This is a genomic window from Streptomyces sp. NPDC001056, from assembly GCF_053598955.1.
Window position 1 is genome coordinate 226,407 of record NZ_JBSFLI010000008.1, and the last position, 41,532, is coordinate 267,938.

Below are 41,532 nucleotides of genomic sequence, written 5' to 3' on the forward strand. Positions count from 1 at the left end.
GTGTACCTGTACTTCCTCATCCCGCTGATGGTGCTCACCATCACCCCCGCCCTCGACGGCCTGCGGGCCCAGTGGCGGGAGGCCGCGCTGAACAACGGCGCCACCGGCGCGCAGTACTGGCGGCACGTGGCCCTGCCCGTGCTCGCGCCCTCCCTGCTCGGCGGCTTCGTCCTGCTGTTCGGCAGCGCCTTCGCCGCCTACGCCACCGCCGCCGCCATGGTCGGCAGCGCGGTCCCGCTGGTCACCCTCCAGATCGCCGACGCCCTGTCCGGCAACGTCCTGGTCGGGCAGGAGAACGTCGCCCTCGCCCTCAGCCTCGACATGGTCCTGGTGGCCGGCCTGGTGATGGCCGTGTACCTGCCCCTGCAACGCCGGAGCGCCCGATGGCTCGACGCCTGACCCCCTGGCGGTGGGCCGTCCTCGGCCTCGCCGCCCTGTACTTCCTGGTGCCGCTCGCCGCCTCCGTGGTCTTCACGGTGGACGATCCGGACGGCATCAGCTTCGACGCCTACACCAGGATCCTGTCCACCGGCGGCTTCGTCTCCAGCCTCGTGCTGTCGCTGGAGCTGGCCCTGGCGACCATCGTGGTCGTGCTGCTGCTGATGGTGCCCGCCGTGGTCGCCCTCCGGCTCGGCGCGCCCCGGCTGCGGCCGGTGGTCGAGGTGGTCTGCTCGCTGCCGCTGGTGGTGCCGCCGATCGCGTTCGTCGCCGGCATCGTCACCGTCCTGAAGTGGGGGCCGGACCATCTGTCCCGGACCCCTCTGTTCCAGACCTTCGTGGCGATCCAGAACCCGGGCTTCCCCGTCGTGCTGGTCCTCGCCTACGTCGTGATGGCGCTGCCCTTCGTCTACCGGGCGCTGGACGCGGGACTGCGCGCCATGGACGTGCGCACCCTGGTGGAGGCCGCCCGCAGCTGCGGCGCCAACGGGCCGCAGGCGCTGCTGCGGGCCGTACTGCCCAATCTGCGCGGGGCGCTTCTGAACGCGGCCTTCCTCACACTGGCGCTGGTCCTCGGCGAGTTCACCGTCGCCCAGCTGCTCGGCTACCAGCCCTTCGCGGTGTGGATCTACAACGTCGGCGGCGACCAGGCCCAGATGTCCGTCGCCGTGTCCGTGCTCAGCCTGCTCGTCACCTGGGCCCTGCTCCTCGCGCTCGCCGGACTCGGCGGCGGACGCAACCGAACCGCTCCTTCCCGGGGATGAGAACACACCATGACCGCCACCACACGTGAGAAGGCCGCCACCGAGCAGGCCGCGACCGTCGAGTTCCGGGGTCTGCGCCGCGAGTTCGGTGCCACCGTCGCCCTCGACGGGCTCGACCTGACCGTCCGGCCGGGCGAGTTCCTCGCCCTGCTCGGCCCCTCCGGCTGCGGCAAGACCACCGCCCTGCGCATGCTCGCCGGCTTCGAACACCCCGACTCCGGCGCGGTGTTGGTGGACGGCCGGGACATCACCCAGGTGCCGGCCCACCGTCGCGACGCCGGGATGGTCTTCCAGTCGTACAGCCTCTTCCCGCATCTCGACGCCGTCGACAACGTGGCCTTCGGGCTGCGCATGCGGGGCGTCCGTACCGCCGAACGGCGTTCCAGGGCGGCAGAGTTGCTGGAGCTGGTCGGCCTCGGCGACAAGGGGAAGCGCTTCCCCCACCAGCTCTCCGGCGGCCAGCAGCAGCGCATCGCGCTCGCCCGCGCCCTCGCCCTGCGCCCCCGCGTCCTGCTGCTCGACGAGCCGCTGTCCGCGCTGGACGCCAAGGTGCGGCTGAGTCTGCGCGAGGAGATCCGCCGGCTCCAGCAGGAACTCGGCATCACCACCCTGTTCGTCACCCACGACCAGGAGGAGGCCCTGTCGGTCGCCGACCGGGTCGCCGTGATGCGCGCCGGACGGCTCGAACAGTGCGCCGAGCCGGCCGAGTTGTACGGCCGCCCCGCCACCGCCTTCGTCGCCGAGTTCGTCGGCACCATGAGCCGGATCGCGGGCACGCTGAAGGACGGCACGGCCGAGGTGCTCGGACAGCGGCTGCCCGCCGACGGCGAGGCGGCGGACGGCGAGGTGGACGTCCTGGTGCGGCCCGAGAACCTGCGGGTGCATGCCGACCCGCAGGGCGGCGCCCAGGTCGTCGCCACCGCCTTCCTCGGCGCGGCCGTCCGGCTCACCGTCCGGCTCGCCGACGGCACCGAGGCCAAGGCCGACCTGCCCGCGCACGAGGCCGCGGGTCTCGGCGCCGGAACCACCGTCGCCGTCTCGCTGCCCGAGCGCCCCGTACTCGTGGCCGCCCGTACCCGGAACTGAGGACAGACACCCACGTGACCACCTCCCACACCTCCCGACTCCCGCTCCAGGCAGTCCTGTTCGACATGGACGGCACGCTCGTGGACACCGAGCACCTGTGGTGGGAGGCGGTCGAGGCGGTCGCCGGGCGGCCGCTGAACGCCGCCGACCAGCCGGACGTCCTCGGCCGCCCGGTGGAGCACACCGCGGCCTGGCTCGCCGCCACCACGGGGCGGCCGGTCGCGGATCTCGCCGCCGGACTCCACCGCGAGTTCGCCGGCCGGGTCCGCACCCGGATCGTGCCCCGCCCCGGCGCCCTCGCCCTGCTGGACGAGCTGGCCGCCGACGGCGTCCCCACCGCGCTGGTCACCGCGTCCCCGCGCGCGGTCGCCGACGTGGTGCTCCAGGCTCTGGGCGCCCACCGGTTCGCGGTCTCCGTGACCGCCGACGACACCGCCCGCACCAAGCCCGAGCCCGACCCCTACCTCGCCGCCTGCCGTGCCCTCGGCGTCGACCCGGCCGCCTGCGTGGCCGTCGAGGACACCGAGACCGGCGTGGCCTCCGCCGAGGCCGCCGGGTGCGCGGTGCTCGCCGTGCCGTCCCTCGCCCCGATCGGCGCCGCGCCCGGCCGCACCGTACGCGGCAGCCTGGCCGGGGTCACCGTGCGGGAGCTGAGCGGCATGGTCGCGCCCGCGCTGACCGTCATGAGCTGGAACCTGTGGCTCGGCGGCGCGAAGATCGACGACCACCGTGCCAAGCAGGTCAAGGTGATCCTGGACAGCGGCGCCGACGTCGTCGGGCTCCAGGAGACCGCGGGCACCGCCGCCCAGGAACTGGCCGAGGCCCTCGGCTGGCACCACCACCGGGCAGGCGAGAACCTCGGCGTCATCAGCCGCCACCCGATCACCGCCCGCTTCGGCGACCCGGAGGTCGGCTTCTACGGCGCCGCGGGCGTCCGCGTCCAGGTCGCCCCGGGCCGCGCGGTCGACGTGTGGACCGCGCATCTGCACTACACGCCGTACGGGCCCTACGAGCACGCCTTCGACGGGCTGCCCGCGGCCGAGCTGATCGCCCACGAGGAGCTGCGCCTGACCCAGATGCGCGACACCCTGGACCGGATCGCGCGGGCGTCCGAGGAGAGCGTCCCGGTCGTCCTCACCGGCGACTTCAACTGCCCCTCCCACCTGGACTGGCCCGACGTGGCCTGGCCGGTGACGCGGGCCGCCGAGGAGGCCGGACTCGCCGACTCCTACCGCGCGGCCCACCCGGACCCCGCCGCCGAGCCCGGACACACCTGGTCGCCGGTCCACCCGGTGCACGAGGACGGCGGCGGACGGCCCGAACCGCAGGACCGGATCGACTACGTCCTGCACCGGGGCCTGATCGTGCGAAGCGCGCGGACCGTGGTCACCGGGGAGGTGCGCCCCTGGCCGGACGTGGCCGAAAACGAATGGCCCTCCGACCATGCGGCGGTGCTCACCACCTTTGTGTTTCCTATGAGCTGACCTGGGGTTACCGCAGGTCACCATTGCGGGTCGAGGCGACCGTCCCGTAAGTTGTGGGCGCTCTCTACTGACTGGTAATAGCGTTAGGTCTTTCATGCGCTGGCCCCTCGGCCGTCCCACCACCGTCCGCACCCGGATCGTGGCGCTCGCGCTCGCTCCGGCCGTCGCCCTGATGGCCCTGTGGGGCTTCGCCATGGTGTCGGTCACCGCGGAGCTGCGCGCACTGATCCGGGTCCAGGGCGTGTACCACGACTTCGGCACCCCCGTGGACACCGCGATCGGGCAGATCCAGATCGAGCGCCGGATGTCCGCCGCCTACCTGGGCGGCGGCGGCGACGCCGCCGGCGCGGGCGAGTTGCTCGGCCAGCAGCGCCGCACCGACCACGTGGTCGAGGCGATGCGGCAGGCGATCCGGGGCGGCGACCGGAGCCGGCTCACGGGGCGGCAGCGGCAGTCACTGGACGCCATGGTCGCGGCCACCGACAAGCTGGACGGGCTGCGCCAGCGCGTGCTCACCCGGCGGATCAGCTGGGACCAGGCGGTCGAGCAGTACAGCGCGCTGGTGGAGCCCGCCTTCGACGTGCAGTCCACCCTGACCGCCCTGCAGGCGGGGCAGCTCGCCCGCGAGACCGAGACCGTCTTCGAACTGGTCCGGGTCCGCGAGTTCGTCTCCCGCGAGGACGCGCTGGTCGCCGGGGCGCGGGCGGCCGGGACCACGCTGACCCCCCGTCAGTACAGTGCGCTCACCCAGACCATCGAGGACCGGCGCGTCTTCCAGCAGACCTATGTGCCGGACCTGCCCGCCGACTCCCGGGCCCTGTTCGAGAAGTTCCAGCGCGGCGACCTGTACCGCTCGCTGAACCAGGGCGAGGACGCGCTGCTGCGGGCCGGGGCCGGCGGGGCGTCCCGGGCGGTGGCGGCGGACGACTGGCGCTCGACCATCGACCGGATCGTCAAGCAGTACCGCGACCTGTGCACCGCGGCCGGTGACGACTCCGCCGCGCGCGGCCGGGCGTTCGCCTACCAGGAGCTGACCAGGGCGGCCGTCGCCGGCGGCGCCGGCCTGGTCGCCGGGGGCCTGTCGCTGTGGTTCGCGGTGCGCGGCGCCCGGCGCATCTCGCGCCGCCTGGAGGTCCTGCGGGACGCGGCCGATGTCCTCACCACCCGGCAACTGCCCGACGTGATGCGCCGGTTGGGGGACGGTGAGGAGGTGGACGCGCTGGCCGAGGCACCGCCGCTGCCCGCCGCCGCGGTCCGTGACGACGAGATCGGGCAGGTCGGCCGGTCCTTCAACACCGCGCGCCTGGCCGCCGTCGAGGCCGCGGTGAAGCAGGCCACCCTGCGCCGGGGCCTGTTCGCGGTGCTGCTCAACATCGCGCGCCGCAACCAAGCGCTGGTGCACCGGCAGTTGAAGCTCGTGGACACCCTGGAGCGGCGCACCGAGGACCCGGACATCCTGCGCGAGCTGTTCCGCATCGACCATCTCACCACCCGCATGCGGCGCCACGCGGAAAGCCTGATCATCCTCTCCGGCGCTGCGCCCGGCCGGCGTTGGCGCCGGCCCGTGCCCATCGCCCATGTCGTCTCCTCCGCGGTCGGGGAGATCGAGGACTACACGCGTGTGGTCGTGCCGCCGATGCCGGACACCGGGATCGCGGCGGACGCGGTCGCCGACGTCGTCCATCTCTTCGCCGAACTGCTGGAGAACGCGACGGTGTTCTCGCCGCCGCACACCCAGGTCACCCTGCGCTCCGGGCGGGTCGCGGGCGGCTTCGTATTGGAGATCGACGACCGCGGGCTCGGCCTCGACGCCGAGGCCCACGCCCACGCCGAGCGCACCCTCACCGACCCCGACGCCTTCGACCCCACCCGGCACGACCGCCTCGGCCTCTACGTCGTCGGCCGCCTCGCCGCCCGCCACGGCATCGATGTCAGTCTCCGGGACTCCCCCTACGGGGGCACGACCGCGGTGGTGCTGCTGCCGGAGACGATCCTGGCGGAGGCCGGGGCGACGGGGGGCGCCGCCCGAGGGGAGGCCGAGGCCGAGTCCGGGGCCGCGGCACCGCCCGGACACGGGGGTGTACGGGTTCCGCTCCCGCCCGAGGAGCACGGCGGGGTACGGCCGCTGCCGTCGCGGCGCCGGGGAGGGCCCGAGCCCGCGCCTTCGCCCGCGTCCACCTCGGCGCCGACGCCGGCGCCCGCCCCCGCGCAGGACAGCGGCTCGCCGTCCGCGGCCTTGCCGACGAGGGGGCCGGGGTCGCGCGAGTCCGGTACCACGTGGAACGGAGCGCCGACGCCCGAGGCCCGGCCCGCCGGGAGGCCCGCCGCGCAGGAGTCCGGTGCCGGGTGGCGGACGCCGTCCGAACCTCCGCCGGCGAGGAGGCGGGAGTCACATGAGTCCGGCACGGCGCCGGAGCCGACCCCGCCCGCGCCCGCTGCCGTACCCGGGGCGTCACCCCCGCCCGGCGCCCCCTCGCGAGCGGCCTCCGAACCTCCGCCCGCCGCCGGGTCCGCCGCCCCCACCCTGCCCACCCGTGTCCGTCAGGCCTCCCTCGTGCCGGAGTTGCGCGACGAGCCGCGGCCACCGGAGGAGCCGGCGCGCCGGGAGGTCGACGCCGATGAGATGCGGGCGATCTTCGGCGCCTTCCAGCGCGGGCTCGACCAGGGCCGCAAGGGGATACCCGCGCGGCCCGGTACGACCCGCGACGACACCGTGACCACCCACGCCGACGAAGGGACGAACACCGACGATGCACGGTGACGACCAGACCCCCGAGCGGCCCGCCGCGCCCGCCGGAACGCCCGGCACGGACCTCGGCTGGCTGTTGGACGACCTCGTGTCGCGCACCGACCACGTCCGCCAGGCCGTGCTGCTCACCGCCGACGGTCTCGCGCTGAGCAGTTCGGAGGGCATGCCCCGGCAGGACATCGAGCACCTCGCCGCCGTCTGCTCCGGATTCCACGGCCTCGCGCGGTCGGCGGGGGAGCGCTTCGAGGCCGGTGAGGTGCGCCAGACCATGGTGATGCTGGACGACGCCTACCTGTTCATCACCCCGGCCGGACACGGCAGCCGGCTCGCGGTGCTCAGCGAGGCAGGCACCGACGTCGGCCAACTCGCCCACGAGATGGCCCTGTTGGTCCGCCGCCTCGGCAGCCATCTGGACGCGGCAGCCCGTGCCACCCCATGATCCCGCCGTGAGCGACGAGCACTGGTACGAGGACGAGACCGGGTCGATGGTGCGCCCCTACATGGTGACCCGGGGCCGCACCCGGCCCTCGGACCGGCATGCCATCGATCTGATGTCCCGGGTCACCGCTCTGGAGACGGCGGACGCCGCGGGGGCCGGCGTCGACCACGCGAGCGCCGCCCTGCTGGACCTGGTGCGGCGCGGGCCGCGCCCGGTCGCGGAACTGGCCGCGGACGCCGACCTGCCGCTGACCGTGGTGCGGGTGCTGCTCGGCGACCTGGCCGAGGCGGGCCTCGTCCGCATCGACGCGCCCCGGCGTGACCAGGCGGGGGACCCGGCCGCCGATCCCGGTCTGCTGCGGGAGATCGTGGAGCGGCTGCGCGGGATCTAGCGTTTGTCACAGCCGTGTAGGGGACCGATGTCGGACGGAACCCCGGGTCCAGCCCGGTTGTCTCACAGAACAGCACGTCAGCCGTACCTCTTAAGGGGAATCATGCGCGTCCAGAACATCGCTCTGCTCGCCGTCGCGGTCGCCGCGGGCCTGTCGCTCACCGCCTGCGGGAGCAGTGACAACAGCTCCTCCTCCGGCGGCGGCTCCTCCTCGCCGAGCGCCACCGCCTCGGACAGCTCCGGCGGTCAGGGCTCCGCCTCCCAGGGCTCCGGCGGCACCGGGGGCTCCACCGGGTCCACGGGATCCAGCGGCCGAAGCGGCGGCAAGTCGGGCACCGTCCACGGCCCCACGGGCTCCGGCCGCGCGTCCGGCGCCGGCTGCACCACCGCCCACCTGTCGTTCAGCACCTCCGGCGGCATGGCCGAGGGCGAGCTGATCGTCAACATGAAGAACACCGGCTCGGCCAACTGCACCCTGCACGGCTTCCCGGGCGTCGACCTGAAGAGCAAGGACGGCACGATCAGCGCCTCCCGCAGCAAGCTCGCCGTCCCCACGGTCACCCTCCAGCCGGGCGCCGAGACCCGCTTCACCCTGCACTACCCGCCGAACACCTCCGGCGGCACCGGCGAGACCTTCACCCAGCTCGTCGTCACCCCGCCGAACGAGACCCACTCCACGACCCTGAACGCCGGCATCAACGTCCCCGTCACCGACGGCGCCCCCGGCATCACCGTCGACCCGGTCGGCACCGGCAAGTAACCCGGGCCCGACCCGCACGGGGCGTCGCACAGCGCCCCCGTGCGGCACCCGGCCGGGAGCACGCAACGAATCGCCGTCCGGGCCCCCTCGCGCGCAACGAACCGCGCACCGGCGCGCAACGGCTGCTTCTTGTCCGGCCGAGCGCGCCGACCGTACCGTCTATCTGACCCCGAACCCCCTCCGTGACCGGTGAGGTAGACGCATGCGCACCGCCCTGCTCCAGAGCTCCGGCCACCCCGGCTCCGTCGCCGAGAACCTCGCGGTTCTGGACGGGGCCGCGGACCGGGCCGCCGCCGCGGGCGCCGCGCTGCTGACCGCACCCGAGATGTTCCTCACCGGCTACGCGATCGGCGACGCCGTCGGCCGCCTCGCCGAGCCCGCCGACGGCGCCCACGCCGACGCGATCGCCGAGATCGCCGTCCGGCACGGCCTCGCGATCGCCTACGGCTACCCCGAGCGCGACGGCGACACCGTCTACAACTCCGCCCAGCTGATCTCCGCCGACGGCACCCGGCTCGCGAACTACCGCAAGACCCACCTCTTCGGCCGCTTCGAGCGCGAGCACTTCACCCCGGGCGAGCAGCAGCTCGTCCAGGCCGAGCTGAACGGCCTCACCGTCGGCCTGCTGATCTGCTACGACGTCGAGTTCCCGGAGAACGTCCGTGCCCACGCCCTCGCCGGCACCGACCTGCTGCTGGTCCCGACCGCGCAGATGCACCCGTACCAGTTCGTCGCCGAGTCGATGATCCCGGTGCGCGCCTTCGAGAACCAGATGTACGTCGCGTACGTCAACCGTGTCGGCCAGGAAGGGGAGTTCGAGTTCGTCGGCCTCTCCGTCCTCGCCGGGCCCGACGGCGTCGCCCGGGTCCGCGCCGGGCGCGCCGGGCAGTTGGTGTTCGCGGACGCCGACCCCGCCTTCCTGGCCGCCTCCCGCGAGGCCAACCCCTACCTGGCGGACCGTCGCCCGGGGCTGTACGGCTCCCTGGTCTGACGCTCCCTCGACCCGCCTGTCTTCACTCTCAGTTCTTTCGTGCAAGGAGTCCGTACCCCATGACGTCCACGGTGCCCAACGCCGTCGAGCACACCGACGGGCAGCAGCCGCCGATCACCATGTTCGGCCCGGACTTCCCCTACGCCTACGACGACTACCTCGCCCACCCGGCGGGCCTCGGCCAGATCCCCGCGACCGAGCACGGCACCGAGGTCGCCGTCATCGGCGGCGGTCTGTCCGGCATCGTCGCCGCGTACGAGCTGATGAAGATGGGCCTCAAGCCCGTCGTCTACGAGGCGGACCAGCTCGGCGGCAGGCTGCGCACGGTCGGCTTCGAGGGCTGCGACGAGTCGCTGAACTGCGAGCTGGGAGCGATGCGCTTCCCGCCGTCCTCCACCGCGCTCCAGCACTACATCGACCTCGTCGGCCTGGCCACCAAGCCCTTCCCGAACCCGCTGGCCGAGGCGACCCCGTCCACCGTCGTGGACCTCAAGGGCGAGTCGCACTACGCCGTCACCGTCGAGGACCTGCCCCAGGTGTACCGGGACGTCGCCGACGCCTGGAACAAGTGCCTCGAAGAGGGCGCCGACTTCTCCGACATGAACCGCGCCATGCGCGAGCGGGACGTGCCGCGCATCCGCGAGATCTGGGCGAAGCTGGTCGAGAAGCTGGACAACCAGACCTTCTACGGCTTCCTGTGCGACTCCGAGGCCTTCACGTCCTTCCGGCACCGCGAGATCTTCGGCCAGGTCGGCTTCGGCACCGGCGGCTGGGACACCGACTTCCCCAACTCCATCCTGGAGATCCTGCGCGTCGTCTACACCGAGGCCGACGACCACCACCGCGGCATCGTCGGCGGCTCCCAGCAGCTGCCGCTGCGCCTGTGGGAGCGCGAGCCGGAGAAGATCGTCCACTGGCCGTACGGCACCTCGCTGAGCTCCCTGCACGTGGGCGGCGCGCCGCGCCCGGCCGTGACCCGGCTGCACCGCACCGCGGGCAACCAGATCACCGTGACCGATGCGAACGGCGACATCCGCACCTACAAGGCGGCGATCTTCACCGCCCAGTCCTGGATGCTGCTGTCCAAGATCGCCTGCGACGACTCGCTCTTCCCGATCGACCACTGGACCGCGATCGAGCGCACCCACTACATGGAGTCCAGCAAGCTCTTCGTCCCCGTCGACCGGCCGTTCTGGCTGGACAAGGCCGTCGACGACCGGGGGAACCCGACGGGGCGCGATGTCATGTCGATGACCCTCACCGACCGTATGACGCGCGGGACCTATCTGCTGGACGACGGTCCGGACAAGCCCGCGGTGATCTGCCTGTCGTACACCTGGTGCGACGACAGCCTGAAGTGGCTGCCGCTGTCCGCGAACGAGCGGATGGAGGTCATGCTGAAATCGCTCGGCGAGATCTACCCGAACGTCGACATCAGGAAGCACGTCATCGGCAACCCGGTGACCGTCTCCTGGGAGAACGAGCCCTATTTCATGGGCGCGTTCAAGGCCAACCTGCCCGGCCACTACCGCTACCAGCGGCGCCTGTTCACGCACTTCATGCAGGACCGGCTGCCCGCCGACAAGCGGGGCATCTTCCTCGCCGGCGACGACATCTCCTGGACGGCCGGCTGGGCCGAGGGCGCCGTCCAGACCGCGCTGAACGCGGTCTGGGGCGTCATGCACCACTTCGGCGGCGAGACCGACGCGACCAACCCGGGCCCGGGTGACGTGTACGACGAGATCGCACCGGTGGAGCTCCCGGAGGACTGAGCGGCGGGCGCGGGCGGCCCGTCAGACGCCGGCCGCCCGCGCCTTCTCGAACACCTCCGCGGCGACGTCCTTCAGCTCCTCCGCGTCCCGCGCGGTGCCCTGGAGGTCGAGCAGGATCTCCTCCAGGCCGATCTCCGCGTACTCCACCAGGTCCTGGACGATCTGGTCGACGCTGCCCCGGAAGGGCCGGCGGCCGGTGTCCTCGTGCGCCTCGGGCAGGAGTTCGGCGTTCACCCGCAGCACCGTGCGGATCGGCTCCGTACGGCCCCGCTCCTCGGCCAGTTCCCGCAGTTCGCGCCACTGGGCGGCGACCCGCTCGCCGCCCATGGCCACCGGCAGCCAGCCGTCGGCCCGGTCCACCAGCCGCCGCCAGGCCCGCCGGTTGCCCGCGGCCAGCAGGATCGGGATCGGCCGGGCGGGCTTGGGCCCGACCACGGCCGGGGCGACCTTCGTCAGCGGGCCGTCGTGGGCGACCGGGTCCGGGCCCCACACCGCGCGGCACACGTCGATGATCTCGTCCAGCACCCTGCCGCGCTCCGCGAAGGGCCGTACGCCCGCGGCCGCGTACTCGTCCAGGGACCAGCCGGTGCCGAGGCCCGCCAGCACCCGGCCGCCGCTCGCCGCGTCGAGCGAGGCCAGCGCCTTGGCGAGCTGGAACGGCAGGTGCAGCGGCGCCACCAGTACGCTGGTGCCCAGCTCCGCGCGCTCGGTGGCCGCGGCGGCCAGCGTGAGGGTGACCAGCGGTTCCGCCACGGACCGGTACTGGTCGGGCCAGGGCAGGCCGTCGATGTCGTACAGCCCCTGGGTGGCGGGCTCCGGGAACAGGGCCCGCTCGAAGACCCACAGGCTGTCGTAGCCGATCCCCTCGGCGGCGCGGGCCACCTCCGGGACGTCCCTGCCGATCGAGAACTGCCGCATCTGGGGAAGACCGAGACCGAGCCGGATCGTCATGCCGTTGCTCCTTCGTAGCCGGGTTCTCTCAGCGCGCGAGCGGTGTCAGCAGCATCCTTCCCGCGAACCCCACCGCCGCGTCCAGCCGTTCGCCGAACTCCCCGGCGACGTCCGGGCAGTGGCGCAGCGACCACAGGGCCCGCGCCGCCGCCCAGGCCGCGTCCCGGGCGCGCTCCAGGCTCCAGGCGCCCAGGAGATGGGTGAGCGGGTCGGCGAGTTGGAGCAGGTCGGGGCCCGGCATCAGATCCTCGCGGACCCGTTCCTCCAGAGCGGTGAGGATCTCGCCGACGTGATCGAACTCGTCCTCCAGATCGGCGGGTTCGCAGCCGATGGCGTGGCAGGCGTCCACCACGGCGAGGGCGAGGTCGTGCCCGATGTGCGCGTTGATGCCGGCCAGCGCGAACTGGAGCGGCCGTACGCCGGGATGGCGGCGCAGCTGGAACAGCGGCCGCCAGCACGCGGGCGGTCTGCGGTCGGCCTCGGCGGCCTCGACCGCCGTCAGGTACCGCTCGGCGAACCGCACGTCCAGCTCCGCGGCCGCCCGGGGATCGGGGAACTCCCCGGTGCCCAGGCGCCGGTCGATCTCCTCGGTGACGGTGAGGTAGACGCGGTTGAAGACGGCGACGCCGTCCCGCTCGGGCAGGACGGCGGCCAGGGCCCGCATCCGGGAGACGACGGTGCCGACGGAGCCGGCCGGGGCGATGACGGGGGACGACTGCGACATGGGGGAAGGGTCGCAGCCCGGGACCGGCCGACGTGCCGACCGGCCCGGTGCGTCGCCGGAACGGGGGAACGGGTCCTTACGACTGGGCGGTCGGGGAGTCCGGGTCGTAGCTGGAGGTCCCCTCGTCCAGCAGCGGCTCCTGCTTCTTGAGGTGGGCCGGGGCGAAGGCGCGCAGCGCGTGGTAGCCGGTGATGACGACCAGGGTGCCGAGCGCGATGCCGCTGAGGGAGAAGTTGCTGGTGAACTTCATGCTCACGTTGCCCACGCCGATGATGATGCCCGCGGCGGCCGGCACCAGGTTCAGCGGGTTGCGCAGGTCCACCTTCGCGTTGAGCCAGATCTGGGCGCCGAGCAGGCCGATCATGCCGTAGAGGATGACCGTGATGCCGCCGAGGACGCCGCCCGGGATCGCGGCCACGATCGCGCCGAACTTCGGGCACACGCCGAACAGCAGGGCGAAGCCGGCGGCGGCCCAGTACGCGGCGGTGGAGTAGACGCGGGTCGCGGCCATCACGCCGATGTTCTCGGAGTACGTGGTGTTCGGCGGGCCGCCCACCGCGGTGGACAGCACGGAGGCGATGCCGTCGGCCGAGATCGCCGTACCCAGCTTGTCGTCCAGCGGGTCGCCGGTCATCTCGCCGACGGCCTTGACGTGGCCCGCGTTCTCCGCGACCAGCGCGATGACGACGGGCAGCGCGACCAGGATCGCCGACCACTGGAAGGACGGCCCGTGGAAGTGCGGCAGCCCGATCCAGTCGGCCTTGGAGACGCCGGAGAGGTCCAGGCGCCAGTGGTCGGTCAGCTTGCCGCTGCCCTCCACGGAGTGGATCTTGCCGAAGACGCGGTCGAAGACCCAGGAGATGCCGTAACCGAAGACCAGGCCGAGGAAGATCGCGATGCGGGACCAGAAGCCGCGCAGGCAGACCACCGCGAGTCCGGTGAACAGCATCACCAGCAGCGCGGTCCACTGGTCCTGCGGCCAGTAGGTGGAGGCGGTCACCGGGGCCAGGTTGAAGCCGATCAGCATCACGACCGCGCCGGTCACGATGGGCGGCATGGCCGCGTGGATGATCCGCGCCCCGAACTTCTGCACCGCGAGGCCCACCAGGAACAGCACGACGCCGACGGCGAGGGTCGCGCCGGTCACGGTCGCGCTCGTACCGCCCTGCGCGCGGATGACCGCGGCCACGCCCACGAAGGACAGCGAGCAGCCGAGGTAGCTGGGCACCCGGCCGCGGGTGGCCAGCAGGAAGATGACCGTGGCGACGCCGGACATCATGATCGCCAGGTTGGGGTCCAGGCCCATCAGCACCGGCGCCACGAAGGAGGCGCCGAACATGGCGACGACGTGCTGGGCGCCGAGGCCCACCGTCCGGGGCCAGGACAGCCGTTCGTCGGGCCGAACCACTGCTCCTGGCGCGGGGGTCTTCCCGTCACCGTGCAGTTTCCAGCGCACGCCGAGGTCCATGGTGGGGTATCGCTTTCTGTGTCGCGTCCGGGCAGCCGAGGGGGCCGGGGGACAGGGGGTTATCCGCACCATTGTCGCTGGTCGCCGAAGCGGTCCGTGCACACGGCCCGGTGCGGGGGGATCCCGGGGCGTCCCGGAAGGTGTGCTGAGCGGTCGCTTAGTATGGAGCACGGCACCCCCAGGGGGCCACCCCCGAACGCCTCGCCCAGGAGCCCCGCAGTGACCGTCGAAGCCCCGTCCGCCCCCGTCGTCTCCCCTGGCCGGCTGATGCCCGTCACCGTCCACTTCGACGACCTCGACGCGCTCGGGCTGCTGCACAACGCCCGCTATCCGCTGCTGGTCGAGCGCGCCTGGACCGAGCTGTGGCACGAGCACGGGGTCCGCTTCGACGGCGACTGGGCGGCGGCCGGCGACGCCTGCAACGCGGTGCGCGAACTGCGCATCGGCTACGAGGCCCCGGTCACCAGCCCCGGCCGCTACGCCGTGCACCTGTGGCTGGACCGGCTCGGCACCACCGGGCTCACCTACGGTTTCCGCTTCTGCTCGGCCGACGGGAGCGAGACCTACGCCCGGGGCTCCCGGGTGCTGGTGCGGCTCGACGCGGCGACCCTGCGCCCGGCGCCGTGGAGCGACGGCTTCAGGGCCGTGGCCCGGGAACTGCTGCGGCCCGCGGACTGACCCGCTCGACCCCGCGCTCTGCGGAGCGCAGCACCCCCGCGCACGCCGTGAGCCCGCACGCCAGCGCCGTCACCACGCCGAACGAGACCACCAGGCTGGTCGCCTGCGCCACCCCGCCGATCAGGCTCGGCGCGATCAGCCCCGAGGTGTAGGTGATGGTCGCCACGCCCGCGATGGCCTGGCTGGGGTTGGGTCCGGCGTGCCCCGCGGCGGCGAAGCACAGCGGGACGACGACCGCGATGCCGAGCCCCGTCAGGGCGAAGCCGCCCATCGCCACCGCGGGCTGCCCGGCGGTGACGACCAGCAGACCGCCCGCGACCGCCAGGACGCCGCCGGCCCGGACCGTGCGCACCGCGCCGAACCGGTCCACCACCGTATCCCCGGCGATCCTGGCCACGGCCATCGTCAGCATGAAGCCGGTGGTCGACGCCGCCGCGAGACCGGCCGAGCTGTCCAGCCGGTCCCGCAGGAACACCGCCGACCAGTCCAGGCTCGCGCCCTCGGCGAACACCGCGCAGAAGCCGACCATGCCGATGAGCAGGGCGGAGCGGGGCGGGAGCGCGAACCGGGGCGGCGGCTCCTCGTCCTCGGTGGGCTGGATGTCCAGCACCCAGGCGCAGGCGAGCACGCCGAGCGCGGTGAGGACGGCCGAGGCCAGCAGGAAGTGGGTGCGCGCGTCGGCGCCGAGGTGCGCGGCGAGGGTGCCGGCGGCCGAGCCGACCAGGGCGCCCGTGCTCCACATCCCGTGCAGGCCCGACATGACCGATTTGCCGAGCCGCCGCTCGACCTCGACGCCGAGCGCGTTCATCGCCACGTCCGCCATGCCCGCGCACGCGCCGTAGGCGAACATCGCCAGGCACAGGGTCGGCAGGTTCGGCGCGAGGGCGGGCAGGACGAGGGACAGGGTCCACAACGCGATCAGGCCGCGCAGGGCGTTGCGGCTGCCGAAGCGGTGGCTGATCCGGCCCGCGAGCGGCATCGCGCACGAGGCGCCGAGCGCGGTGAAGGCCAGCGCGAAGCCCAGCCGGCCCGCGCCGAGCGAGGCGTGGTCCTGGACCCAGGGCACGCGGGTCGCGAAGGAGCCGGTCACGGCGCCGTGGACGCCGAACACGGCCGCGACGGCGTACCGGGCCCGCCGTGTCTCGCTCAGGTCACCCATGTCTGTGCTCCTCCCCGCACGTTGGTGCGCCGTAAACTATCAGGGACCCTGCCTGATAGATAGAACGCCTGCCGCGCGGCAGGGGCCGGCCGTCGGTCGCGGGCTCGGCCCACCGCTCGTGGGGTCCGGTCCGTCGATGTGGAAGGATCCCCGCCATGCCCGCATCACCGAGCACCGCCCGGGCCATCAACGACCGGTTGGCCCTGGGACTCCTGCAGGACCAGGGTCCGCTGACGGCAGGGCAGTTGAAGCAGCTGACGGGGCTGTCCCGGCCGACGGTCGCCGACCTCGTCGAACGGCTCGGCGCCGCCGGTCTGATCACCGTCGTGGGGGAGTCCGGCGCGGCCCGCCGGGGCCCGAACGCCCGGCTCTACGGCATCGTCGGCGACCGCGCCCATCTGGCGGCGCTCGACGTGCGCACCGAGGGGGTCGTCGTGCTGATCGCCGACCTGGTGGGGCGGGTGCTCGGCGAGGCGTCGGTGCCGATCGAGGGGGGCACGGGGACGGGGCCCGCGGTGCAGCGGGTGGTGGCGGCGGTGGAGCGGGCCGTCGGGCGGGCCGGGGTGGAGCGGCTGCACACCGTCGGCATCGGCGCGCCCGGCCTCATCGACCCGGCCACGGGCGATCTGCGCGACTCCGCGGGCCTGCCCGCCTGGCACCGCAGCCTCGCCGCCGCCCTCGGGGAACGGCTGCCCGGCGCCCGCGTCACCGTGGAGAACGAGACCAACCTCGCCGCGCTCGCCGAACAACGCGAGGGCGCCGCCCGCGACCACGACACCTTCGTCCTCCTCTGGCTCGGCCACGGCACCGGCGCCGCGGTCGTCCTCGACGGCACCCTCCGCCGCGGCGCCTCCGGCGGCACCGGCGAAATCGGCTTCCTCCCGGTCCCGGGCACGGGCGCCCTCCCCTCGGCGACGGACTGCGCCGGGGGCTTCCACGCCCTGGCGGGCGCGGCGGCGGTCGTGTCCCTGGCGGAGGAGCACGGCTTGCCGATACCGGCGGCGGCGGACGGACCGGGGGCCGCGGAGGTGGTGCGGGCGGCGGTGGCGCGGGTCTCGGGGGCGGGTGACTCCGCCTCGCCCACCGGCGAAGACCCGCTGACGCGGGGGGAGGCCGTGGGACCGGGCGAGTCGGCCGGTGCGGCGGGGGAGGTCTCGGAAGGGGGGTCGGTGGGGCGAGAGCGTTCGGCGCCGGACGTGCCCGGGAGAGCGGTGGTTTCGGCGGTGGTCGATTCACCGGGGCCCGGGACTTCGGCGGTGGCCGAGTCGCCGGGGCGGGAGTCTTCGGCGACGGGTGGATCCGCCGGGCGAGGACCCTCCACGGCGGAGGGGCGGTCCCGGCGGGGGCCCAGGGCGGACGAAGAGGTCGGGACGGCGGCCGAAGCCGGTGCCGGTGAGCGGTTCCTTTCCGCGCTCGCCGGCCGGATCGCCATCGGTGCCGCCTCCGTCGTCGCCGTGCTGGACCCCGGCTGTGTGGTCCTCGGCGGGGAGATCGGACGGGCCGGGGGCGACGTCCTCGCCGGGCTCGTGGCGGAGCGGCTGCGGCGGATGTCGCCCCTGCCCACCGAGGTCCGCGCCAGTGGCCTCGGAGGCTCCGCCGTTCTGCGGGGCGCCCTGCTGACGGCGCGCGACCGGGCGCAGGACGAGCTGTGGGCCGCCCCGCTCCGGTCGTCGGTCCCGTCGTAGCCGGTCTGATCGGGGCCTTGTCCGGGCGGTGGGTTCCCTTTGTGGTGGGTCTGATCGGGGCCTTGTCCGGGCGGTGGGTTCCCTTTGTGGTGGGTCTGATCGGGGCCTAGTCCGGACGATGGGTTCCCTTTGTGGTGGGTCTGATCGGGGCCTAGTCCGAACCGCTGGTCCCCTCGTGGTCGGTCCGATCGGAGCCCTACCCGAACCGCTGGTCCCCTCGTGGTCGGTCCGATCGGAGCCCTACCCGAACCGCTGGTCCCCTCGTGTCCGGCTCGGCCGAATCCCGTCTAGCCGAGTCGCCGGTCCCGTCCTGGCCGGCCCGACCGAGCCTCCTGCCCGAACCGCCGCGCCAAGTGCTCCTCGAACGTCCCCTTCCCCACCGCCCGTTCCGGTGCCAGATGGTCGCCCGCGCGGAAGGCGCGGTACGCCGCGCCGAGCAGGGGGAGGCCGGCCACCGGGCGGCGGCGGCCGGTGGCGTGCAGGTAGGCGCGGGCCAGGGAGTCGAACGAGCGGACCTCGGGGCCGCCCATGTCGGGCACCCGGCCGGCCGGCGCGGCGAGGGCCAACTCGGCCAGCCGGGCGGCGACTTCGGTCACCTCGATGGGCTGGTCGGACACCCGCGCGGGCAGTGGCATCACCGGCGGCTTGGAGAGGGTCCCGAAGAGCGACACCAGCAGGTCGTGGAACTGGGTCGTGCGCAGGATCGTGAAGCCGAGGCCGGAGCGTTCGATGCGCTGTTCCACCGCGTACTTGGTGCGGTAGTAGCCGAACGGTATCCGGTCCACCCCGACGATCGAGATGTACACCAGATGCCGCACCCCGGCCCGCTCCGCCGCCGAGATCAGATGCCCGGCCGCCTCCTCGTCGCCGCCCCGGGCGCTGCTCGCACAGTGCACCACCGTCGGCACCCCCGCGAGCGCCGCGTCCAGATCCGGACCGCCCGCCCGCAGATCGACGCCGTACGGTTGGGCGTGCCTGCTGAGCACCCGCACTCCGTGCCCGTCCGCGCGCAGCCGCTCGGTGACATGCCGGCCGAGCGTGCCCGTGCCGCCGGTGACCAGGATCGTGGTCATGCTGTTTCCGTCCCTCCCGGACCGGGACGCCCCCCGTCGGGACGCCCTCACCGCAAGAGACCGGACGGCCGCCCGGAAATGTGACATCGCCCCTGCTCCGTGGCGCTGGCGGCCCGGCGGCGGGCAAGGGCCGTCGTCACCGCCACCGGGCCCGACCGGCACCCTAAAAGGACTAGACCATTATGGTCAATGGGACGGCCGTGCCAACGCGCGCCGCACGAAAGGGGGTTGGGGTCGGGCGCCGTACCGTGTGAAGTCGGGGCCACGGACTGTGAGCGAGTCCACACGGACCCCCTGTCGGCGCGGCCGTCCGGCGTGGCACACTTGCCCTGTACCAGAAGCAGCGCACTCCGGGGTCGGTGAAAGTCCGAACCGGCGGTTACAGTCCGCGACCCGTCCGCCTCCAGCGGCCGGTTGACCAGGTGAAATTCCTGGACCGACGGTTAAAGTCCGGATGGGAGGCAGTGCGCGGCGGGCGGGCATGCGTTCCGTGTGCGCGCCGCCGTATCTGGGCTCGTCCGTATGCGGGCGGGTCCTTTTCGGCGACGTCCCGATTGTGTGCTCACCCGTAGATTCTGTCGTCTTCGACAGGCCCCGGAGTCCGTGCCCCATGAGGCAGGAGGACCCGGGAAGTGTTCACCGGAATCGTCGAAGAGCTGGGTGAGGTCACCGCCGTCGAGAACCTCGGCGACGCCTCCCGTTTCCGGCTCCGCGGCCCCGTCGTCACCGATGGCGCCCGGCACGGCGACTCCATCGCCGTGAACGGCGTCTGTCTCACCGTCGTCGACCACGAGGGCGACGAGTTCACCGCCGACGTCATGGCCGAGACCCTGAACCGCTCCAGCCTGGGCGCGCTCACCGTCGGCTCCCGCGTCAACCTCGAACGCCCCACGGCAGTCGGCGCCCGCCTCGGCGGCCACATCGTCCAGGGCCATGTCGACGGCACCGGCACGGTGCTGGAGCGCAAGGTCTCCGACCACTGGGAGATCGTGAAGATCTCGCTCCCCGCCGACCTCGCCCGCTACGTGGTCGAGAAGGGCTCCATCACCGTCGACGGCATCAGTCTCACGGTCGTGGACGCGGGCCCCGACCACTTCACCGTCAGCCTCATCCCCACCACCCTCGCCCTGACCACGCTCGGCGTGAAGCAGCCGGGCGACCCGGTCAACCTTGAGGTGGACGTCATCGCCAAGTACGTGGAGCGGCTGCTCGCGGCCGGTCAGGGGGCCGGTCGGTGAATTCGCTCAACACCGAGGCGTTCACCCTGTTCGGACAGCACATCCTGTGGTCCGACATGATCGGCAACATCTTCGGCCTGGGCGCCCTCGCCCTCGGCTGGCGCCGCTCCCTGTGGACCTGGCCCGTGCAGTTCGTGTCCGGCCTGATCCTCTTCGCCGCCTTCTACGGCCACCTCACCGGCAGCGCCGGCAAGCAGGCCGTCGTCATGCTGGTCGCCCTCTACGGCTTCTGGCAGTGGAACCGCGGCCGCGGCCGGGCGGGCGACGGCCACATCTCCCCCCGCTTCGCCACCTGGCGCGAGCGCGCCGCCCTGATCGGCGCCGCGGCCGTCGGCACCGTCGCCGTCGCCCTGCTGTTCACCGCGTTCCCGGAACTGTCCTGGGACCCGTGGCCGGACGCCTACATCTTCGTCGGCACCGTCGTCGCGATGTACGCCCAGGCCAAGGGCATGGTCGAGTTCTGGTTCGCCTGGCTGCTCGTCGACCTCGTCGGCGTCCCCCTCAACTTCGCCAACGGCTACGCCTTCTCCGGCTTCGTCTACGTCATCTACGGCGCACTCGTCCTGTGGGGCATGCGCGACTGGTGGCTGCGCTCCCGCAAGAGCCCGCGGCCCGTTCTGGAAGGAGCACCGGCATGACCTCGGCCACCCCGCTCTACGACCCCTACTCCTACTCCTACGACGGGGACGGCATCGAGGAGTTCGCCCTCGACCCCGTCGAACAGGCCGTCGCCGACATCGCGGCCGGGCGCCCCGTGATCGTCGTGGACGACGAGGACCGGGAGAACGAGGGCGACCTCGTCATCGCCGCCGAGAAGGTGACGCCCGAGATCGTCGCCTTCATGATGAGCGAGTGCCGGGGCCTGGTCTGCGCCCCGATGGAGGCCGCGGAACTCGACCGGCTGCGGCTGCCGCAGATGGTCGAGGACAACACCGAGTCGATGAAGACCGCCTTCACCGTCTCCGTGGACGCCTCCGGCGCGCACGGCGTGACCACCGGCATCTCCGCCGCCGACCGCGCCACCACGCTCCAGCTGCTCGCGAGCGGCACCGCGGAGCCCGCCGACTTCGTCCGCCCCGGCCATGTCTTCCCGCTGCGGGCCCGGTCCGGCGGCGTCCTGGAGCGCAACGGCCACACCGAGGCCGCCGTCGACCTCGCCCGGCTCGCGGGTCTGCGCCCGGCCGGCGCCATCGTGGAGATCGCCGGCGAGGACGGCCGGATGCTCCGGCTGCCCGAGCTGATCCCGTTCGCCCGCAAGCACGGCCTGACGATCATCTCCATCGAGGACCTGATCGCCTACCGCCGGGGCACCGAGCCCACCGTCCGCCGCGAGGCCGAGACCCGGCTGCCCACCCGGCACGGCACCTTCACCGCCCACGGCTACCGCTCCGCCGTCGACGGCGTCGAGCACGTCGCCCTCGTCCACGGCGAGATCGGCAGCGGCGAGGACGTCCTGGTCCGCGTCCACTCCGAGTGCCTGACCGGCGACGTCTTCGGCTCGCTGCGCTGCGACTGCGGCCCCCAGCTCGACGACTCCCTGGCCCGCATCCAGGAGGAGGGCCGCGGAGTCGTGGTCTACCTGCGCGGACACGAGGGCCGTGGCATCGGCCTGCTGTCCAAGCTGCGCGCCTACGAACTCCAGGAGCAGGGCCGCGACACCCTCGACGCCAACCTGGAGCTCGGCCTGCCCGCCGACGCCCGCGACTACGGCGCCGGCGCCCAGATCCTCGCCGACCTCGGCGTGCGCAGCGTCCGGCTGATGACCAACAACCCCGACAAGGCCGACGCGCTGCTGCGCCACGGCCTGAAGGTCACCGGGCGCGTGCCGATGCCCGTCCGGGCGGGCGAGCACAACCTGCGCTATCTGCGCACCAAGCGGGACCGCATGGGCCACGACCTGCCCTGGCTGGACACGCCGGCCACCCCGGCGGTGCCGGGCCCGGCATCGGCCTCCGCGGCCACCTGCCCGAACCAGTGAGCCGGTGACACCGGCTGGACCAGCAGTACCAGCAGTACCCGCAAGACCAGTCGAGCAAGAAGGCACTTAGGAGAGACGTGAGCGGCAAGGGTGCACCGGAACTGTCCGTACGCAACGCCGGCGACCTCAGGGTCGCCGTCATCGCGGCGCAGTGGCACGAGAAGGTGATGGACGGTCTGGTGGACGGCGCCCTGCGCGCCCTCGGCGAACTGGGCATCGACGAGCCGACCCTGATCCGGGTCCCGGGCAGCTTCGAGCTCCCGGTCGCCGCCAAGGTGCTGGCCGCGCGCGGCTACGACGCGGTGGTCGCCCTCGGCGTCGTCATCCGCGGTGGCACCCCCCACTTCGACTACGTGTGCCAGGGCGTCACCCAGGGCCTCACCCAGGTCTCGGTGCAGACCGGCGTCCCGGTCGGCTTCGGCGTGCTCACCTGCGACACCGAGGAGCAGGCCCTGGACCGGGCCGGCATCGAGGGTTCCAGCGAGGACAAGGGCCACGAGGCGGTGATCGCGGCGGTCTCCACGGCCGCGACGCTGCGTTCGGTATCCGAACCCTGGCACTGAGCCGCCGGTCGGAGCGCGTAGGGTAAGGACCACCATGTCCAAGAAGACGTTCGAGGAGCTCTTCACCGAGCTCCAGCACAAGGCCGCCCATGGCGATCCCGCCACCTCCCGCACCGCCGAACTGGTCGGCAAGGGCGTCCATGCCATCGGCAAGAAGGTCGTCGAAGAGGCCGCCGAGGTCTGGATGGCCGCCGAGCACGAGGGCAAGGACGCGGCAGCCGAGGAGATCTCCCAGCTGCTGTACCACGTCCAGGTGATGATGGTCGCCCGCGGGATCTCCCTGGACGACGTCTACGCCCACCTCTGACCGGCCCGGCCGTACCCACCGCGCCGTCGCGCGGTACACCGCACAAACCCCCTTCACGCAAAGGAAGCCGTCCTCATGCTGCGCATCGCCGTCCCCAACAAGGGTTCCCTGTCCGGCCCTGCGGCGGACATGCTGCATGAGGCCGGCTACCGGCAGCGCCGCGAGTCCAAGGAACTGCGGATCGTGGACCCGGGCAACGACGTCGAGTTCTTCTACCTCCGCCCCCGCGACATCGCGATCTACGTCTCCTCCGGCCGCCTCGACATCGGCATCACCGGCCGTGACCTGCTGGTCGACTCCGGCGCGGACGCCGAGGAGATCCTGCCGCTGGGCTTCGCCCGCTCCACCTTCCGCTTCGCCGGCAAGCCCGGCACCGCGAGCGGCGTCGAGGACCTGAAGGGCCGTACGATCGCCACCTCGTACGAGGGGATCGTCGCCCGGCACCTCGCCGACAGCGGCGTCGACGCGTCCGTGGTGCACCTGGACGGCGCCGTGGAGACCGCGATCGAGCTGGGCGTCGCCGGGGTCATCGCCGACGTCGTGGAGACCGGCACCAGCCTGCGCAACGCGGGCCTGGAGGTCTTCGGTGAGCCGATCATGAAGTCCGAGGCCATCGTGATCCGCCGCACGGGCTCGGACGCCGAGGAACCCAAGGTCCAGCAGTTCCTGCGCCGCCTCCAGGGCGTCCTGGTCGCCCGGACGTACGTGATGATGGACTACGACTGCCGGGTCGAGCAGCTGGAGAAGGCCGTCGCCCTCACCCCCGGCCTGGAGTCCCCGACCGTCTCCCCGCTGCACAACGAGGGCTGGGTCGCGGTCCGCGCCATGGTCCCCGCCAAGGAGGCGCAGCGGATCATGGACGACCTCTACGCCATCGGCGCCCGCGCCATCCTGACCACGGCCATCCACGCCTGCCGCCTCTGAGGGGTATGTGATGTCCGACCTGACCGCACTGCCCGACCTTCCCGTCACCTTCCGGCCGGGGCACACCCGGGCCATCCTGCTCACCGCCGGCGTGGCGATCTTCCTCACCATCTCGGGGATCGCCCTGCTCCTGGAGGGCCTCGGCCCGGGGGAGCGGATGAGCTTCGTGGTCACCGGGGCGCTGATCTTCTGGTTCCTCGCCCAGCTGGCCCGGATCAAGGTCGTCGCCGACGAGAGCGGCGTCACCGTCGTCAACATCGCCAGCAAGCGACGCCTGGACTGGGCGGAGATCCTTCAGGTGAACCTCCGTCCGGGCGATCCCTGGGTGTTCCTGAACCTCAGCGACGGCACCAGCCTGCCGGCGCTCGGCATCCAGCCGGGCATCGCCAGGGAGCGGGCGATCGCCGACGCCAGGGCGCTGCGGGCGCTCGCCGAGGCCCACTCGGCCGCCCGCCTGGGGGAAGATCAGGGCTGACCCGGGGGCCGACTCCGGGTCGCCCACCCTGCCCGACCGGCCCCGTCTTGATTAACCTGGTGGGCGGAGGCCGCGCCGACAGCGCCTCCGCCCCTGCGCGCCGCCCGGTGCCAGGGGTTCCTGCAACCCGAGGAGTGAATCCCTCCGGCGATGGACGGATCGTCCTGTAGTACCTGCGCCGCCCCCACCCGACATACCGGGGAGGCGGCGGCATCGTGACCACCCCTCTGCTGCTTCTCGCAGCCGCGTTCCTGCTGATTCTCGCCAACGGATTCTTCGTGGCGGCCGAATTCGGCCTGGTGACGGTCGAGCGCCCCGAGGCCGAGAAGGCCGCCGCCGACGGCGACAGGCGCGCCCGTACGGTCGTGGAGTCGCTGAAGGAACTCTCCTTCCAGCTCTCCGGCACCCAGCTCGGCATCACCATCACCTCCCTGGTCGTCGGCATGCTCGCCGAACCCGCCCTGGGCCGGCTGCTGCGCGGCCCGTTCGCCGCGCTCGGCCTTCCGGGCGGCGCCGTCTCCGGCGCCGCCGTGATCGTCGGCATGCTGCTGGCCTCCGCGATCCAGATGGTGATCGGCGAACTGGTGCCCAAGAACTGGGCGGTCTCCCGGCCGCTCCAGGTCGCCCGCTTCGTCGCGGGTCCCCAGCACCACTTCTCCCGGCTGTTCCGGCCGGTGATCGCCGCGCTCAACACGGTCGCCAACCGGCTGGTCCGCGCCCTCGGCGTCGAACCCGCCGACGAACTGGCCTCCGCCCGCACCCCCGGCGAACTGGTCTCCCTGGCCCGGCACTCCGCCCAGGCGGGCGCCCTGGAGCAGGACACCGCGGACCTGTTCGTGCGCACCCTCTCGCTCGGCGAGCTGACCGCGCAGCACGTCATGACCCCGCGCGTGAAGGTCAGCGCGCTCCAGGACTCGGCGACCGCCGAGGACGTGGTCAACCTCACCCGGGCCACCGGACTGTCCCGCTTCCCCGTCTACCGGGAGAAGATCGACGACGTCGTCGGCATGGCCCACCTCAAGGACGCCCTCGCCGTCCCGGCGCACGACCGGCTGCGCACCCCGGTCGGCCGCATCGCCCGCCCCGCGCTGCTGGTCCCCGAGACCCTGCCCGTCCAGCCCCTGCTGGCCCGGCTGCGCAGCGAACAGCCCATCGCGGTCGTGGTGGACGAGTACGGGGGCACGGCCGGCGTGGTCACCCTGGAGGACATCGTCGAGGAACTCGTCGGCGAGGTCCGCGACGAGCACGACGCCAAGGACGTGCCCGAGCTGGCCGCCGCCCCGCCCGAGGACGGCAGGCCCGCCTGGGACGTGGCAGGCAGCTGCCGGGTCGACATCCTCCAGCGCATAGGCCTCGACGTGCCCGAGGGGCCGTACGAGACCGTGGCCGGGCTGGTCGCCGACCTGCTCGGCCGGATCCCGGCCCCCGGCGACCGGGCCGAACTGCCCGGTTGGCGGCTCGCGGTCCGCCAGGTCGGCCACTACCGCGCCGAACGGGTCCGCCTGGTCAGGACGGCCCCGGCGGCCGACATCGCGGAGGCCCTGCGATGAGCGTGCTCCAACTGGTCTTGGCCGCGCTGCTCGTGCTTGCCAACGGCTTCTTCGTCGGCGCCGAGTTCGCGCTCGTCTCCGTCCGCCGCAGCCAGATCGAACCGCTCGGCACCACGCAGGCCCGGCAGGTGCTGTACGGCCTGGAGCGGCTGCCGCAGATGATGGCCGCCGCGCAGTTCGGCATCACCGTGTGCTCCCTGACGCTCGGCGCGGTCGCCGAACCGACCGTGGCGCATCTGCTGGAGCCGCTGTTCGAGGCGGTCCACCTCCCGGACGGCGTGGTGCATCCGCTCGGCTATGTCATCGCGCTGGCCGCGGTGGTCTTCTTCCACCTGGTCATCGGCGAGATGGTGCCGAAGAACCTCGCGATGGCGGCGCCCGAGAAGGCGGCGCTGTGGCTCAGCCCCGGCCTGGTCTGGTTCGCCCGCGCGTGCAAGCCGATCACCGTGTCCCTCGGCGCCGTCGCCCAGGCCGTCCTGCGGCTGTTCCGCGTCGAACCCAAGGACGAGGTCGAGGCCGTCGTCACCAGCGAGCAGCTCAACCGGCTCCTGGAGGACTCCGGACAGGCGGGGCTGCTCGACCCCGAGGAGATGGAGCGTCTGGAGGACGCCCTGGAACTGGGCTCCCGCCCGGTCACGGACGTCCTGCTGCGCCGTGAGTCCCTGGTCACGGTGACGCCCGCGGTCACGCCGGGGGAGATCGTGCGGCTCACCGCGCGCACGGGCTACTCCCGCTTCCCGGTGGCGGCCACGGAGCAGGGTGCCTTCATGGGATACGTCCACGTCAAGGACGTCCTCGACCTGGAGGACTCCGAGCGGGCCGTACCGCAGAACATCTGGCGCCCCATGACGACCCTGCGGGCCGAGCTGCCCCTGGACGACGCCCTCACGGTCATGCGCCGGGCCGCGACCCACCTGGCCCAGGTGGCCGACGCGTCCGGCAAGGTGCTGGGGCTGGTGGCGCTGGAGGACGTCCTGGAGATGCTCGTGGGCGAGGTGCGCGATCCCGCGCACCCCGAGGTCGCCGACATGAGACTGACGGAACCGAGGATGAGCGGGGAGTCGGAACAGGCGCTCGCCACATAGCCCGGGTGATGGCGGGAGCCGCGCGGTGCGGCCCGGCGACGGGCCGCTCGCGCGGTTCCCCGCGCCCTCGTGGGCGCCACCCGCGCCTACGCGGGCGACGGATCCTGCGGGCTCCTCCCCGACAGCACCTCCCCGTACGCCTGCATCAGGTCGGCCAGCCGCAACGTCGCCAGATCGTCCCGCGACAGCGAGCCCGCGTACGTCGACAACCGCAGATCCCGGTACGCACAGCTCTTCTCGTACAGCGTCCGCAGGAACCGCCCGTTCCCCAGCTCGTCGATCCACCCCTGGTCGACCACGTGCCCGGCGATCGACCGCAGCTCCTCCAGCGCCTCCTCGTCCCACAGGTCCCCGTTCTCCGCCGCCAGCACCTTCCCGATCTCGGTGAGTTCACCGGGCCGGTACGAGGGGAAGTCGACCCGGGACGTGAAGCGGGACGACAATCCGGGGTTCGCCGCGAGCAGCCGGTCCATCCCCTCGGGATACCCCGCGAGGATCACCACCAGATGGTCCCGGTTGTCCTCGGCCCGCTTCAGCAGCACCTGCAGTGCCTCGTCCCCGTACGCGTCCCCCTTGCCGTACCCGGAGTTGGAGAGCGAGTACGCCTCGTCCACGAACAGCACCCCGCCGATCGCGGAGTCGATCAGCTCGTTCGCCTTCACCGCGGTCTGCCCGAGGTACTCGCCGACCAGATCGGCCCGCTGTGCCTCGACGAGGTGGTCCCCGCCGAGCAGCCCGAGCGCGTAGAAGACCCGCCCGAGAATGCGCGCCACCGTGGTCTTGCCGGTCCCGGACGGCCCGGAGAAGACGAAGTGCCGTTTGGGCGGCTGCACGGGCAGTCCCTGCCCGGCCCGCAGCCGGGCCATGTTCAACTGTGCGGACAGGGCCTTGACCTGGCGCTTGACCGGTTCGAGCCCCACCATCCGCTCCAGCTCGGCGAGTGCCTGCTCCAGCAGCGCGGGATCGGTCGGCCCGGAGGGCAGGGGCGAGCCGGGCACCCCGCCCCGGTCCCGGACCCCGGGCTCGGCCGCGGCCGGCGGGGGACCGGTCGGCAGGTCCGGCTCCGGCAGCCGCAGATCCCGCCCCTCGGTGCCGAAGAACGGATCGAACCCGTCCGGCCCGTCCACCGTGTCCTGCCCCGCGCCGGTCAGCGTGATCGCGGCGAGGCCGGCCGCGTCGTCGTACCCGTCCCCCTCGGCGATCGCCGCGAGCCGCGCCGAGGTGTCCATGAAGGCGGGGTCGACCCGGTGCACGGCCCGGTAGAGGGGGAGCGCGGCGGCGGAGCGACCGGTGCCCTCGTGCGCCCGCGCCAGCCAGTAGCGCAGCTCCTTGCGCTGCGGCTGCTCGCTGCGGCACCGCATCAGCGCCGCGGCCAGCAGCGGTTCGGCCTGGCCGTACATCTCCAGGCGTACCCGGGCCATGCCGCCGAACAGACCGGCCTCTATGCCGAGCAGGGGATCGTCCAGCAGCGGATCGGTGTGCCGTACCAGCTGCTCCCAGTCCTTGACCAGATAGGCGCGGCAGGCGTGCAGGAAGCGGACCTGGGGATCGGTGTCGACCGGGGGCAGCCCGGCCAGCGCCCGGTCCAGCTCGGGAACGTGCCGGCCGTCCAGCCAGTGCGAGGCGTGCGCGAGCAGCAGATCGCGTGGGCTCTCCAGCACCGGCTGCACCCACCAGCCCAGCCAGTACCAGGAGTTGAGCGCCCGACGGTGCCGGGCGCGCTGTTCGCCGAAGCGCTCGCGGTGCCGGAACATCCGCAGCAGCGCGGTGGTGGTGTCGACCCGGAGCGCGTGCAGCCCGAGCCAGCCGTCCGCCATGCCGGGGTCCATCCGTACCGCGGCCCGGAACTCCTCCTCGGCCTGCGGAAAGGCGCCCATCGTGTAGGCATCGACCCCGCGCAGCCAGGCGAGGTCGGCCGGGGCCTCGGGGCCCTGCGTGCCGAAGTCCATCACGTCCCCCACAGACCGTGCCCCGTGGTTCGCCACCGGACGGTCGCCCGGCGGTCGCCGCGGCCGAACCGCCGTGCCGCGGACCGGAGTTGCAGGTGCGCGAGGCTGCCGCCGAAGGTCGCACCAAGGGCATCGTACCCGCGCGGGTGCCGCGTGCCGAAGGGTGCCGTACAGGCCGTTCGGCGAGGCGGGAGCGGACGGAAAGGCGACGGTTCGGTGACCGAGGGTGAGGGGAGCGGCGCGCAACGGGCCCTGGAAACGGGCCGCGGGCAGAACGAAGCCCCCGATCACGGGGGAACAACCGGGGGCTTCGCGTCTTCGGGCGGCTTCGAATGGCCGCACATTGAGAACGTAAGTCCTGTACGGCCCCCGGGTCAAGCGAAGTTGGGGCACTTGGGGAAGTTGGCCGACAAGAGTCTTCACAATTTCACCACATGGGGGTCGAGCCATCACTGTGGGTCACACCTTGGCCCGATCTCCGGGGTCGCTCGGGCCCCGGCAGCACCTCGTAGCCCCGCGCCGTCTGCCGCACCAGGAGCCCGGCGTGGGAGCGGGTGGGGTCGTCTGCGAAGTGCGCGCGCTCGGCCTCGACCCAGCCGTCCCAGAACTCCCGCTGCTCCGTGCCGTCCCGCCGTCGGCCGCGTGCCCAGGACTCCTCGCGGGGCAGTTCCATCCACAGCAGTTCGGCCAGGAACGGCCGGAGCGCGCGGCGGCCCGCGCCGACGCCTTCCATCACGATCACCGGCGCGGGCGGCAGCGGGCGCGCCGGGCCGAACGCGCGGGCGCTCCAGTCGTAGGGAAGGTAGGCGGCCGTCTCGCCTCGGGAGAGCGGGTCGATCACCTGCGTCAGCAGCCGGTCGGTCCACGAGAACAGCCGCTCATGGCTGGCGATGTCGTCGAGGTGGAGCACCGGCGCCCCGTCCAGCGCGGCGGCCAGCCGCCCGGCGAAGGTGGACTTCCCCGAGCCGGCGTGCCCGTCGACTCCGATCAGCCGGACCGGTCCGAGGGACGGCGGGAGCCCGCGCAGCCGGGCGGCGAGGTGCTGAATGGCGATTCCCGAAGGTGTGGTGCGGTGTGGGGGGTTTTCCGGAAAGAGTCTAGTGGCGGTGCGTGGCGGCGGTGCCGCCGAGGTCGCCGGACGAAAGAAAGTTACGCTTTGAACCATCGCTCGGCGGGTCCGCCCCGCGTGCTTCGATAAACATTCTCGAATCCCTGACCGATATGTCGAATTCGGCGTTCCGGGGGTCCTCCGTGCTGAGTAAGGTGCCTCCTGCGCCACCACGAGAAGCGGTAGACGGGGACAGGGTACGGGGACAAGGCAGGGGACATGGCCGCGGAGTTATTCGAAGGTCAGTATGTGTGGCATCCGGCGGCCGACGACCGAGTCCTGGCCGGCGTTTGCGTCGATGTCCGCGCCGGACGTTATCGGCACGCGTACGAGGCGCTGGCCGAGACGCGGCACGACTTCGCCCTGCGCGCCCACCGCTCCCTGGTCCTCGCCTCCGAGGCGGCCGGCACCGACCTGGTCGAACGCTGGCTGGCCGAGGAGCCCTCGCCCGAGGCCGCGCTCATGTGGGCCCGCGTCGCCGTCCAGCGGGCCCTGCGTGCCGCCGACGGCCACGACGACCGCGCCGAGGCCCTGGAACGCATAGCGCTCACCGCCTGCGAACGGGCGGCCGCCCTGGCCCCGCGGGACCCCACCCCCTGGGTCGCCAAGCTCGCCATGACCCGCCTGCACCGGTTGCGGGACCCCGCCCCGCAGGGTCTGCTCACCGCCCCGCCCGGCCCCTGGCGGCTGTTCGCGCACGTCCTCTCCCTGGACCCGTGGCACCGCGAGGCCCATCACCGCTTTCTCTCCTTCTTCTTCACCCGCCACGGCGGTTCGGTCAACGCGGCCTGGGACGTGGCCGCGTTCCTCAGCCAGCGGGCGCCCACCGACTCCGCGCTGCGCCTGCTGCCGCTGGTCGCCCTGGTGGAGAGCTACAACCCGACCCAACTGCTCGCCGACCGCGTCTGGGAGCAGCCCCAGTGGCGCGCCACCGCGCTCGCGATCTACCACAACTGGCTACCGGCGGTGACCGGTTACCGCTTCACACCGGTGCTCGACCTGGCCTACCTCGCGCACGCGCTGGTCATGGGCCAGCGCGAGTTCGAGGCCCGGGCGGTCTTCACGGCGATGGGCCCGTACGCCTCGCGCATGCCCTGGAGCGCCTTCGGCGACCCCGCCGAACAGCTGTCCCGGGCGCGCCGCGCCTGCGGTCTGCCCGTCCCCGGGTCCGCCTGACCCCCCCCCTTTGCTCGTCACCCGTCCCCCCTCGTCGAGCGCCGTCCAGAGCGCTTGAGAGGCACGAGAGAAAGGCCGATCTGTGTCAGAACGGATGTCTGCTCCCCGGGCCACGGCCCGCGCCGGAGAAGACGCGGTCGTGCTCGACGACGACGCGACCCTGCACGCGATGGGTTATCCGCGGAAACTCACACGCCGTTTCCAGGCGTTCGACAATTTCGCGATCTCCTTCACCATCATCAATATCCTTTCGGGTATCTTCTCGTCCTTCGGATTCGGCATGAACGCGGGCGGGCCCCGCATTCTCGTGTTCGGCTGGATCGGTGTCTCGATCATGGTGCTGCTCATCGGCGCCGCCATGGGCGAGGTCGCCTCCGCCTATCCGACGAGCGGCGCCCTGTATTTCTCCGCCGGTAAGCTCGCCAAGCGCCACAAGGGTGCCTGGTCCTGGTACACGGGCTGGTTGAATTTCGTCGGACAGATCGGCGGCACCGCCGCCACCGGTTATGCGGCGGCCACCTTCATCCAGGCCTTCGTGCAGCTCCAGTGGCCGTCCTACCAGCCGACCGTCCATCAGACGGTGCTGATCACGGCCTTGATCATCGTGTTGCAGGGGCTCGCCAACACCTACACCGTCCAGCTCGTCGCCGTACTCAACCGCATTTCGGTGTGGTGGCTGCTGATCGGACTCGTCGTGATCGTGGGCGCACTCATAGTGATACCGGATCACCATCAGTCGGCGTCGTTCGTCACACATTTCGAGAACAACACCGGCTTCACGAGCGGACTTTACGGCGGCATGCTCGGCCTGCTGGTCACCAGTTGGACCTTCACCGGCTTCGACGGCAGCTTCCACATGTCCGAGGAAACGGTGCGGGCCACGGTCAACGCACCCAAGGGGATCACCCGCGCCATCGGCTATTCGGCGATCACCGGTCTCATCCTGATGATGGCACTGGTCTACAGCATTAGGGACTACGCCAAGGAGGCGGCCAACGGCGCGCCGCCCGTCCAGATCCTCATCGACGGCCTCGGCCTGACCACCGCCAAGGTCATGCTCCTCATCGTCATCGGCGCGATGCTCTTCTGCGGCCTCGCCAACCTCACCAGCAACACCCGGCAGATCTTCGCCTTCTCCCGCGACGGCGCCATGCCCGGCTCCCGCCTGTGGCACTCGGTCTCGCCGCGCACCCGGACGCCCGTCAAGGCGGTCTGGCTCGCGGTGGCCTGCTCGCTCGCCCTCATCGTGCCCGGCTGGTGGTCGCACACCGCCTTCACCGCGATCGTCAGCGTCAACGTGGTCGGCCTCTTCCTCGCCTACGCCGTCCCGATCTTCCTGCGGCTGCGGCTCGGCGACGCCTTCGAGTCCGGTCCGTGGAACCTGGGCCGCTGGAGCAAGCCGGTCGGCTGGCTCGCCGTGGTCTGGATCGTGCTCAGCAGCATCCTGTTCATGCTGCCGCAGGCGTCCCCGATCACCGTGGACTCCTTCAACTACGCGCCGATCGCACTCGCCGTCGTCCTGCTGGTGGCCACGGTCTGGTGGTTCGCCACCGCCCGCCGCCGCTTCCAGGGCCCGATCAGCTACGGCCGCCCCGACGAGATCGCGGCCATGGACCTCATTTGACCCGACGCGCACCCAGACCCCGGTGCCGGTACCGCTTCCGCGGTACCGGCACCGGGGTCTTTGTCCGCCGTGTACCCCCGCCGCCACCGGACCAGACCAATATTCATGGCGTGGCATCCGCCCAAGTGCTGGCAGGGGCCCTGCGGCTGCTCCATAGTTGGCGCACGACGTGCACATGATCCAGCCATGACTCCGGACACCTGGGGGTAATCGCGCCCATGAGCAGAGCCCAACAGCCGTCCCGCAGAACCGTCCTGACCGTCGCGGTCGCCGCAGCGGTGGCCGGCGCCGCCACGCCCGCCGCGGCCGCCGCGCAGCGGGGGACCACCACCGTGCGCGCGGCGGTCGACGCCGAGCCCGGTCCCGCGGCCGCCCGCCCCATCGACTACCACGCCTGGACCACGTACAGCGAGTGGCGGGCCGGCACCGCACAGGGCACCCGCCCGGTCCCCGGCCCCCGCCCCGGCGTGGTGATCGGCGCCCCCGCGGGCTCCGTCGACTACACCGACCCGCACACCGGCACCACCGCGACGTGGGAGTACGCCACCTGGACCTCCCCGCTGTACCGGCTCACGGTGCCGGCCACCGAGGTCGTCTCCTCCTGGAACGCGCACACCCCCGAGGGCACCTGGCTCCAGGTCGAGCTCAGCGGCACGTACTCCGACGGCGGTGACACGCCCTGGTACGTGATGGGCCGCTGGGCGGCCGGGGACACGGACATCAAGCGGACCTCGGTGGACGGCCAGGGCGACGGCAGGAGCAGCATCTGGACCGACACCTTCGCCATCGACGACGCCTCCACCGGGCTGCGCCTCGTCTCGTACCGGCTGCGCCTGACGCTGTACCGCAGGCCGGGCACGCGGCTCACGCCGACGGTGTGGCGGCTCGGCGCGATGGGCTCCGACATCCCCGACCGCTTCACCGTCCCGGCCTCGCTGCCCGGCCTCGCGCAGGAACTGGTGGTGCCGCGCTACTCGCAGGAGATCCACAAGGGCCAGTACCCGCAGTACGACAACGGCGGCGAGGCGTGGTGCAGCCCGACCTCCTCGCAGATGATCGTCGAGTACTGGGGCGGGCGGCTCAGCGCCGAGCAACTGTCCTGGGTCGACCCGTCGTACACCGATCCGCAGGTGGACGCGGCCGCGCGCTACACGTACGACTACCAGTACGAGGGCTGCGGCAACTGGCCGTTCAACGCGGCCTACGCGGCGACCTTCGACGGCCTCCAGGGCGTGGTGACCCGGCTCGCCTCGCTGACCGATCTGGAGACGCTGGTCGCGGCCGGCATCCCGGCCATAACGTCCCAGTCGTTCCTCAAGACCGAGCTGACCGGGGCGGGTTACGGCACCTCGGGGCACCTCATGACCGTGATCGGCTTCACCGCGGACGGCGACGTGATCGCCAACGACCCGGCCTCGCCGGACGACGACGCGGTACGACGGGTGTACAAGCGCCGGGAGTTCGAGAACATCTGGCTGAGGACGAAGCGCTACAACGCCTCCGGCGGCGTCTCCTCCGGCACCGGAGGGGTCTGCTACCTCTACTTCCCGGCCCATCCGAGCGCCCACCAGCGCAAGGCCCTGGCCGCGGTGGGAGTGCGCTGACCGTGTGAGCAAGCTCATCGCCGCGCACGCCGTCGCGGGTGGCAAGGTGGACAAACGGGTGGGGGAGCCGCTCTGTACGTCCGACCTCTGTGAGCACCAGCATGACCGCACACTCCGCCACCGCCACCCGCGCCCGCACCGGCGGCCCCCGGGACCACGGCCCCGAGATCCTCGAACACGTCCTGGGGTGGGTCCTGGTCGTCGTCACCGCGATGCTGGTCACCCGGCTGGGTCTCCTCTGAACGAGCCCCCTGCTCCAGCGTCTTGATCAACCGGGCCCCGCGGAGGCGTCCGGCCCCGCGGAGGCGTCCGGCCCCGCGGAGGCGTCCGGGCCCGCGGAGGCCACGCCCGTCTCCCACCTGCGGGCCGTCGGCCGTTCCGGTACGGCGCCGCCGGACCCTCCCGTCGCGCTCCGCCCCGGCCGGCGCCGCACTCGGCCTCCCTCCCGTCGCGGCCGCCGGGCCCCGGCCCCCCCGGTCGCGGTCACTTTGACGAGCCGGCCTCCGGACGCCTTGGCACCCGGGCCGGACACCCCCGCCCCCGGCCTTCGGACCCTCTCGTGTCCCGCCCGCCGGGCCCCTCGGACCCCGTTCCCGGCACACGGCCCCGGTCGGCCCGTCGACCCCGCCGCGAGCCCCCCGGGATGCCGGTCTCCGCCGGCCCGGGGTTCCGGTCGCGGACGCTCCGGTACGCCGGCCGCGGAGGCCTCGAAGCACCGGCTCGGAGCGTCCGCGCCCAGCCGCCGCGGGCGCTCGGCTGGAATGTTCGAGTGAGCGGTCGTTAACTGGTGACGGGAGTCCGATGTTCGGGCATACTCAGCGCAGCCGCTGGTCAGCGGGCTTCCGTGATCCGGAGGTGCGCGCCGTGGCCGTAACGGAACGACCAGGCGGAGCCGCCCTGACCCGCGGGCCGTGCCGCCGGTTCCCGACCAGGGAGGAGACCGACGCCATGCCCGACCGCGACCCGCAGCCGGTGGAGCGTCAACTGCCGACGGACGAGGCGAGGGACCTGCTCGCGCTCGTCCGGGAGATAGCCCGGCGTGAGATCGCCCCGAAGGCCGCCGAGGAGGAGGACGCGGGACGCTTCCCGCGCGACGTCTTCACCCTGCTCTCGGAATCGGGCCTGCTCGGATTGCCGTACGACGCCGAGTACGGCGGCGGTGACCAGCCGTACGAGGTCTACCTCCAGGTCCTGGAGGAACTCGCCGCCGCCCGCCTCACCGTCGGCCTCGGCCTCAGCGTGCACACCCTCGCCTCCTACGCCCTCGCCACCTACGGCACCAAGCAGCAGCAGGTCGAGCACCTCCCCGCCATGCTCGGCGGCGGGCTCCTCGGTGCCTACTGCCTCTCCGAACCCTCCTCCGGCTCCGACGCCGCCTCCCTGCGGACCAAGGCCGTGCGCGAGGGCGACGGGTGGGTCATCACAGGCAGCAAGGCGTGGATCACGCATGGCGGTGTCGCCGACTTCTACACCGTCATGGCCCGCACCGGCGAGGACGGCCCCCGCGGCATCACCGCGTTCCTCGTGCCCGGCGACGCCCCCGGCCTCAGCGCGGCCGCGCCCGAGAAGAAGATGGGCATGAAGGGCTCGCCCACCGCCCAGGTCCACTTCGACGGCGTCCGCGTCGGCGACGACCGCCGCCTCGGCGAGGAGGGCCAGGGCTTCACCATCGCCCTGTCCGCCCTCGACTCGGGCCGCCTCGGCATCGCCGCCTGCGCCATCGGCGTCGCCCAGGCCGCGCTGGACGAGGCCGTCGCCTACGCCACCGAGCGACGGCAGTTCGGCCACCCCATCGCCGACTTCCAGGGCCTGCGCTTCATGATCGCCGACATGGCCACCCAGATCGAGGCGGGCCGCGCCCTCTACCTCGCCGCGGCCCGGCTGCGCGACGCCGGCAAGCCGTTCGCCAAGCAGGCCGCCATGGCCAAGCTCCACTGCACCGACACCGCCATGAAGGTCACCACGGACGCCGTGCAGATCCTCGGCGGATACGGCTACACCGCCGACTTCCCGGTCGAGCGCTACATGCGCGAGGCCAAGGTGCTCCAGATCGTGGAGGGCACCAACCAGATCCAGCGGATGGTCATCGCCCGTCACGTGGCGGGACCCGAAGCCCGCTGAACTGCCCCGTCCGCACCGTCGGCGCCGCCAGCCGCACCCACTCCGGGTCCTGGCGGCCCGGCAGCGTGCGCCCCCGGTCGGCCCAGGCGCGCATCAGATCACGGTAGATGGGCGGGTCCTGCGGCGCGGCGGGCACAGCCGCCACCGCGGGGCGTGGGACGAAGATGCGGCGCCGACGCCCGGTGGCCGAGTGCAGGGGTGTCATACCGGGAGAACGCCGCACCCGGTACCCAGGTCACCGCCCGCCGGAATCGAGCGTCAGTCCAGGGACGTCCGGCGCCGGACCGGGCCCGGACGCGCGGGGCTCAGGCGGCCCGGCGGCGCATCTCCGGCACCCGCATCGGGCGCGAGCCCGGACCGCCGACGTGCGAGAAGGGCTGCGTCCGCCAGTTCAGACCCTGGGGGAGCGTCAGCAGCAGGGCGGTGTCCTGCTCCTGCGGCGCGCCGGACTCGTCCGCCGGGCGGGCGTCGGCCGCCGAACGGCCCGTGCCCGCGCACACCGTGAGCCCGAACGGGTTCCACGGCGAGGCGCACAGCGCGTGCTCCGGCAGGGTCTCCTCGTCCGCCAGCAGCGCGATCGGCTGCGCGCAGTCCGGGCAGATCACCCGGTACATCTCCAAGGTGTCGTAGGCGTCCAACTCCTCGTCGAAGAAGTCGGGTTCGACGCCCTCCGGCTCGGGCTCGACCACCGGCTGCTGCCGCTTGGACGCGGATCGACCAGGGCGCTTGACACTCTGCATGGGATTCTCCCCCTAAGGCTGGGCCGTGAAAGGCGCAGCGGCCTCGACCACAGCAAGCACTTCCCGTCCGTCCTCGGCGGTAATCACGAGGACATCACGAAGCCTGTTCGAACCGTGTGGTGTTCGTCACATGCCGCGCGCAGATGACCGTGCGGGCGTCCACCGGGGCCCGTCGGGTGTCCGAGGGGATCGAACGCCCTGTAGGTTTTGGCGCCATGGAGGAGCTGGACCGTCAGATCGTGCAGCTGCTCGTCAAGGACGGGCGGATGAGCTACACAGACCTGGGCAAGGCCACGGGCCTGTCCACGTCGGCCGTGCACCAGCGGGTGCGCCGGCTCGAACAGCGTGGCGTCATCCGCGGCTACACCGCGGTGGTCGACCCGGAGGCGGTCGGGCTGCCCCTCACCGCGTTCATCTCGGTGAAGCCGTTCGACCCCAGCGCCCCCGACGACATCGCCGACCGCCTCGCCGGCGTCCCGGAGATCGAGGCCTGCCACAGCGTCGCCGGCGACGAGAACTACATCCTCAAGGTCCGCGTGGCGACCCCGCACGAACTGGAGGAACTGCTGGCGCGCCTGCGGAGCCTCGCGGGCGTCTCGACGCGCACGACGGTCGTCCTGTCGACGCCGTACGAGGCCCGCCCGCCGCGCGTCTGACACGGGAGGCGGCGCAGCCGCGGCGGTCGTACGGCGGCCACCGCGGCCCCCGCCGTGCCGGGGCGCCGCCCGAACCCGCCCCAGGTGCGCCGGCCCCCGCCGAGCGAGGGAGACTGTCGCCATGAGCGACCGCACCCTCCTCCTCCGCCACGGCGACGTCCACAGCCCCGCCGACCCCTTCGCCACCGCGATGGTCGTGGAGTCCGGCCATATCGCCTGGGTCGGCTCCGAGGGCGCCGCGGACGCCTTCGCCGACGGGGTGGACGAGGTGATCGACCTCGACGGTGCCCTGGTCACCCCGGCCTTCACCGACGCCCATGTGCACACCACCGCCACCGGCCTCGCCCTGACCGGTCTCGACCTGAGCGCCGCCCCCTCCCTGGAGGCCGCGCTCGCGCTGGTCCGGGAGTTCGCCGCCGCACGCCCCGCCGACCGCGTGCTGTTGGGCCACGGCTGGGACGCCGCCCGCTGGCCCGGCGGCCGGCCGCCGACGCGCGCGGAGCTGGACGCGGCCACCGGCGGCCGCCCCCTGTACCTCTCCCGCATCGACGTGCACTCGGCCGTCGTCACCACCGCCCTGCTGGACATGGTCGGCGGCGACCTCCCCCGCACCGACGCGCCGCTCACCCGCGACGCCCACCACGCCGTACGCCAGGCCGCCTTCGCCGCGATCACCCCCGCCCAGCGGGAGGAGGCCCAGCGCACCGCGCTGGCGCACGCCGCCTCCCTCGGCATCGGCTCCGTGCACGAGTGCGGCGGGCCGCAGATCTCCTCCGAGGACGACTTCACCGGCCTGCTGACGCTCGCCGCCGGGCTGTCCGGGCCCCGCGTCCTCGGCTACTGGGCCGAGCAGGACGTCGACAAGGCCCGAGAACTGGGCGCGATCGGTGCCGCGGGCGACCTGTTCGCCGACGGCGCCCTCGGCTCGCACACCGCGTGCCTGCACGAGCCGTATGCCGACGCCGAACACACCGGCACCGCCTACCTGGACGCCGACGCCGTCGCCGCCCACGTGATCGCCTGCACCGAGGCGGGCCTCCAGGCCGGCTTCCACGCGATCGGCGACGCCGCCGTCACCTCCGTGGTCGAGGGCGTGCGCGCCGCCGCCGAGAAGGTCGGCCTCGCCCGGATCCGGGCCGCCAGGCACCGCGTCGAGCACGCAGAAATGCTCACCCCCGAGACCGTGGCCGGCTTCGCCGAACTGGGCCTGATCGCCTCGGTGCAGCCCGCCTTCGACGCGCTGTGGGGCGGCGAGGACGGCATGTACGCCCGCCGGCTCGGCGCCGAGCGCGCCCGCACGCTCAACCCGTACGCGGCCCTGCTGCGCTCCGGCGTCCCGCTGGCCTTCGGCTCCGACAGCCCCGTCACCCCGCTCGACCCCTGGGGCACGGTCCGCGCCGCCGCGTTCCACCACACGCCCGAGCACCGCGTCTCCGTACGCGCCGCCTTCACCGCGCACACCCGGGGCGGCTGGCGGGCCATCGGCCGCGACGACGCGGGTGTCCTGGTGCCGGGCGCGCCCGCCGACTTCGCCGTCTGGCGCACCGGCGAGCTGGTCGTGCAGGCCCCTGACGACCGGGTGGCCCGCTGGTCGACCGACCCGCGCTCCGGCACCCCCGGGCTGCCCGACCTGACCCCGGGCGGTGAACTGCCGCGCTGCCTGCGCACCGTGGTGGGTGGACGGACGGTCTTCGTACGGCCGGGCGAGTGATCTCCGGGGGCGGCGCGGCGGCCGCCCCGCGCCCGCGCCGCCTCGCGCGACCTGCGCATCCTCTGCGCCGTTCCCGGACGCCTCGCCGTAAGCGCAGGTCAGGAGGCTGTTGACAGTCGGGCGCGGAGGGCCGGTAGGTTCGTCCGAGTCCACCACCGGACGCCCGACCGGGAAGCGTTCGCGCATCTCCTCGCCGCGCCGCTGGGTCAGGGACGGCGCCCCGCACCGGGGCACCGCCACTGGCAGCCAGGCTCAGCGCGCGCGCCGGCGGGGGAGCGTTCCAGCCGGTCGGCCAGGTGTGACCCGGGTGGGGCCCGGCCTCAGTAGACAACGGCTTTCGGTCGATCCGCAGCCAGCGGGTCCCAGGTCGGCCCGAAGGGCGCCGGGCCCCCATCCGCAGGACGGGGGAGGCAACCCATCCGTGTTCGGGACCATCCGAACAGTCGGAAGAGGGAAAGAACGTGGCGCAAACAGGCCGGGAACATCCCTAAAAGCACGTTCTTACCCCACTCTTGTGCAATCGACACCACCATACGTACGAGCTGTCACGTCTACCCAGGCGGCGGCCACTATGGTGGACGCCTGCGTACGACCAGAAGGGGCAGCAGTGAACGACGGCGACGGGACCCTCGCGGCCAAGGCCCAGGAGAGGCAGTTCGGGCCGCTCGGCACGGCCTTGGTGATCATCCCGACCTACAACGAGGCGGAGAACATCAAGGCCATCGTCGGCCGGGTGCGCAAGGCCGTCCCCGAGGCGCACGTGCTGATCGCGGACGACAACAGCCCGGACGGCACCGGCAAGCTCGCCGACGAGCTGGCCGCCGAGGACGAGCACGTCCAGGTGATGCACCGCAAGGGCAAGGAGGGACTGGGCGCCGCCTACCTCGCGGGCTTCCGCTGGGGCCTGGAACGCGGCTACGGCGTGCTGGTCGAGATGGACGCCGACGGCTCCCACCAGCCCGAGGAGCTGCCCCGCCTGCTCACCGCCCTCAAGAGCGCCGACCTGGTGCTCGGCTCCCGCTGGGTGCCCGGCGGCCGAGTGGTCAACTGGCCCAAGTCCCGCGAGTTCATCTCCCGCGGCGGCAGCCTCTACTCCCGGCTCGCCCTCGATCTGCCGCTGCGCGACATCACCGGCGGCTACCGTGCCTTCCGCGCCGAGACCCTCAAGGGCCTGGGCCTGGACGAGGTCGCCTCGCAGGGCTACTGCTTCCAGGTCGACCTCGCCCGCCGCGCGGTCAAGGCCGGCTACCAGGTGATCGAGGTCCCGATCACCTTCGTGGAGCGCGAGCTGGGCGACTCCAAGATGAGCAAGGACATCCTGGTCGAGGCGCTGTGGCGGGTCACCGCCTGGGGCGCGGGGGACCGCGTCGCCAAGCTGACCGGCAAGGACAGGCCCACCCCGTGACCGCCCGGCCCCTTATCCGGCGCTGAGCCGGAGCCAGGCACACTGGGGGTATGACGACAGGCGCTCCGACCTCCCCGAACACCGCCCGGCCCCGGCGCTCCCGGTTGCGCAGGTATCTGCCGCTGGGCCTCGCCGTGTGGCTGGTGCTGGAGATCTGGCTGCTGACCCTGGTCGCGGACGCGGCGGGCGGCATGGCGGTGTTCCTGCTGCTCGTGGCGGGCGTGGTGGCCGGCTCCGTGGTGATCAAACGGGCGGGCCGGCGGGCGTTCCGGAACCTCGACGAGGCCGTACGGCGAGGCGGCTCGCCCCAGCGCGGCGGGGGTAACGGACTGGCGATGCTCGGCGGCCTGCTGCTGGTCATCCCCGGCATGATCTCCGACGTCCTGGGCCTGCTCCTGCTGCTGCCCCCGGTCCAGAAGGCCGTGGGCCGCCTCGCCGAGAACACCTTCGAGAAGACGCTGCGCGGCGCCGGCCCCGGCAGCCTCGGCGACGCCTTCCAGCAGGCCCGCATCCACCGCCCCGACGGCAAGGTGGTGCAGGGCGAGGTCATCCGCGAGGAGCGCTCCGACCGCGGCGGATCGGATGACAGGCGGCCGCCGCTGACCCGCTAGCTGTTCTGTCCGGGGAGGTTGTGGACGGGTGAGCCAGGTCTCGGCTGAGGGATCTTGAACAGGTGAGGGCCTTCCGGTTCGGTGTGGATTGCGACG

The 41,532-nt window shown here is 72.8% G+C and carries 38 protein-coding genes and 1 riboswitch (1 of these 39 cut by a window edge); of the genes, 30 read left to right on the top strand and 8 right to left on the bottom strand.

Annotation, left to right across the window (positions count from 1 at the left end; genetic code table 11):
* The 10 genes from ACWDD7_RS13015 to ACWDD7_RS13060 form a co-directional block, all read left to right on the top strand.
* Positions 1–399, top strand: the final stretch of a protein-coding gene (locus ACWDD7_RS13015) for an ABC transporter permease (protein ID WP_351865764.1). 501 nt of this gene lie to the left of the window's left edge; only the last 399 of its 900 coding nucleotides appear in the window; its start codon lies off the left edge, out of view; the stop codon is at positions 397–399.
* Positions 384–1,202 (top strand): ABC transporter permease, encoded by an 819-nt coding sequence (locus tag ACWDD7_RS13020; protein ID WP_351865761.1) that lies wholly within the window; start codon positions 384–386, stop codon positions 1,200–1,202. Before ACWDD7_RS13015 ends, ACWDD7_RS13020 begins: the two co-directional genes overlap by 16 nt.
* A 9-nt stretch (positions 1,203–1,211) precedes the next feature.
* A complete protein-coding gene (locus ACWDD7_RS13025; protein WP_450457366.1) occupies positions 1,212–2,288 on the top strand; it encodes an ABC transporter ATP-binding protein in 1,077 nt (358 codons plus the stop codon).
* Between the two features lie 14 nt (positions 2,289–2,302).
* Positions 2,303–3,772, top strand: a complete 1,470-nt coding sequence (locus tag ACWDD7_RS13030; RefSeq protein WP_450457367.1) for an HAD-IA family hydrolase — start codon at positions 2,303–2,305, stop codon at positions 3,770–3,772.
* A gap of 94 nt (positions 3,773–3,866) precedes the next feature.
* The gene (locus ACWDD7_RS13035) at positions 3,867–6,533 is read left to right on the top strand and encodes a nitrate- and nitrite sensing domain-containing protein (protein ID WP_450457368.1); all 2,667 of its coding nucleotides are present in this window, start codon (positions 3,867–3,869) and stop codon (positions 6,531–6,533) included.
* Positions 6,523–6,960: a roadblock/LC7 domain-containing protein gene (locus ACWDD7_RS13040; RefSeq protein ID WP_351865751.1), complete on the top strand. Its 438-nt coding sequence runs from the start codon at positions 6,523–6,525 to the stop codon at positions 6,958–6,960. Before ACWDD7_RS13035 ends, ACWDD7_RS13040 begins: the two co-directional genes overlap by 11 nt.
* A 7-nt stretch (positions 6,961–6,967) precedes the next feature.
* The gene (locus ACWDD7_RS13045) at positions 6,968–7,351 is read left to right on the top strand and encodes a DUF742 domain-containing protein (protein ID WP_351865749.1); all 384 of its coding nucleotides are present in this window, start codon (positions 6,968–6,970) and stop codon (positions 7,349–7,351) included.
* A gap of 102 nt (positions 7,352–7,453) precedes the next feature.
* Positions 7,454–8,110, top strand: coding sequence for a DUF4232 domain-containing protein (locus ACWDD7_RS13050; protein WP_450457369.1), 657 nt, complete (start codon positions 7,454–7,456; stop codon positions 8,108–8,110).
* A gap of 202 nt (positions 8,111–8,312) precedes the next feature.
* Positions 8,313–9,101 carry a carbon-nitrogen hydrolase family protein gene (locus ACWDD7_RS13055; RefSeq protein WP_450457370.1) on the top strand — a complete coding sequence of 263 codons (789 nt, stop codon included), beginning with the start codon at positions 8,313–8,315 and terminating at the stop codon, positions 9,099–9,101.
* Positions 9,102–9,160: 59 nt separating this feature from the next.
* Positions 9,161–10,873, top strand: a complete 1,713-nt coding sequence (locus ACWDD7_RS13060) for a flavin monoamine oxidase family protein (RefSeq protein WP_450457371.1) — start codon at positions 9,161–9,163, stop codon at positions 10,871–10,873.
* 21 nt (positions 10,874–10,894) lie between these two features.
* On the opposite strand, the gene ACWDD7_RS13065 is transcribed toward ACWDD7_RS13060, so the two are convergent.
* The 3 genes from ACWDD7_RS13065 to ACWDD7_RS13075 all read right to left on the bottom strand — a co-directional run bounded on the left by ACWDD7_RS13065 (position 10,895) and on the right by ACWDD7_RS13075 (position 14,016).
* Positions 10,895–11,824, bottom strand: coding sequence for an LLM class F420-dependent oxidoreductase (locus ACWDD7_RS13065; RefSeq protein WP_450457372.1), 930 nt, complete (start codon positions 11,822–11,824; stop codon positions 10,895–10,897).
* A gap of 28 nt (positions 11,825–11,852) precedes the next feature.
* Positions 11,853–12,548, bottom strand: a complete 696-nt coding sequence (locus ACWDD7_RS13070; protein WP_450457373.1) for a DUF5995 family protein — start codon at positions 12,546–12,548, stop codon at positions 11,853–11,855.
* Positions 12,549–12,624: 76 nt separating this feature from the next.
* Positions 12,625–14,016 (bottom strand): uracil-xanthine permease family protein, encoded by a 1,392-nt coding sequence (locus ACWDD7_RS13075; protein ID WP_351865734.1) that lies wholly within the window; start codon positions 14,014–14,016, stop codon positions 12,625–12,627.
* 219 nt (positions 14,017–14,235) lie between these two features.
* On the opposite strand from ACWDD7_RS13075, the gene ACWDD7_RS13080 reads away from it, so the two are divergent.
* On the top strand, positions 14,236–14,694 hold the full coding sequence (locus tag ACWDD7_RS13080; protein ID WP_351865731.1) for an acyl-CoA thioesterase: 459 nt from the start codon (positions 14,236–14,238) through the stop codon (positions 14,692–14,694).
* Here ACWDD7_RS13080 and ACWDD7_RS13085 read toward each other — a convergent pair.
* Entirely contained in the window at positions 14,654–15,853 is a 1,200-nt protein-coding gene (locus ACWDD7_RS13085) for an MFS transporter (RefSeq protein ID WP_450457374.1), read from the bottom strand. The genes ACWDD7_RS13080 and ACWDD7_RS13085 overlap by 41 nt on opposite strands.
* Positions 15,854–16,008: 155 nt before the next feature.
* Between ACWDD7_RS13085 and ACWDD7_RS13090 the strand changes: the two genes are divergently transcribed.
* Positions 16,009–17,538, top strand: a complete 1,530-nt coding sequence (locus ACWDD7_RS13090; protein WP_450457375.1) for an ROK family transcriptional regulator — start codon at positions 16,009–16,011, stop codon at positions 17,536–17,538.
* A 287-nt stretch (positions 17,539–17,825) separates the two neighbouring features.
* On the opposite strand, the gene ACWDD7_RS13095 is transcribed toward ACWDD7_RS13090, so the two are convergent.
* Positions 17,826–18,611, bottom strand: a complete 786-nt coding sequence (locus ACWDD7_RS13095; protein WP_450457376.1) for an SDR family oxidoreductase — start codon at positions 18,609–18,611, stop codon at positions 17,826–17,828.
* Positions 18,612–18,952: 341 nt separating this feature from the next.
* A riboswitch (FMN riboswitch) is annotated at positions 18,953–19,083 on the top strand.
* Positions 19,084–19,243: 160 nt separating this feature from the next.
* On the opposite strand from ACWDD7_RS13095, the gene ACWDD7_RS13100 reads away from it, so the two are divergent.
* The 9 genes from ACWDD7_RS13100 (at position 19,244) to ACWDD7_RS13140 (ending at position 26,731) form a co-directional block, all read left to right on the top strand.
* The gene (locus ACWDD7_RS13100) at positions 19,244–19,849 is read left to right on the top strand and encodes a riboflavin synthase (RefSeq protein WP_450457377.1); all 606 of its coding nucleotides are present in this window, start codon (positions 19,244–19,246) and stop codon (positions 19,847–19,849) included.
* Entirely contained in the window at positions 19,846–20,487 is a 642-nt protein-coding gene (locus ACWDD7_RS13105) for a nicotinamide mononucleotide transporter family protein (RefSeq protein WP_351865718.1), read from the top strand. Before ACWDD7_RS13100 ends, ACWDD7_RS13105 begins: the two co-directional genes overlap by 4 nt.
* The gene (locus ACWDD7_RS13110; protein WP_392214882.1) at positions 20,484–21,827 is read left to right on the top strand and encodes a bifunctional 3,4-dihydroxy-2-butanone-4-phosphate synthase/GTP cyclohydrolase II; all 1,344 of its coding nucleotides are present in this window, start codon (positions 20,484–20,486) and stop codon (positions 21,825–21,827) included. Before ACWDD7_RS13105 ends, ACWDD7_RS13110 begins: the two co-directional genes overlap by 4 nt.
* Before the next feature lie 77 nt (positions 21,828–21,904).
* Positions 21,905–22,390: a 6,7-dimethyl-8-ribityllumazine synthase gene (ribH, locus tag ACWDD7_RS13115; protein WP_450457378.1), complete on the top strand. Its 486-nt coding sequence runs from the start codon at positions 21,905–21,907 to the stop codon at positions 22,388–22,390.
* A 34-nt stretch (positions 22,391–22,424) separates the two neighbouring features.
* Entirely contained in the window at positions 22,425–22,697 is a 273-nt protein-coding gene (locus ACWDD7_RS13120; protein ID WP_030399017.1) for a phosphoribosyl-ATP diphosphatase, read from the top strand.
* Between the two features lie 75 nt (positions 22,698–22,772).
* Positions 22,773–23,621 (top strand): ATP phosphoribosyltransferase, encoded by an 849-nt coding sequence (gene hisG, locus ACWDD7_RS13125; protein ID WP_450457379.1) that lies wholly within the window; start codon positions 22,773–22,775, stop codon positions 23,619–23,621.
* Between the two features lie 10 nt (positions 23,622–23,631).
* The gene (locus tag ACWDD7_RS13130) at positions 23,632–24,096 is read left to right on the top strand and encodes a PH domain-containing protein (RefSeq protein ID WP_392214885.1); all 465 of its coding nucleotides are present in this window, start codon (positions 23,632–23,634) and stop codon (positions 24,094–24,096) included.
* 215 nt (positions 24,097–24,311) lie between these two features.
* Positions 24,312–25,646, top strand: coding sequence for a hemolysin family protein (locus tag ACWDD7_RS13135; protein ID WP_450457380.1), 1,335 nt, complete (start codon positions 24,312–24,314; stop codon positions 25,644–25,646).
* Positions 25,643–26,731, top strand: a complete 1,089-nt coding sequence (locus ACWDD7_RS13140) for a hemolysin family protein (protein WP_351865703.1) — start codon at positions 25,643–25,645, stop codon at positions 26,729–26,731. Before ACWDD7_RS13135 ends, ACWDD7_RS13140 begins: the two co-directional genes overlap by 4 nt.
* An 86-nt stretch (positions 26,732–26,817) precedes the next feature.
* Here ACWDD7_RS13140 and ACWDD7_RS13145 read toward each other — a convergent pair whose 3' ends face one another.
* Entirely contained in the window at positions 26,818–28,680 is a 1,863-nt protein-coding gene (locus ACWDD7_RS13145; protein ID WP_450457381.1) for an AAA family ATPase, read from the bottom strand.
* A gap of 427 nt (positions 28,681–29,107) precedes the next feature.
* Positions 29,108–29,728 (bottom strand): uridine kinase family protein, encoded by a 621-nt coding sequence (locus ACWDD7_RS13150; RefSeq protein ID WP_450457399.1) that lies wholly within the window; start codon positions 29,726–29,728, stop codon positions 29,108–29,110.
* A 279-nt stretch (positions 29,729–30,007) separates the two neighbouring features.
* Between ACWDD7_RS13150 and ACWDD7_RS13155 the strand changes: the two genes are divergently transcribed.
* From ACWDD7_RS13155 to ACWDD7_RS13175, 5 genes are all read left to right on the top strand, one after another.
* Positions 30,008–30,964 (top strand): hypothetical protein, encoded by a 957-nt coding sequence (locus ACWDD7_RS13155; RefSeq protein WP_351865699.1) that lies wholly within the window; start codon positions 30,008–30,010, stop codon positions 30,962–30,964.
* Between the two features lie 82 nt (positions 30,965–31,046).
* Positions 31,047–32,588, top strand: coding sequence for an amino acid permease (locus tag ACWDD7_RS13160; protein WP_450457382.1), 1,542 nt, complete (start codon positions 31,047–31,049; stop codon positions 32,586–32,588).
* Positions 32,589–32,806: 218 nt separating this feature from the next.
* On the top strand, positions 32,807–34,192 hold the full coding sequence (locus tag ACWDD7_RS13165) for a peptidase C39 family protein (RefSeq protein ID WP_450457383.1): 1,386 nt from the start codon (positions 32,807–32,809) through the stop codon (positions 34,190–34,192).
* Positions 34,193–34,293: 101 nt separating this feature from the next.
* Positions 34,294–34,434, top strand: a complete 141-nt coding sequence (locus ACWDD7_RS13170; RefSeq protein ID WP_351869177.1) for an SCO1431 family membrane protein — start codon at positions 34,294–34,296, stop codon at positions 34,432–34,434.
* Positions 34,435–35,140: 706 nt separating this feature from the next.
* Positions 35,141–36,313 carry an acyl-CoA dehydrogenase family protein gene (locus ACWDD7_RS13175; RefSeq protein ID WP_450457384.1) on the top strand — a complete coding sequence of 391 codons (1,173 nt, stop codon included), beginning with the start codon at positions 35,141–35,143 and terminating at the stop codon, positions 36,311–36,313.
* 305 nt (positions 36,314–36,618) lie between these two features.
* Here ACWDD7_RS13175 and ACWDD7_RS13180 read toward each other — a convergent pair whose 3' ends face one another.
* Positions 36,619–37,053 carry a hypothetical protein gene (locus ACWDD7_RS13180; RefSeq protein WP_450457385.1) on the bottom strand — a complete coding sequence of 145 codons (435 nt, stop codon included), beginning with the start codon at positions 37,051–37,053 and terminating at the stop codon, positions 36,619–36,621.
* A gap of 215 nt (positions 37,054–37,268) precedes the next feature.
* On the opposite strand from ACWDD7_RS13180, the gene ACWDD7_RS13185 reads away from it, so the two are divergent.
* The 4 genes from ACWDD7_RS13185 (at position 37,269) to fxsA (ending at position 41,436) form a co-directional block, all read left to right on the top strand.
* Positions 37,269–37,709, top strand: coding sequence for an Lrp/AsnC family transcriptional regulator (locus ACWDD7_RS13185; RefSeq protein WP_450457386.1), 441 nt, complete (start codon positions 37,269–37,271; stop codon positions 37,707–37,709).
* 121 nt (positions 37,710–37,830) lie between these two features.
* Positions 37,831–39,420 (top strand): amidohydrolase, encoded by a 1,590-nt coding sequence (locus tag ACWDD7_RS13190; RefSeq protein WP_450457387.1) that lies wholly within the window; start codon positions 37,831–37,833, stop codon positions 39,418–39,420.
* 607 nt (positions 39,421–40,027) lie between these two features.
* Positions 40,028–40,825, top strand: a complete 798-nt coding sequence (locus ACWDD7_RS13195; RefSeq protein ID WP_450457388.1) for a polyprenol monophosphomannose synthase — start codon at positions 40,028–40,030, stop codon at positions 40,823–40,825.
* 50 nt (positions 40,826–40,875) lie between these two features.
* The gene (fxsA, locus tag ACWDD7_RS13200) at positions 40,876–41,436 is read left to right on the top strand and encodes an FxsA family membrane protein (protein ID WP_450457389.1); all 561 of its coding nucleotides are present in this window, start codon (positions 40,876–40,878) and stop codon (positions 41,434–41,436) included.
* The last annotated feature ends 96 nt before the right edge of the window (positions 41,437–41,532 follow it).

Bases quoted from the DNA above. Each gene is read 5' to 3' on its own strand.
- hisG (WP_450457379.1), top strand. From the start codon at position 22,773: ATGCTGCGCATCGCCGTCCCCAACAAGGGTTCCCTGTCCGGCCCTGCG.
- ACWDD7_RS13175 (WP_450457384.1), top strand. From the start codon at position 35,141: ATGCCCGACCGCGACCCGCAGCCGGTGGAGCGTCAACTGCCGACGGAC.
- ACWDD7_RS13180 (WP_450457385.1), bottom strand. From the start codon at position 37,053: ATGCAGAGTGTCAAGCGCCCTGGTCGATCCGCGTCCAAGCGGCAGCAG.
- ACWDD7_RS13075 (WP_351865734.1), bottom strand. From the start codon at position 14,016: ATGGACCTCGGCGTGCGCTGGAAACTGCACGGTGACGGGAAGACCCCC.
- ACWDD7_RS13095 (WP_450457376.1), bottom strand. From the start codon at position 18,611: ATGACCACGATCCTGGTCACCGGCGGCACGGGCACGCTCGGCCGGCAT.
- ACWDD7_RS13185 (WP_450457386.1), top strand. From the start codon at position 37,269: ATGGAGGAGCTGGACCGTCAGATCGTGCAGCTGCTCGTCAAGGACGGG.
- fxsA (WP_450457389.1), top strand. From the start codon at position 40,876: ATGACGACAGGCGCTCCGACCTCCCCGAACACCGCCCGGCCCCGGCGC.
- ACWDD7_RS13170 (WP_351869177.1), top strand. From the start codon at position 34,294: ATGACCGCACACTCCGCCACCGCCACCCGCGCCCGCACCGGCGGCCCC.
- ACWDD7_RS13070 (WP_450457373.1), bottom strand. From the start codon at position 12,548: ATGTCGCAGTCGTCCCCCGTCATCGCCCCGGCCGGCTCCGTCGGCACC.
- ACWDD7_RS13165 (WP_450457383.1), top strand. From the start codon at position 32,807: ATGAGCAGAGCCCAACAGCCGTCCCGCAGAACCGTCCTGACCGTCGCG.
- ACWDD7_RS13055 (WP_450457370.1), top strand. From the start codon at position 8,313: ATGCGCACCGCCCTGCTCCAGAGCTCCGGCCACCCCGGCTCCGTCGCC.
- ACWDD7_RS13130 (WP_392214885.1), top strand. From the start codon at position 23,632: ATGTCCGACCTGACCGCACTGCCCGACCTTCCCGTCACCTTCCGGCCG.
- ACWDD7_RS13025 (WP_450457366.1), top strand. From the start codon at position 1,212: ATGACCGCCACCACACGTGAGAAGGCCGCCACCGAGCAGGCCGCGACC.
- ACWDD7_RS13035 (WP_450457368.1), top strand. From the start codon at position 3,867: ATGCGCTGGCCCCTCGGCCGTCCCACCACCGTCCGCACCCGGATCGTG.
- ACWDD7_RS13060 (WP_450457371.1), top strand. From the start codon at position 9,161: ATGACGTCCACGGTGCCCAACGCCGTCGAGCACACCGACGGGCAGCAG.
- ACWDD7_RS13085 (WP_450457374.1), bottom strand. From the start codon at position 15,853: ATGGGTGACCTGAGCGAGACACGGCGGGCCCGGTACGCCGTCGCGGCC.
- ACWDD7_RS13110 (WP_392214882.1), top strand. From the start codon at position 20,484: ATGACCTCGGCCACCCCGCTCTACGACCCCTACTCCTACTCCTACGAC.
- ACWDD7_RS13120 (WP_030399017.1), top strand. From the start codon at position 22,425: ATGTCCAAGAAGACGTTCGAGGAGCTCTTCACCGAGCTCCAGCACAAG.
- ACWDD7_RS13020 (WP_351865761.1), top strand. From the start codon at position 384: ATGGCTCGACGCCTGACCCCCTGGCGGTGGGCCGTCCTCGGCCTCGCC.
- ACWDD7_RS13140 (WP_351865703.1), top strand. From the start codon at position 25,643: ATGAGCGTGCTCCAACTGGTCTTGGCCGCGCTGCTCGTGCTTGCCAAC.
- ACWDD7_RS13040 (WP_351865751.1), top strand. From the start codon at position 6,523: ATGCACGGTGACGACCAGACCCCCGAGCGGCCCGCCGCGCCCGCCGGA.
- ACWDD7_RS13050 (WP_450457369.1), top strand. From the start codon at position 7,454: ATGCGCGTCCAGAACATCGCTCTGCTCGCCGTCGCGGTCGCCGCGGGC.
- ACWDD7_RS13155 (WP_351865699.1), top strand. From the start codon at position 30,008: ATGGCCGCGGAGTTATTCGAAGGTCAGTATGTGTGGCATCCGGCGGCC.
- ACWDD7_RS13145 (WP_450457381.1), bottom strand. From the start codon at position 28,680: ATGGACTTCGGCACGCAGGGCCCCGAGGCCCCGGCCGACCTCGCCTGG.
- ACWDD7_RS13190 (WP_450457387.1), top strand. From the start codon at position 37,831: ATGAGCGACCGCACCCTCCTCCTCCGCCACGGCGACGTCCACAGCCCC.
- ACWDD7_RS13065 (WP_450457372.1), bottom strand. From the start codon at position 11,824: ATGACGATCCGGCTCGGTCTCGGTCTTCCCCAGATGCGGCAGTTCTCG.
- ACWDD7_RS13090 (WP_450457375.1), top strand. From the start codon at position 16,009: ATGCCCGCATCACCGAGCACCGCCCGGGCCATCAACGACCGGTTGGCC.